The sequence below is a fragment of the Streptomyces sp. NPDC045967 genome (assembly GCF_056430495.1).
On sequence record NZ_JBWKLE010000011.1, the window covers coordinates 136343 to 191267 of the forward strand.

General features: G+C 72.4%; 54 protein-coding genes and 2 pseudogenes (1 of these 56 only partly in view). 32 read left to right on the forward strand and 24 right to left on the reverse strand.

The window, feature by feature from the left end:
- Positions 1 to 135: 135 nt before the first annotated feature.
- Entirely contained in the window at positions 136 to 345 is a 210-nt protein-coding gene (locus tag AC07FY_RS21765; protein ID WP_479008593.1) for an acyl-CoA carboxylase epsilon subunit, read from the reverse strand.
- Between the two features lie 18 nt (positions 346 to 363).
- Positions 364 to 1956, reverse strand: coding sequence for an acyl-CoA carboxylase subunit beta (locus AC07FY_RS21770; RefSeq protein WP_479008595.1), 1593 nt, complete (start codon positions 1954 to 1956; stop codon positions 364 to 366).
- 131 nt (positions 1957 to 2087) lie between these two features.
- Here AC07FY_RS21770 and AC07FY_RS21775 point away from each other — a divergent pair, with 131 nt between their 5' ends.
- The 5 genes from AC07FY_RS21775 to hutH all read left to right on the forward strand — a co-directional run bounded on the left by AC07FY_RS21775 (position 2088) and on the right by hutH (position 8033).
- Positions 2088 to 2954 (forward strand): biotin--[acetyl-CoA-carboxylase] ligase, encoded by an 867-nt coding sequence (locus tag AC07FY_RS21775; RefSeq protein WP_479008597.1) that lies wholly within the window; start codon positions 2088 to 2090, stop codon positions 2952 to 2954.
- A gap of 129 nt (positions 2955 to 3083) precedes the next feature.
- Positions 3084 to 4235 (forward strand): adenylate/guanylate cyclase domain-containing protein, encoded by a 1152-nt coding sequence (locus AC07FY_RS21780; RefSeq protein WP_479008599.1) that lies wholly within the window; start codon positions 3084 to 3086, stop codon positions 4233 to 4235.
- A gap of 171 nt (positions 4236 to 4406) precedes the next feature.
- The gene (locus AC07FY_RS21785) at positions 4407 to 5207 is read left to right on the forward strand and encodes an enoyl-CoA hydratase/isomerase family protein (protein ID WP_479008601.1); all 801 of its coding nucleotides are present in this window, start codon (positions 4407 to 4409) and stop codon (positions 5205 to 5207) included.
- A 97-nt stretch (positions 5208 to 5304) separates the two neighbouring features.
- The gene (locus AC07FY_RS21790; protein WP_479008603.1) at positions 5305 to 6420 is read left to right on the forward strand and encodes a GGDEF domain-containing protein; all 1116 of its coding nucleotides are present in this window, start codon (positions 5305 to 5307) and stop codon (positions 6418 to 6420) included.
- Positions 6421 to 6491: 71 nt separating this feature from the next.
- Complete coding sequence (gene hutH / locus AC07FY_RS21795) at positions 6492 to 8033, forward strand: histidine ammonia-lyase (RefSeq protein ID WP_479008731.1); 1542 nt, start codon at positions 6492 to 6494, stop codon at positions 8031 to 8033.
- 71 nt (positions 8034 to 8104) lie between these two features.
- Here the strand turns inward: hutH and AC07FY_RS21800 are convergent, their stop codons facing one another.
- Positions 8105 to 8428, reverse strand: coding sequence for a hypothetical protein (locus tag AC07FY_RS21800; RefSeq protein ID WP_479008605.1), 324 nt, complete (start codon positions 8426 to 8428; stop codon positions 8105 to 8107).
- A gap of 147 nt (positions 8429 to 8575) precedes the next feature.
- Here AC07FY_RS21800 and AC07FY_RS21805 point away from each other — a divergent pair, with 147 nt between their 5' ends.
- From AC07FY_RS21805 to AC07FY_RS21815, 3 genes are all read left to right on the forward strand, one after another.
- Positions 8576 to 8878, forward strand: a complete 303-nt coding sequence (locus AC07FY_RS21805; protein ID WP_479008607.1) for a hypothetical protein — start codon at positions 8576 to 8578, stop codon at positions 8876 to 8878.
- A 133-nt stretch (positions 8879 to 9011) separates the two neighbouring features.
- Positions 9012 to 10280, forward strand: a complete 1269-nt coding sequence (locus AC07FY_RS21810; protein ID WP_479008609.1) for a L,D-transpeptidase — start codon at positions 9012 to 9014, stop codon at positions 10278 to 10280.
- A gap of 158 nt (positions 10281 to 10438) precedes the next feature.
- Positions 10439 to 11410: a GNAT family N-acetyltransferase gene (locus tag AC07FY_RS21815; RefSeq protein ID WP_479008611.1), complete on the forward strand. Its 972-nt coding sequence runs from the start codon at positions 10439 to 10441 to the stop codon at positions 11408 to 11410.
- Between the two features lie 148 nt (positions 11411 to 11558).
- Here the strand turns inward: AC07FY_RS21815 and msrA are convergent, their stop codons facing one another.
- The gene (msrA, locus tag AC07FY_RS21820; protein ID WP_479008613.1) at positions 11559 to 12221 is read right to left on the reverse strand and encodes a peptide-methionine (S)-S-oxide reductase MsrA; all 663 of its coding nucleotides are present in this window, start codon (positions 12219 to 12221) and stop codon (positions 11559 to 11561) included.
- A 163-nt stretch (positions 12222 to 12384) separates the two neighbouring features.
- The gene (locus tag AC07FY_RS21825) at positions 12385 to 13491 is read right to left on the reverse strand and encodes a hypothetical protein (RefSeq protein WP_479008615.1); all 1107 of its coding nucleotides are present in this window, start codon (positions 13489 to 13491) and stop codon (positions 12385 to 12387) included.
- 97 nt (positions 13492 to 13588) lie between these two features.
- Here AC07FY_RS21825 and AC07FY_RS21830 point away from each other — a divergent pair, with 97 nt between their 5' ends.
- A complete protein-coding gene (locus tag AC07FY_RS21830) occupies positions 13589 to 14746 on the forward strand; it encodes a cystathionine gamma-synthase (protein ID WP_479008617.1) in 1158 nt (385 codons plus the stop codon).
- Between the two features lie 25 nt (positions 14747 to 14771).
- Here the strand turns inward: AC07FY_RS21830 and AC07FY_RS21835 are convergent, their stop codons facing one another.
- The 3 genes from AC07FY_RS21835 to AC07FY_RS21845 form a co-directional block, all read right to left on the reverse strand.
- Positions 14772 to 15026, reverse strand: a complete 255-nt coding sequence (locus AC07FY_RS21835; protein ID WP_479008619.1) for a hypothetical protein — start codon at positions 15024 to 15026, stop codon at positions 14772 to 14774.
- Positions 15023 to 15436 carry a sigma factor-like helix-turn-helix DNA-binding protein gene (locus AC07FY_RS21840; protein WP_479008621.1) on the reverse strand — a complete coding sequence of 138 codons (414 nt, stop codon included), beginning with the start codon at positions 15434 to 15436 and terminating at the stop codon, positions 15023 to 15025. The genes AC07FY_RS21835 and AC07FY_RS21840 overlap by 4 nt, the downstream gene beginning before the upstream one ends.
- A 153-nt stretch (positions 15437 to 15589) precedes the next feature.
- The gene (locus AC07FY_RS21845) at positions 15590 to 16111 is read right to left on the reverse strand and encodes a MarR family winged helix-turn-helix transcriptional regulator (protein WP_479008623.1); all 522 of its coding nucleotides are present in this window, start codon (positions 16109 to 16111) and stop codon (positions 15590 to 15592) included.
- Between the two features lie 302 nt (positions 16112 to 16413).
- On the opposite strand from AC07FY_RS21845, the gene ilvA reads away from it, so the two are divergent.
- The 3 genes from ilvA (at position 16414) to AC07FY_RS21860 (ending at position 19721) form a co-directional block, all read left to right on the forward strand.
- A complete protein-coding gene (ilvA, locus tag AC07FY_RS21850) occupies positions 16414 to 17646 on the forward strand; it encodes a threonine ammonia-lyase (RefSeq protein WP_479008625.1) in 1233 nt (410 codons plus the stop codon).
- 177 nt (positions 17647 to 17823) lie between these two features.
- Positions 17824 to 18843: an ATP-binding cassette domain-containing protein gene (locus AC07FY_RS21855; protein WP_479008627.1), complete on the forward strand. Its 1020-nt coding sequence runs from the start codon at positions 17824 to 17826 to the stop codon at positions 18841 to 18843.
- Positions 18840 to 19721, forward strand: a complete 882-nt coding sequence (locus AC07FY_RS21860; protein ID WP_479008629.1) for an ABC transporter permease — start codon at positions 18840 to 18842, stop codon at positions 19719 to 19721. The genes AC07FY_RS21855 and AC07FY_RS21860 overlap by 4 nt, the downstream gene beginning before the upstream one ends.
- Positions 19722 to 19794: 73 nt before the next feature.
- Here the strand turns inward: AC07FY_RS21860 and greA are convergent, their stop codons facing one another.
- Positions 19795 to 20292 (reverse strand): transcription elongation factor GreA, encoded by a 498-nt coding sequence (gene greA, locus AC07FY_RS21865; protein WP_479008631.1) that lies wholly within the window; start codon positions 20290 to 20292, stop codon positions 19795 to 19797.
- 168 nt (positions 20293 to 20460) lie between these two features.
- A complete protein-coding gene (locus AC07FY_RS21870) occupies positions 20461 to 20868 on the reverse strand; it encodes a DUF4307 domain-containing protein (protein ID WP_479008633.1) in 408 nt (135 codons plus the stop codon).
- A 120-nt stretch (positions 20869 to 20988) separates the two neighbouring features.
- Between AC07FY_RS21870 and mca the strand changes: the two genes are divergently transcribed.
- Together mca and AC07FY_RS21880 are read left to right on the forward strand one after the other, a co-directional pair.
- Positions 20989 to 21870, forward strand: coding sequence for a mycothiol conjugate amidase Mca (mca, locus tag AC07FY_RS21875; protein ID WP_479008635.1), 882 nt, complete (start codon positions 20989 to 20991; stop codon positions 21868 to 21870).
- Between the two features lie 2 nt (positions 21871 to 21872).
- Positions 21873 to 22094 carry a hypothetical protein gene (locus tag AC07FY_RS21880; protein ID WP_479008637.1) on the forward strand — a complete coding sequence of 74 codons (222 nt, stop codon included), beginning with the start codon at positions 21873 to 21875 and terminating at the stop codon, positions 22092 to 22094.
- A 213-nt stretch (positions 22095 to 22307) separates the two neighbouring features.
- Here the strand turns inward: AC07FY_RS21880 and AC07FY_RS21885 are convergent, their stop codons facing one another.
- Complete coding sequence (locus AC07FY_RS21885; protein ID WP_479008733.1) at positions 22308 to 25325, reverse strand: tetratricopeptide repeat protein; 3018 nt, start codon at positions 25323 to 25325, stop codon at positions 22308 to 22310.
- Between AC07FY_RS21885 and AC07FY_RS21890 the strand changes: the two genes are divergently transcribed.
- On the forward strand, positions 25247 to 26059 hold the full coding sequence (locus tag AC07FY_RS21890; protein WP_479008639.1) for a DUF4344 domain-containing metallopeptidase: 813 nt from the start codon (positions 25247 to 25249) through the stop codon (positions 26057 to 26059). The two genes, AC07FY_RS21885 and AC07FY_RS21890, sit on opposite strands and share 79 nt — an antisense overlap.
- Before the next feature lie 27 nt (positions 26060 to 26086).
- Positions 26087 to 26239 (forward strand): annotated as a pseudogene (locus tag AC07FY_RS21895) (DUF255 domain-containing protein); the annotation flags it as partial.
- 39 nt (positions 26240 to 26278) lie between these two features.
- Here AC07FY_RS21895 and AC07FY_RS21900 read toward each other — a convergent pair.
- The 3 genes and pseudogenes from AC07FY_RS21900 to AC07FY_RS21910 all read right to left on the reverse strand — a co-directional run.
- On the reverse strand, positions 26279 to 26686 hold the full coding sequence (locus tag AC07FY_RS21900) for a type II toxin-antitoxin system VapC family toxin (RefSeq protein ID WP_479008641.1): 408 nt from the start codon (positions 26684 to 26686) through the stop codon (positions 26279 to 26281).
- Positions 26683 to 26955 carry a hypothetical protein gene (locus tag AC07FY_RS21905; RefSeq protein ID WP_479008643.1) on the reverse strand — a complete coding sequence of 91 codons (273 nt, stop codon included), beginning with the start codon at positions 26953 to 26955 and terminating at the stop codon, positions 26683 to 26685. Before AC07FY_RS21905 ends, AC07FY_RS21900 begins: the two co-directional genes overlap by 4 nt.
- A 719-nt stretch (positions 26956 to 27674) precedes the next feature.
- Positions 27675 to 28025, reverse strand: a pseudogene (locus tag AC07FY_RS21910) (Uma2 family endonuclease); the annotation flags it as partial.
- Positions 28026 to 28222: 197 nt separating this feature from the next.
- Between AC07FY_RS21910 and AC07FY_RS21915 the strand changes: the two are divergent.
- The gene (locus tag AC07FY_RS21915; protein ID WP_479008645.1) at positions 28223 to 30274 is read left to right on the forward strand and encodes a thioredoxin domain-containing protein; all 2052 of its coding nucleotides are present in this window, start codon (positions 28223 to 28225) and stop codon (positions 30272 to 30274) included.
- A 76-nt stretch (positions 30275 to 30350) separates the two neighbouring features.
- Here AC07FY_RS21915 and trhA read toward each other — a convergent pair whose 3' ends face one another.
- Entirely contained in the window at positions 30351 to 31154 is an 804-nt protein-coding gene (gene trhA, locus AC07FY_RS21920) for a PAQR family membrane homeostasis protein TrhA (protein WP_479008647.1), read from the reverse strand.
- A 220-nt stretch (positions 31155 to 31374) separates the two neighbouring features.
- Here trhA and AC07FY_RS21925 point away from each other — a divergent pair, with 220 nt between their 5' ends.
- Both AC07FY_RS21925 and AC07FY_RS21930 read left to right on the forward strand, forming a co-directional pair.
- Positions 31375 to 33207 carry a phosphoenolpyruvate carboxykinase (GTP) gene (locus AC07FY_RS21925; protein ID WP_479008649.1) on the forward strand — a complete coding sequence of 611 codons (1833 nt, stop codon included), beginning with the start codon at positions 31375 to 31377 and terminating at the stop codon, positions 33205 to 33207.
- A gap of 328 nt (positions 33208 to 33535) precedes the next feature.
- Entirely contained in the window at positions 33536 to 33967 is a 432-nt protein-coding gene (locus AC07FY_RS21930; RefSeq protein ID WP_479008651.1) for a hypothetical protein, read from the forward strand.
- Positions 33968 to 34187: 220 nt separating this feature from the next.
- Here AC07FY_RS21930 and AC07FY_RS21935 read toward each other — a convergent pair whose 3' ends face one another.
- The 7 genes from AC07FY_RS21935 to AC07FY_RS21965 all read right to left on the reverse strand — a co-directional run bounded on the left by AC07FY_RS21935 (position 34188) and on the right by AC07FY_RS21965 (position 41392).
- Positions 34188 to 34601 (reverse strand): SCO4983 family protein, encoded by a 414-nt coding sequence (locus AC07FY_RS21935; RefSeq protein ID WP_479008653.1) that lies wholly within the window; start codon positions 34599 to 34601, stop codon positions 34188 to 34190.
- A gap of 112 nt (positions 34602 to 34713) precedes the next feature.
- Positions 34714 to 35925 carry a pyridoxal phosphate-dependent aminotransferase gene (locus tag AC07FY_RS21940; RefSeq protein ID WP_479008655.1) on the reverse strand — a complete coding sequence of 404 codons (1212 nt, stop codon included), beginning with the start codon at positions 35923 to 35925 and terminating at the stop codon, positions 34714 to 34716.
- 547 nt (positions 35926 to 36472) lie between these two features.
- Entirely contained in the window at positions 36473 to 36928 is a 456-nt protein-coding gene (locus tag AC07FY_RS21945) for a nitroreductase/quinone reductase family protein (protein ID WP_479008657.1), read from the reverse strand.
- 177 nt (positions 36929 to 37105) lie between these two features.
- Positions 37106 to 37291: a hypothetical protein gene (locus AC07FY_RS21950; protein WP_479008659.1), complete on the reverse strand. Its 186-nt coding sequence runs from the start codon at positions 37289 to 37291 to the stop codon at positions 37106 to 37108.
- Between the two features lie 185 nt (positions 37292 to 37476).
- Positions 37477 to 38487 carry a YdcF family protein gene (locus AC07FY_RS21955; RefSeq protein ID WP_479008661.1) on the reverse strand — a complete coding sequence of 337 codons (1011 nt, stop codon included), beginning with the start codon at positions 38485 to 38487 and terminating at the stop codon, positions 37477 to 37479.
- Positions 38488 to 38509: 22 nt separating this feature from the next.
- Positions 38510 to 40087: an N-acyl-D-amino-acid deacylase family protein gene (locus AC07FY_RS21960; protein ID WP_479008662.1), complete on the reverse strand. Its 1578-nt coding sequence runs from the start codon at positions 40085 to 40087 to the stop codon at positions 38510 to 38512.
- 9 nt (positions 40088 to 40096) lie between these two features.
- The gene (locus tag AC07FY_RS21965) at positions 40097 to 41392 is read right to left on the reverse strand and encodes an amino acid deaminase (protein WP_479008664.1); all 1296 of its coding nucleotides are present in this window, start codon (positions 41390 to 41392) and stop codon (positions 40097 to 40099) included.
- Positions 41393 to 41623: 231 nt separating this feature from the next.
- On the opposite strand from AC07FY_RS21965, the gene AC07FY_RS21970 reads away from it, so the two are divergent.
- Together AC07FY_RS21970 and AC07FY_RS21975 are read left to right on the forward strand one after the other, a co-directional pair.
- Positions 41624 to 42385, forward strand: a complete 762-nt coding sequence (locus AC07FY_RS21970; RefSeq protein ID WP_479008666.1) for an IclR family transcriptional regulator — start codon at positions 41624 to 41626, stop codon at positions 42383 to 42385.
- A complete protein-coding gene (locus tag AC07FY_RS21975) occupies positions 42382 to 42792 on the forward strand; it encodes a RidA family protein (RefSeq protein WP_479008667.1) in 411 nt (136 codons plus the stop codon). Before AC07FY_RS21970 ends, AC07FY_RS21975 begins: the two co-directional genes overlap by 4 nt.
- Positions 42793 to 42850: 58 nt before the next feature.
- On the opposite strand, the gene AC07FY_RS21980 is transcribed toward AC07FY_RS21975, so the two are convergent.
- Both AC07FY_RS21980 and AC07FY_RS21985 read right to left on the reverse strand, forming a co-directional pair.
- Positions 42851 to 44188, reverse strand: coding sequence for a M14 family metallopeptidase (locus AC07FY_RS21980; protein ID WP_479008669.1), 1338 nt, complete (start codon positions 44186 to 44188; stop codon positions 42851 to 42853).
- A gap of 124 nt (positions 44189 to 44312) precedes the next feature.
- Positions 44313 to 46004, reverse strand: coding sequence for a chitinase (locus AC07FY_RS21985; protein ID WP_479008671.1), 1692 nt, complete (start codon positions 46002 to 46004; stop codon positions 44313 to 44315).
- A gap of 351 nt (positions 46005 to 46355) precedes the next feature.
- Here AC07FY_RS21985 and AC07FY_RS21990 point away from each other — a divergent pair, with 351 nt between their 5' ends.
- The 11 genes from AC07FY_RS21990 to AC07FY_RS22040 all read left to right on the forward strand — a co-directional run.
- A complete protein-coding gene (locus tag AC07FY_RS21990) occupies positions 46356 to 47300 on the forward strand; it encodes a hypothetical protein (RefSeq protein ID WP_479008673.1) in 945 nt (314 codons plus the stop codon).
- A 48-nt stretch (positions 47301 to 47348) separates the two neighbouring features.
- Positions 47349 to 48050, forward strand: a complete 702-nt coding sequence (gene cpaB, locus AC07FY_RS21995; protein ID WP_479008675.1) for a Flp pilus assembly protein CpaB — start codon at positions 47349 to 47351, stop codon at positions 48048 to 48050.
- A gap of 10 nt (positions 48051 to 48060) precedes the next feature.
- Positions 48061 to 49326: a CpaE/TadZ family protein gene (locus tag AC07FY_RS22000; protein ID WP_479008677.1), complete on the forward strand. Its 1266-nt coding sequence runs from the start codon at positions 48061 to 48063 to the stop codon at positions 49324 to 49326.
- Between the two features lie 63 nt (positions 49327 to 49389).
- The gene (locus tag AC07FY_RS22005) at positions 49390 to 49719 is read left to right on the forward strand and encodes a TadE/TadG family type IV pilus assembly protein (RefSeq protein WP_479008679.1); all 330 of its coding nucleotides are present in this window, start codon (positions 49390 to 49392) and stop codon (positions 49717 to 49719) included.
- Between the two features lies 1 nt (position 49720).
- The gene (locus tag AC07FY_RS22010; RefSeq protein ID WP_479008681.1) at positions 49721 to 50089 is read left to right on the forward strand and encodes a TadE/TadG family type IV pilus assembly protein; all 369 of its coding nucleotides are present in this window, start codon (positions 49721 to 49723) and stop codon (positions 50087 to 50089) included.
- Complete coding sequence (locus AC07FY_RS22015) at positions 50086 to 51483, forward strand: CpaF family protein (RefSeq protein ID WP_479008683.1); 1398 nt, start codon at positions 50086 to 50088, stop codon at positions 51481 to 51483. The genes AC07FY_RS22010 and AC07FY_RS22015 overlap by 4 nt, the downstream gene beginning before the upstream one ends.
- Positions 51480 to 52418: a type II secretion system F family protein gene (locus tag AC07FY_RS22020; RefSeq protein ID WP_479008685.1), complete on the forward strand. Its 939-nt coding sequence runs from the start codon at positions 51480 to 51482 to the stop codon at positions 52416 to 52418. The genes AC07FY_RS22015 and AC07FY_RS22020 overlap by 4 nt, the downstream gene beginning before the upstream one ends.
- 16 nt (positions 52419 to 52434) lie before the next feature.
- Entirely contained in the window at positions 52435 to 53325 is an 891-nt protein-coding gene (locus AC07FY_RS22025) for a DUF5936 domain-containing protein (protein WP_479008735.1), read from the forward strand.
- A gap of 3 nt (positions 53326 to 53328) precedes the next feature.
- Positions 53329 to 54015: a response regulator gene (locus tag AC07FY_RS22030; protein ID WP_479008687.1), complete on the forward strand. Its 687-nt coding sequence runs from the start codon at positions 53329 to 53331 to the stop codon at positions 54013 to 54015.
- Positions 54016 to 54125: 110 nt separating this feature from the next.
- Positions 54126 to 54344 (forward strand): hypothetical protein, encoded by a 219-nt coding sequence (locus tag AC07FY_RS22035; RefSeq protein WP_479008689.1) that lies wholly within the window; start codon positions 54126 to 54128, stop codon positions 54342 to 54344.
- Positions 54341 to 54925 carry the 5' portion of a pilus assembly protein TadG-related protein gene (locus AC07FY_RS22040; protein WP_479008691.1) on the forward strand. It continues 54 nt past the right edge of the window, so the window shows 585 of its 639 coding nt (coding positions 1-585); the start codon lies at positions 54341 to 54343; its stop codon lies beyond the right edge, outside the window. Before AC07FY_RS22035 ends, AC07FY_RS22040 begins: the two co-directional genes overlap by 4 nt.

Sequence of the window (54925 nt, forward strand, 5' to 3'; positions counted from 1 at the left end):
ATCAGATTTCTTTTGGGGGTTCTTCGGAGAGGGCGAACAAGAGCGTTTTTCCTGCCTTTCCCTCGGGGTGGCGGGGGCGCCTGAGTACCCGTACTCAGGCGCCCCGCCCGTTCGCGTCATATTCCGCTTCGGGGGCTATCCGGGCCAGTACGTACGGCCCCAGGCCCGCGGCCCAGGCTGCGGCAGCCGGCGGCGCGCCACCCGGGCGGGCGCCGACCACTCGTCCGCCACCCGGGGGGCTTCCGGCTGCACCGCGGCCAGCGCCGCCGCACGCGCCTGGACCACGGCCAGTGCCGCGGCCAGCTCCTCCGCGGTGGGATTGCCCTTGACGACCTTGATCACCACAGAGACCTCCTGGAGGGGCTAGAGGGGGATGTTGCCGTGCTTCTTCGGCGGCAGGGACTCCCGCTTCGTACGCAGCTGCCGCAGCCCCTTCACCACGTGCGCCCGGGTCTCGGACGGCATGGTCACCGCGTCGATGTAACCGCGCTCCGCGGCCGTGTACGGGTTCAGCAGCGTGTCCTCGTACTCGGCGATGAGCCGTGCCCGGGTCGCCTCCACGTCGTCGGCCTCCGCGATGGTGCGGCGGTGCAGGATGTTCACCGCGCCCTGCGCCCCCATGACGGCGATCTGCGCGGTCGGCCAGGCCAGGTTCAGGTCCGCGCCGAGGTGCTTGGAGCCCATGACGTCGTACGCGCCGCCGAAGGCCTTGCGGGTGATGACGGTGATCAGGGGCACGGTGGCCTCCGCGTACGCGTAGATCAGCTTCGCGCCCCGCCGGATGATTCCGTTGTACTCCTGGTCGGTGCCCGGAAGGAAGCCCGGCACGTCCACGAAGGTCAGCACCGGGATGTTGAAGGCGTCGCAGGTCCGGACGAACCGCGCCGCCTTCTCGGAGGCGTTGATGTCCAGGCAGCCGGCGAACTGCATGGGCTGGTTGGCGACGACGCCCACCGGGTGGCCCTCGACCCGGCCGAAGCCGGTCAGGATGTTCGGGGCGAAGAGGGACTGCGTCTCCAGGAACTCCGCGTCGTCGAGCACGTGCTCGATCACGGTGTGCATGTCGTACGGCTGGTTCGCGCTGTCCGGGATCAGCACGTCGAGCTCGCGGTCGGTGTCGCCGACCGTGAGGTCGCCGTACTCCTCCTCGGGGAAGGCGGGCGGCTCGGAGAGGTTGTTCGACGGCAGGTACGCGAGGAGCGACTTCACGAACTCGATGGCGTCCTTCTCGTCGCCCGCCATGTGGTGCGCGACGCCGGACGTGCTGTTGTGCGTGCGGGCGCCGCCCAGCTCCTCGAAGCCCACGTCCTCGCCGGTGACCGTCTTGATGACGTCGGGGCCGGTGATGAACATGTGCGAGGTCTGGTCGACCATCACCGTGAAGTCGGTGATGGCGGGCGAGTACACGGCGCCGCCCGCGCAGGGCCCGACGATCAGGCTGATCTGCGGGATCACGCCGGACGCGTGCACGTTGCGGCGGAAGATCTCGCCGTACATGCCGAGCGCGCTCACGCCCTCCTGGATGCGGGCGCCGCCGGAGTCGTTGATGCCGATCAGCGGGCAGCCCGTCTTCAGGGCGAAGTCCATGACCTTCATGATCTTCTGGCCGTAGACCTCGCCGAGGGCCCCGCCGAAGACGGTGAAGTCCTGCGAGAACACGGCGACCGGACGGCCGTCCACCGTGCCGTAGCCGGTGACGACGCCGTCGCCGTACGGGCGGGTCTTCTCCAGCCCGAAGGCGGTGGAGCGGTGGCGGGCGAACTCGTCCAGCTCGACGAAGGATCCCTCGTCCAGTAGCAGGGCCACCCGCTCACGCGCCGTCAGCTTGCCCTTGGCGTGCTGCTTCTCCACGGCACGCGCGGATCCGGCGTGGGTGGCTTCGTCGATGCGGCGCTGCAGATCCGCGATCTTCCCCGCGGTGGTGTGCATGTCGATCGGCTCTGACGGTTGTGACATCGGGGTCGCGGCTCCCTGCGTGGTGTCAACGGCCTGGTCAATTGATTGACTACTGCTGGCTACTGGTGCGTAGCGTATCGGCGGGCATGGCGCTCGGCAGTGCGGCGTTTGACACACCTAATGTGGCTTGCATGACGCCATCAGATGCCTCAGCAGGTGCTTCCGCCGGTCGCTGGTCGAATCTGGACCGGCCGCCCCTCGACGCCGCCGCGCTGCGGCGGGCCCTGGTCACCGGGGACGGGCTGTGGTCCTCCCTGGAGGTGGCCGCCGCCACCGGGTCCACCAACACCGATCTCGCGGCCCGGGCGGCGGAGCTGCCCGAAGGGGCCGTGCTCGTCGCCGAGGAGCAGACCGCCGGGCGCGGCCGCCTGGACCGCAGCTGGGTCGCGCCGCCGCGGTCCGGGCTGTTCTTCTCCGTCCTGCTCAAGCCGGGCGGGGCCGTGCCGCAGGAGCGGTGGGGGTGGCTGACCCTGCTCGCCGGGGTGGCCGTCGCGACCGGGCTCTCCCGGGCCGCGGGCGTGGACACCGCCCTCAAGTGGCCCAACGACCTGCTGGTCGCCGTGGACGGCGAGGAGCGCAAGACCGGGGGGATCCTCGCCGAGCGGGTCGCCGACGGCGTCGTCCTCGGGATCGGGCTCAACGTCAGCCTGACCGAGGACGAGCTGCCGGTGCCGGCGGCGGGCTCCCTGGCCCTGGCCAAGGCCACCGTGACCGACCGGGATCCGCTGCTCAGGGCCGTCCTGCGGTCGCTCGAGCAGTGGTACGGGAACTGGCGCGCGGCCGGCGGGGACCCGGCGTCGAGCGGCTTGCAGGAGACCTACGCGGCCGGCTGCGCCACGCTCGGCCGCCACGTCCGCGCCGAGCTCCCGGGCGGCCGCACGCTCACCGGAACGGCCGAAGCGGTCGACTCCGAGGGCCGCCTGGTCATCCGTACCGCCGCGGGCGAGCACGAGGCGGTGGGCGCGGGCGACGTGGTGCACCTGAGGTCCGTGCACTGACCCGGTGCAATGGCGGGGAGGGGGAGTGAGCTACGGCACACCTGCCGTATGGTTTAGGCGATCCCGGTACTCCTGGCGATCACCCGGCTCGGCAGGGCAGTGCGCACGGATATGGACAGGAGGCGGCCCTTGACCGTCGACGACCCTACGTCCAGCGCGTCCGCCTCCGGGCCCACCGGTCCGGGCACCCCGATCGGACGCGACCAGCACACCCCCCACCACGAGGTGGACCACACGGCGCAGCCCACGGCGGACCCCCTCGCGATCCGGCTCGAGCAGCTGATCCTGGGCGCCGAGCGCCGCTACACGCCGTTCCAGGCCGCCCGCAGCGCCGGGGTCTCCATGGAGCTCGCCTCCCGCTTCTGGCGGGCGATGGGCTTCGCGGACATCGGCCAGGCCAAGGCCCTGACCGAGGCCGACGTACTGGCGCTGCGCCGCCTCGCCGGCCTGGTGGAGGCCGGGCTGCTGTCGGAACCGATGGCCGTGCAGGTGGCACGGTCCACCGGGCAGACCACGGCGCGGCTGGCGGAGTGGCAGATCGACTCGTTCCTGGAGGGGTTGACGGAGCCCCCGGAGCCGGGAATGACCCGTACGGAGGTCACGTACCCGCTGGTCGAGCTGCTGCTGCCGGAGCTGGAGGAGTTCCTGGTCTATGTGTGGCGCCGCCAGCTGGCGGCGGCCACCGGCCGTGTCGTGCAGGTGGCGGACGACGAGGAGATGGTCGACCGGCGGCTCGCGGTGGGCTTCGCGGACCTGGTGGGCTTCACCCGGCTGACGCGGCGGCTGGAGGAGGAGGAGCTCGGCGAGCTCGTCGAGTCCTTCGAGACGACCTCGGCGGACCTGGTCGCGGCGCACGGCGGCCGGCTGATCAAGACGCTCGGCGACGAGGTGCTCTACTGCGCCGACGACGCGGCGACGGCGGCGGAGATCGCGCTGCGGCTGATCGAGACCATGGAGGCCGATCCGCAGATGCCCGAGCTGCGGGTCGGGATCGCCTTCGGCACGGTGACGACCCGGATGGGCGATGTCTTCGGGACCACGGTGAACCTGGCGAGCCGCCTGACGTCCATAGCGCCGAAGGACGCGGTGCTGGTGGACGGGGCGATGGCCGAGGAGCTCGGCCGGACCGGGGCGGCGCCGGTCTCCGAGAAGGAGGCCGAGGCGGAGGGCGGCGGCTCCTACCGCTTCGCGCTCCAGCCGATGTGGCAGCGGCCGGTGCGCGGGCTGGGCGTCGTCGAGCCCTGGTCGCTGACGCGCAGGAAGCCCAAGCACCCGGCCTGAGCCGCCCCCGGACGGGCGGACGGGCCGGCGGACCCCGGACCGGACGCGCGGCGCAGCCGTGGCCGGACCCGGGGGCGATGCCGTGGCCGGACGCGGCGGACCCTTGACCGGACGGCCGTCCCGCGCACTACAGTGCGGCGATAACGCTCGTTAACCGAGAGGGTCGCAGGCATGTCTGAGCAGCGCTTCGGAGAGTTCGTCGCGGTACGCAGGGAGGGCGACGGGCACGTCGCGGAGCTGGCGATGGACCGCCCCAAGGCGATGAACGCGGTGTCCACGGAGATGGCCCGGTCCATCGGCGCGGCCTGCGCCGCCCTCGGGGCGGACCCCTCGGTGAGGGTGGTCGTGCTCTCCTCCACCGCGGAGCGGGCCTTCTGCGTGGGCGCGGACCTCAAGGAGCGCAACGCGCTGTCGGACGCCGAGCTCGTGCGCCAGCGGCCCACGACGCGCGGGGCCTACGGGGGCGTGCTGGAGCTGCCGGTGCCCACGATCGCCGCCGTGCACGGTTTCGCCCTGGGCGGCGGCTTCGAGCTGGCCCTGGCCTGCGACGTGATCGTCGCCGACGAGAGCGCCGTGGTGGGGCTGCCCGAGGTGTCGGTGGGGGTGATCCCGGGTGGCGGGGGCACGCAGCTGCTGCCGCGCCGGGTGGGCGCGGCCCGGGCGGCCGAGCTGATCTTCACGGCGCGGCGGGTGGAGGCGGCCGAGGCGCTGTCGCTGGGCCTGGTGGACTCGGTGGTCCCGGCCGGGCAGGACCGGGCGGAGGCGCTCGCCCTGGCGTCCCGGATGGCGGCGAACTCCCCGGTGGGCCTGCGGGCGGCCAAGCGGGCGCTGCGGCTGGGCCACGGCATGGACCTGGCGGCCGGTCTGGAGATCGAGGACGCGGCCTGGCGGACGGTGGCCTTCTCGGGCGACCGGGCCGAGGGGGTGGCGGCGTTCAACGAGAAGCGCACGCCGAACTGGCCGGGCGAGTAGCCGGCCGCGGCGCCGCGCCCGCCCCTGCGTGATCGTGGTGGTGCCGAATATCGCGCCGATTGTCACTAAATCAGATAAAAGTCCCTAACCTGGGGTGATGGGAGTTGACGGGCGGCTGCGAGCCGTGGTGGGCCTCGCGCAGGCGATGGCCGCGGCGTGCGCGCCGCGCGACAGCGTGCGGGCGGCCGCGCGGGGGGCGCGGATGGCGCTGGACGGCTCCTTCGCCGCGATCTCCGCCTGGGAGCGCGAGCGCGGCTGCCTGCGGGTGCTCGTCAACGAGGGGGAGCGGCGGCCGGGGGAGGAGGAGTTCCCCGAGGACGAGTCCTATCCCGTGCACGACTTCCCCGAGATCACCGAGTTCCTGCACGAGCGCTGGGTGGGCGGCGCCGGCCCGCACGCCTGGGTCGAGCAGGCGGGCGGCGGCCGGCCTGGGCGGCGCGGCGAGGCCCTGCGCCGCCGCGGGAGGGGCACCTGCGTGGTCGCGCCGATCGTGCTCAGCGGACGCGCCTGGGGCGAGCTGTACGTGGCCAGGGACGAGGGGCTGCCCGACTTCGACGAGGACGACGCCGAGTTCGCGACCGTCCTGGCCGCCGTGGTCGCCGCCGGGCTCGCCCAGAACGAACGCCTGGAGGAGGCCCGCCGACTCGCCTTCACCGACCCGCTGACCGGGCTCGCCAACCGGCGGGCCGTCGACATGCGGCTCGACGAGGCCCTGGAGGAGCACCGGCGGACCGGGGTCGTGGTCAGCCTGGTGGTCTGCGACCTGAACGGGCTGAAGAAGGTCAACGACACCCTGGGCCACGCCATGGGCGACCGGCTGCTGGAGCGGTTCGGGTCGGTGCTGAGCCTGTGCGGTGCCATGCTGCCCGGCGCGCTGGTGGCCCGGCTCGGCGGTGACGAGTTCTGCCTGGTCGGGGTCGGCCCCGGCGCGGACGAGGTGGTGCGGGTCACCGAGGAGGTGTGCTCCCGGGCCGCCGAGCTGGATCTGGGCGAGGGCGTGGCCTGCGGGGTGGCCTCGACCGGGGACCCGATCGGGCCGGTGAAGTCCTCCCGGCGGCTCTTCCGGCTCGCGGACGCCGCCCAGTACAAGGCCAAGGCCGCGCGCTCCCCCAAGCCCGTGGTGGCCGGCCGGGACACCGCCGTGGTCCGGCTCGCGGACGCCGCCGCCGAAGCCGCCCCGGGCGAGCGCCGCCGCTTCCGCGGCCGCCCCTGACCCCGGACGAGAGGCGTCCCCGCCAAGGGGTGACATGAAGCGATTCAATCCGTAGGGTGCTGAATATGGATATGCACACTGTCGTGGTGGGGACGTCCGGGACCACCGCCGAGGACGTCATCGCCGTGGCCCGCGGCAACGCGCGGGTCGAGCTGTCCGGCGAGGCGAGGGACGCGCTCGCCCGCGCCCGGGAGATCGTCGACGCGCTCGCCGCCAAGCCCGAACCCGTCTACGGGGTGTCCACCGGTTTCGGGGCGCTCGCCTCCCGGCACATCAGCCCCGAGCTGCGCGCCCAGCTCCAGCGCAACATCGTCCGCTCGCACGCCGCCGGCATGGGCCCGCGCGTCGAACGCGAGGTGGTCCGCGCGCTGATGTTCCTCCGGCTCAAGACCGTCGCCTCCGGGCACACCGGCGTACGGCCCTCCGTCGCGCAGACCATGGCCGACGTGCTCAACGCCGGGATCACCCCCGTCGTCCACGAATACGGCTCCCTCGGCTGCTCCGGCGACCTCGCGCCGCTGTCCCACTGCGCGCTCACGCTGATGGGCGAGGGCGACGCCGAGGGCCCGGACGGAGTCGTCCGCCCCGCCGGCGATTTGCTCGCCGAAGCCGGGATCGAGCCCGTGGAGCTCCGCGAGAAGGAGGGCCTGGCCCTCCTCAACGGCACCGACGGCATGCTCGGCATGCTGGTCATGGCCCTCGCCGACCTCGGCAAGCTGTACACCTCCGCCGACATCACCGCCGCGCTGACCCTGGAGGCCCTGCTCGGCACGCAGAAGGTCCTCCAGCCCGAACTGCACGCCATCCGCCCGCACCCCGGCCAGGGCGCCTCCGCCGCCAACATGGCCGCCGTCCTGAAGGGCTCCGGGCTCACCGGGCACTACCAGGAGGAGTCCGCCCCGCGCGTACAGGACGCCTACTCCGTGCGCTGTGCCCCGCAGGTCGCGGGCGCCGGGCGCGACACCATGGCGCACGCCGCCCTGGTCGCCTCCCGCGAACTGGCCGCCGCCGTCGACAACCCGGTGGTCCTGCCCGACGGCCGCGTGGAGTCCAACGGCAACTTCCACGGCGCGCCCGTGGCCTACGTGCTGGACTTCCTGGCCATCGCCGCCGCCGACCTCGGCTCCATCGCCGAGCGCCGCACCGACCGGCTCCTGGACAAGAACCGCTCGCACGGCCTGCCGCCGTTCCTCGCGGACGACGCCGGCGTGGACTCGGGCCTGATGATCGCCCAGTACACGCAGGCCGCGCTGGTCAGCGAGATGAAGCGGCTCGCCGTGCCCGCCTCCGCCGACTCCATCCCCTCCTCCGCCATGCAGGAGGACCATGTCTCCATGGGCTGGTCGGCCGCCCGCAAGCTCCGCACCGCGGTGGACAACCTCACCCGGATCATCGCCATCGAGCTGTACGCGGCCACCCGCGCCATCGAGCTGCGCCACGGGCTGACCGCGGCCCCGGCCAGCCTCGCCGCGATCGAGGCGGCCCGCGCGGCGGGTGTCGGGGGGCCGGGGCCGGACCGGTTCCTCGCGCCCGACCTGGCCGCCGCCGACGCGTTCGTCCGCAGCGGCGGCCTCGTCGCCGCGGTGGAGAGCGTGACGGGCCCGCTGGCCTGACCGGCGGGCGCCGCGCAGCACATGACGAGGGGCCGCCCCGCCGGGGCGGCCCCTCGCCGTGTTCCCGGGGGTCAGGCGGTGCGGGAGCGGCGTACGGAGAAGGTCACGAAGCCGGCCCCGACCCCGAGGCAGAGCGTGCCGCCCAGCAGGTAGGGGGTGGTGTCGACGGAGCCGGTGTCGGCCAGGGTCGCGGGTGCCTGCCGCTCCCCGCCCCGCGCGGCGTGCCCCGGCTGCGCGGGCAGGGGGGCCGTACGAGGAGCGGTCGCGGCGGCGGGCACCGCGGAGCCGCCGTGGGCGGGCCCCGGCGCGGTGGCACCCGCCGACGGGACGAACCAGAGGGCGGCGAGGAGGGTGGTCGCTCCGAGAGCGGTGAGCAGCGGTCGGCGTGCGGACACGGGGTGATCCCCCTTGTGGAAGCAGCGAATTGGCCGTGTGCGGTGATGCTACGGAAAGGGGCGGGTCGTGGGAAAGTCGGGGCCTGGCGCGGGCTTACGCTCCGTCGTATGAACTCTTCTGAGACATCACGATACGTACGGCTCCGGGTGGATTTGGTACTCGAGGTTCCGGACCCGCAGGCACTCACGGGAGCCGCACTCGCGCACATCAAGGCCGACGAGTTCATGCCGGACGAGGAGCGCGGGCACGCCGAATCGGCGGTGCGGGAGGACGAATCGGAGGCCCTCGCCTACCTGGTCGACCCCACCGACCTGGTCGTCGACATCCCCGGTGTGGAGCTGGCGCAGGCCTCCTGGAGCAGCGAGCCCGTCGAATACGACCCCGAGTCCATGGAGTGGGACCTCGACGAGGAAGATGGTGACCTCGACGAGCAAACCGGCAACGCCTGACCGTGGGGTGGCCCACATTCCCCGGAATGTGGAACCGATCCAGGACGTCTACGCGTTGTCACAACGAGGCAGGGGGCCATGCCCCCTGCCCGGCCCCATCCCGGGACGGCAGCCCCGGGGTCTGACGGCAACGATGGAGTGGCGTGTGAGGACGGACAGCAAGCGGCGCAGAAGGTCCCTGGCGGCCGTATCGGCCGTGCTCGGCGGTGTACTGATGCTCTCGGCGTGCAACGGCGGGGGCGGGGACAAGCCGAACGCGACCGAGAGCAGCAAATCCCAGGCGGACGTCGACGCGGCGGCGGCCAAGGACACCTCCAAGGCCCGAATAGCCATCACGCCGAAGGACGGCGCCACCAACGTCGGCCTGAACGACTCCGCCAACGTCGCCGTCAGCGACGGCACGCTCACCAAGGTCGAACTGAAGACCGCCGAGGGCACGGCCGTGGCCGGGAAGATCGCCGCCGACGGCAAGAGCTGGAAGCCCGACGCCGCGCTCAAGCGCTCCACCAAGTACGCCCTGTCGGCGACCGCGAAGGACGCCGACGGCCGCGAGGCGCACGAGAACGCCTCCTTCACCACCGTCTCCCCGGAGAACAGCTTCATCGGCTCCTTCGTCCCGGACGACGGCCAGACGGTCGGTGTCGGCATGCCGGTCTCGATCACCTTCAACAAGCCGATCAAGGACAAGAAGGCCGTCCAGGCGGCCATCTCCGTCTCCTCCAGCAGCGGCCAGGAAGTCGTCGGCCACTGGTTCGGCGCGCAGCGGCTGGACTTCCGCCCCGAGCAGTACTGGCAGGCGAACTCCACCGTCACGCTGAAGCTGGCGCTGGAGGGCGTGCAGGGCGCGCCCGGCGTCCAGGGCGTGCAGAACAAGACCGTCACCTTCAAGATCGGCCGCAGCCAGGTCTCCACGGTCGACACCAAGACGAAGAAGATGACCGTCACCCGGGACGGCGCGGTCCTCAAGACCATCCCGATCTCGGCGGGCTCCCCGGAGAACCCGACGTACAACGGCCAGATGGTGATCTCCGAGAAGTTCAAGGAGACCCGGATGAACGGCGCCACCGTCGGCTTCACGGACGACGACGGCAAGGGTGAGTACGACATCAAGGACGTCCCGCACGCGATGCGGCTGTCCACCTCGGGCACCTTCATCCACGGCAACTACTGGGGCGCCGACTCGATCTTCGGCAGCGTCAACACCAGCCACGGCTGCGTCGGCCTGAACGACGCGAAGGGTGCCGGCGACCCGAACCAGCAGGCCGCCTGGTTCTTCGACAACTCCCTCATCGGCGACGTGGTCACCGTGGTCAACTCGCCCGACAAGACCATCGCCCCGGACAACGGCCTCAACGGCTGGAACATGGCCTGGGCGGAGTGGAAGGCGGGCGCGGCCGTCTGACGGCACGCCGGGTCGCCCGCGACCCCTCAGCACCTCCGGCGGACGGCCGGGAACCCCTCCGGTTCCCGGCCGTCCGCCTGTGCGAGCGCCCGCGCCCGTTCCCCCACATGACCGAAAACGCCTGACGGGAGCCCCTGGAGTCTGACTAGGGTCGGGGAATGAAGATCCGAGCGCTGCCCGTGCCCCCGACCAACACCCAGGTGGACGACTGGTGGGCGGTCCTCGTCGCCGCATCGGCCGCCGACCTGCCGCGGCTGCCCGCGCCCACCCGGCTGGAGGTCGCCGGGCGGCTGTGCGTGGAGCCCGCCCGGGCCCGCGCCGCGCTCTGGGCCGCGGACGAGGCGCAGGGGGTGGCGAGCCTGCTCCTCTTCACGGACGAGGCGAACCGTCACACCGCGTTCCTGGACGCGCTGACGGTCCGTCCGGACGCCCGCCGGCGCGGAATCGGCACCGCGCTGTGGCAGCGGGTCCGCGACGAACTCCTCGCGCAAGGGCGGACGTCGGTCGCGGCGATGGTGGACCTCGGCGGACCGGGCCAGGCGTTCGCGGAATCCCTCGGCTTCGAGAACGTCCTGCCCCTGTCCTGGTACGTGCAGGACGTGCCGGCTGCCGGGCGGGACGAGGGCCGGTGGGAGGTCCCTGCCACACCGGGCTACGCACTGCACGCCTGGCACGGCCTGGTTTCGGACGACTGGGCGGGCGCGGTGGCCAAGGCCCACGGGGCGATGGAGGACGCGCCCATGGGCGGGGTCGACGAGAAGATCGAGACCTGGACGGCCGAACGCCTGCACGCCGCGCACCGGCTCATCCTGGACCGCGGCGGCGAACTGACCACGGTCGCGGCGGTCACCGGGACGGGCGAAGTGGCCGCCTACACGGAACTGGTGCTGCCGGACCCCGCCGGCGCCCGCGCCCTCCAGTACGACACGGTCGTCGTCCCCGCCCACCGCGGCCACGGCCTCGGACGCGCGGTGAAACTGCGCATGCTGGAACTGTCCGCGCACCGCTACCCGGCGCTCCGCCAGATCGCCACGACCGTCGCGGACGAGAACACCCCGATGCGCACGGTCAACGAGACCCTCGGCTACCACCACGAACGCGACACGGCGTACTACCAGCTCAAGCTGTAGCTCCGGGGCCCCGCGCGGCCTGGGCCCGGCTCCGACCTCGCCCCCTCGCAGCGGTTGATCGCCCTCGACGGCCCGGTCGCTCCCACAGCCGCGCGGCGCGGTGGACGGCTCACCGGCCGGGCGCCGCTCCCGCCGGAGGCGGGCCGGGCTACTGCGCGGGAGCCACGCCGATCGGGCAGCTGACGCCCGTGCCGCCGATGCCGCAGTAGCCGCCCGGGTTCTTGTCGAGGTACTGCTGGTGGTGCGCCTCCGCCGGCCAGAACGGGCGGTCCGCCGCCGGGAGGATCGCCGTCGTGATGGCACCGTGGCCCGAGGCGGTGAGGACCCGCTGGTAGGCATCCCGGGAGGCTTCGGCCGCCTGCTGGTGGGCGGGGGAGTGGGTGTAGACCGCCGAGCGGTACTGGGTCCCCACGTCGTTGCCCTGGCGGAAGCCCTGGGTCGGGTCGTGGGACTCCCAGAAGAGCTTCAGGAGAGCGGCGTACGGAACCTGCGCCGGGTCGAAGACGACGCGGACGACCTCCGTGTGGCCGGTCCCGCCCGAGCAGACCTCCTCGTACGTCGGGTTCTCGGTGAAACCGCCCTGGTAGCCGGCCAGGGTGGTCCAGACCCCGGGGGTCTGCCAGAACGTGCGCTCGGCCCCCCAGAAGCAGCCCAGCCCGAAGTCGGCGACCTCCAGCCCCTCCGGGTAGGGGCCGGCCAGCGGGTTGCCGAGCACGGTGTGCTGCGCGGGCAGGGAGAAGAGCGGCTCGGAACGACCCGTCAGGGCCTCCTCGCGGGTGGGAAGCTCGGGCGTGCGGCGGTACGAGAACATGGATTCCCTCCTTGTACGGATGACAACGGGGGAAGGCGCGCCGGGATTCCCGCCCGAGCCGGGCCAGCTGCCCGGCGGCCCCCACCCGCCCCCGGCGGCCCCGCACCCGCCCGCGGCGGCCCCGCACCCGCCCGCGGCGGCCCCGCACCCGCTCCGGCGCCCGTCAGCCCGGCAGGGTCGCCGGGGAGCCGCCGTTCGCCTCGTAGCCCGCCACCGCCAGGGCCCGGTACACCGCGTACTGCGCCGCCGGGTCCTCCGACGCCGACCACGGCAGCGCCCCCACATAGCCGTCCACGTGCCGGACCTGCTCCATCGCCTCCGCCCAGCGCTCCATGTTCACCAGGAACAGCAGCAGCAGGTGCCGTACGTGCGCCAGCATCGGGTCGTCCGGGCGGGCGGTGTGCACCGCGTACAGCGCGCCCTCCACCGCCCGCGTGACGACCGCGCTCTGGTAGAAGCTCCCGATCAGCACCACGTCGGGCAGGTTCTCGTACAGCGCGAACAGCGGCAGCGCCGCCAGCAGCGAGCCCTTCGGGGCGCGCGCCGCGGCCGCGTGCGAGAAGGCGTCCGCGTGCTCGCGCGAGCCGTGCCACTTCCCGCACCAGTAGTGCAGCGCCGCCAGGTGCGCGCCCATGTGCGCCGGCGCCCGGTCCATGACCTTCGCCCACAGCACGTCGAACTCGGCCTCCGAGTACGCGAGGCCCCGCGCGACCGCCAGCTCCGTGATGTACGGCACCGGGTCGCCCGGCGACAGCAGCGCCGCCTTGCGGCACGCCTCCCGCGCCTCCTCCAGGATGATCCGGTGGTCCTCCGAGCCGACCCCGCCCGAGCTCCGCCACGCCTGCTGCACCAGCAGCTCCGCGTGCACCTGCGCGCCGCCCGCGTCCTTCTCCGCCTCCAGCCGCCACGCCTTCAGCCACTGCGCGCCCGCACCGGGCTGCTGTACGAGCTCCAGCGCCGCCGCACCACCGAGGGCCTGCACGCGCTGCCAGCGCTGCTCGCCCTCCTTCGGGGTCCCCGCGAGCAGCTGCGAGGCGGCCTGCCACCGGCCGGTGCCGCGGACGTGGTCCAGTGCGTCCATCAGGTCCCGGTCCGGCCCGGGGATCCGGATGTCCAGGTCCTCCTGCCGGTCGAATCCGTAGTTCGCGGGGTCGGCGGCGTCCGGGCTGCCGGGAGCGACCAGACGGATACCGCCGCGCCTGCGCCGTATGTACGGACTGATGACGAACACGACCATGAGGATCGCGAACAGGAACCACAGAATCTCCATGCCTCAAGCGAACCAGACCGGGGGGTCCGCAGGCCAATGGCGGTCCCCGGCCCGGCCGGGAGAGCACCGATCCCCAAGCGGGGCTTAGGCTCTGCCCATGAGCGACGACAGCCACGAGCACCAGAGCTTCGAGACCCGCGCGATCCACGCGGGCAACACCGCGGACCCGCTGACCGGAGCGGTCGTACCGCCGATCTACCAGGTCTCCACCTACAAGCAGGACGGCGTCGGCGGCCTGCGCGGCGGCTACGAGTACAGCCGCAGCGCCAACCCGACCCGCACCGCGCTGGAGGAGAACCTCGCGGCGCTGGAGGGCGGCCGGCGCGGGCTCGCCTTCGCGTCCGGGCTCGCCGCCGAGGACTGCCTGCTGCGGACGATGCTCTCCCCGGGCGACCACGTGGTCATCCCCAACGACGCCTACGGCGGCACCTTCCGCCTCTTCGCGAAGGTCGTCTCCCGCTGGGGCGTGGAGTGGTCGGTGGCCGACACCTCCGACGCGGCCGCCGTACGCGCCGCGATCACCCCCAGGACCAAGCTCATCTGGGTCGAGACCCCGTCCAACCCGCTGCTCGGCATCACCGACATCGCCATGGTCGCCGACATCGCGCGCACCGCCGGGGCCCGGCTGGTCGTGGACAACACCTTCGCGTCCCCCTATCTCCAGCAGCCGCTCGCGCTCGGCGCGGACGTGGTCCTGCACTCGCTGACCAAGTACATGGGCGGCCACTCCGACGTCGTCGGCGGTGCCCTGGTCACCGCCGACGCGGCGCTGGGCGAGGAGCTCGCCTACCACCAGAACGCCATGGGCGCGGTCGCCGGACCGTTCGACTCGTGGATCGTGCTGCGCGGCATCAAGACCCTCGCCGTACGGATGGACCGGCACGCGGAGAACGCCACCAAGGTCGCCGAGATGCTGACCCGCCACCCCAAGGTCACCCAGGTCCTGTACCCGGGGCTGCCGGAGCACCCGGGTCACGACATCGCGGCCAAGCAGATGCGCAACTTCGGCGGGATGATCTCCTTCCGGGTCGCCGGCGGCGAGGAGGCGGCGGTCGAGGTCTGCAACCGCGCCGAGCTGTTCACGCTGGGCGAGTCCCTCGGCGGTGTCGAGTCCCTGATCGAGCACCCGGGCCGCATGACGCACGCGTCGGTGGTGGGCTCGGCCCTCGAGGTCCCTGCGGACCTGGTCCGCCTGTCGGTGGGCATCGAGAACGCCGACGACCTCCTCGCGGACCTGGCCCGGGCCCTGGGCTGACGGCAGCCGCCCCGGAGGGCTGGGCTCACCAGCCCTCCAGGGGCGGGGAGATGTCCGCGGAGGGCGTCGCCCACGGCTGCGTCGCCGCGGCCCACACCGTGAAGGCCACCGCCGCCGCGAAGAGCAGGGCCCAGCCGAACCGGCGCAGCGCTCGGCGGCGGCGCAGCAGGCGGTCGCCGCGGGCCGCCGCACCGGCCGCCAAACCCGCCGGAACCGCCGGGTACGGACCCTCCAGGAGCCGCCTGACCTGCGCTTCCTTCCGGTCCGGGAGCCCGCTCACCGCAGCTCCGCCACGGCCCGGTTGCACAGCACCCGCACCCGTTCGGCCGGCAGCCCGAGCTGGGCGGCAATGACTTCCTCCGCGATGCCCTCGTAGATCCGCAGCACGAGGACGAGCCGTTCCAGCGGGCTCAGCCGGGCCAGTACCCCGGGGCCGCCCTGGTGGCGCCGGCCGGTGCGGGCGAAGGCGGCGCACAGCTCCTGACGGGTGAAGTCGTAGGGATCGTCGCCGCGCAGCCGGTCCCAGTGCGCGTACGTACGGGCCAGCGCGCCCGCCAGCAGCCGGCGGGCCGGCTCCGGCTCACCGGTCAGCAGGACCGCGACGTGCAGCAGCCGCCCCGCCGCCCCCGCGACGAAGGCCTGGAACTCCGTGTAGGAGCCTGTCCGTGCCCGTTGGTCCACCGCCCGCATGCCTCACATAGTGCGGGCAGCGGGTCCGCCCCGGTCAAGGGTCCGGTCGCGGTCAGGACGGGGGAGTGGGAGCGGGCGCCTCGGTAGGGCCGAGACGGGGCCGGCGGAAGGGGGAGAGGGGAGGCCGGAGGGCAGGAGGGGCGGGGCGGAACGTCAGGATGCCGGGCCGGCGTCGGCGACGGCCGCCATCAGCTCCGACAGCGACAGGTTGAAGCGGGTCAGCAGCTTCGTGAAGGACTCGCGCTCCTGCTCGGTCCACTCCTCCGTCACGCGGGCCATCAGCTCGCGCCGCGAGGAGCGCACCTCCTCCAGCCGCGCCAGCCCGCGCGGAGACAGCGCCAGCACCACGGCCCGCCCGTCCTCCGGATGCGAGGTCCGCTTGACCAGCCCCCCGTCGACCAGCGGCGCGACCTGCCGGGTCACGGTGGACGAGTCGATGCCCATGCCGCCGGCGAGCGCCTTGACGCCCATCGGCCCCTCCAGGTCGAGCCGGTTCAGCAGCAGGTACGCGGCCCGGTCCATCGAGTTGCGGGCCTGGCCGACACCGCCCAGACGGGTCTGCTCGGCGCGTCGCGCGAAGACCGCCACCTGGTGCTGGAGCGCGTCGAGGAGACCGGCTCCCGCAGGCGCCTCGCCTGCCGCGGGCAGATGGGAATTGGCCGGGGATGAAGGCATGGCCGTGGGCTCTCTTCGCATGGGTCCGACAAGGATGGGGGACAGCGTACGCGGCCCTGCGGCGGCTCGTACGGCTCGTACGAGAACTGGTACGGGCCGCTCTCGGGCCCCCTTCGAGGCCGTCCCGGATGGCGTGTTTTCGCCCCTCTCGCCCGCTTGGCGCGCTCCCTTCGCGCGCCCCCCGCACCCCCTCTCCCGCCGTCCCGCACGGTCTCCCCGCCGTCCCGCGCCCCCTCTCCGCCGTCCGGCGCTCCTCCCGGCCGGCCTGAGCCGGGCGGCGCGGGGGCTGCGAGACTGGCGGCATGAACTACCGCGTGCCCGAGCCCGTCCCGCAGGTCATCCTCGACGACGTCCGGGGGGCCCAGAAGATGCTCTCCGGTGTCTCCCGGGTGACCGCGATGGAAGGCAGCCGGCACCTCTCCTCGCTCACCGGCTCCCCGGTGCACCTCAAGTGCGAGAACCTCCAGCGCACCGGCTCCTTCAAGCTGCGCGGGGCTTACGTGCGGATCGCCGGCCTGCGGCCCGAGCAGCGGGCCGCCGGAGTCGTCGCGGCCAGCGCGGGAAACCACGCGCAGGGCGTGGCGCTGGCATCCTCCCTGCTCGGCGTGCGCTCCACGGTGTTCATGCCCCTCGGCGCGCCGCTGCCGAAGGTGGCCGCGACCCAGGAGTACGGCGCCGAGGTCCGCCTGCACGGCCACGTCGTGGACGAGAGCCTGGCCGCCGCCCAGGAGCACGCGGACCGTACCGGGGCGGTGTTCATCCACCCCTTCGACCACCGCGACATCATCGCCGGCCAGGGCACGGTGGGGCTGGAGATCCTCGAGCAGTGCCCGGAGGTGCGCACCATCCTCGTGGGCGTCGGCGGCGGCGGACTCGCGGCCGGCATCGCGGTCGCCGTGAAGGCGCTGCGCCCCGACGTGAAGGTGATCGGCGTCCAGGCGGCGGGCGCGGCCGCCTACCCGCCCTCGCTGAAGGCCGGGCACCCGGTGTCCATCGACGACCCGAACACGATGGCGGACGGCATCAAGGTCGGCCGCCCCGGCGACGTTCCCTTCCACATCATCGGCAATCTCCTCGACGACGTGCGCACGGTCTCCGAGGACGCGCTCTCCAGTGCCCTCCTGCTGTGCCTGGAGCGGGCGAAGCTGGTGGTCGAGCCGGCCGGGTGCAGCCCGGTCGCCGCGCTGCTGAGCGAGCCCGAACGGTACGGCGGGGGGCCGGTGGTGGCCGTCCTGTCGGGCGGGAACGTCGACCCGCTGCTGCTCCAGCGGATCCTGCGCCACGGCATGGCGGCGGCCGGCCGGTACCTGTCGCTGCGGCTGCGCGTGACGGACCGGCCGGGGGCCCTGGCCGGGCTCCTGGGGGTGCTGTCGGGGACGGACGCGAACGTCCTGGACGTGAGCCACGTACGGACCGATCCGCGGCTCGGGCTGACGGAGGTCGAGGTGGAGCTGCACCTGGAGACGAAGGGACCGGAGCACTGCGCCGAGGTCGCGCGCTCGCTGCACGGCGCCGGGTACAAGGTCATGGGCTGACGAAGGACGCGGACCGGAGCCGCCGGTTGCGCGGCAGGAGGCCGCAGCGCGCCGGACGGCGGGAAGGGGGTCTTCCGTATCCCGTTCGGCCGGGCGGGGGAGGCCCGACCCCCCTAGGCTGTGATGCCTGCGCACGACCGGATTTCAGCCGGTTCGATTCACACTGGGAGAATCCCTATGCCAGGCGCGATCTATGCCGAGGGGCTGGTCAAGACCTTCGGCGACGTACGGGCTCTGGACGGCGTGGACCTCGATGTCCCCGAAGGCACCGTCCTGGGCCTGCTCGGCCCCAACGGCGCGGGCAAGACCACGGCCGTACGAGTCCTGACCACCCTGCTCCGACCCGACAGCGGCCAGGCCGTCGTCGCCGGCATGGACGTGCTCCGGCACCCCAACGAGGTCCGCCGCGCGATAGGCCTCTCCGGCCAGTTCGCGGCCGTCGACGAATACCTCACGGGCCGCGAGAACCTCCAGATGGTCGGCCGGCTCTACCAGATGAAGGCCAAGGCGGCGAAGGCCCGGGCCGAGGAACTCCTCGAGCGCTTCAACCTCTCCGAGGCCGCCGACCGCACCGCCAAGACCTACTCCGGCGGCATGCGCAGGCGCCTCGACCTCGCCGCCGCGCTCGTCGTCAGCCCGCCCGTGATGTTCATGGACGAGCCGACCACCGGCCTCGACCCCCGCAACCGCCAGCAGCTGTGGGGCATCATCCAGGAACTGGTCGCGGGCGGCACCACCCTCCTGCTCACCACCCAGTACCTGGAGGAGGCCGACCACCTCGCCCACGACATCTGCGTGGTCGACCACGGCAAGGTCATCGCGCGGGGCACCTCCGACCAGCTCAAGGCCCGTACGGGCGGCGAGCGCGTGGAGGTCGTCGTCCACGAGCGCGAGCACATCGCACCCGCGAGGGAGGTCCTCGCCGCCTTCGGCAAGGGCGAGACCGCCGTCGAGGAGCACACCCGCAAGCTCACCGTGCCCGTGTCCGGCGGCGCCAAGCTGCTCGCCGAGGTCATCCGCGAGCTCGACGGCCGGGGCATCGAGATCGACGACATCGGACTGCGCCGCCCGACGCTCGACGACGTGTTCATCTCCCTGACCGGCCACGCGCCCGAACGGAACCCCGAAGACAACGGCGAGGGCGCCCCGCCCGACGCCAAGGGCCGCAAGGCGGCGCGGAAGGAGACGGCGCAGTGACCCTCACCTCCCCGACCCCGGGCTCCCCCGGCTCGCCGACCCGGGAACTGGCGGCGCCGCGCCCGCGCGGCGGACTCGTCCAGGGCGTCAACGACTCGCTCGTGATCGCCAAGCGGAACCTGATCCGCATGTCCCGGATCCCGGAAATGATCATCTTCGGCGTGATCCAGCCGGTCATGTTCGTCGTGCTCTTCAGCTACGTCTTCGGCGGTTCGATCAGCGTCGGCGGCAACACCTCGCCCGCCGCCTACCGCGAGTTCCTGATGGCCGGCATCTTCGCCCAGACCGTCACCTTCGCCACCGCCGGTGCGGGCGCGGGCATCGCCGACGACATGCACAAGGGCCTCATCGACCGGTTCCGCTCCCTGCCCATGGCCCGCGGCGCGGTGCTGACCGGCCGGACGCTCGCCGACCTCGTCCAGACCACCCTGACCCTCGTGGTCCTCGCGATCGTGGCCCTGATCGTCGGCTGGCGCACCCACACCAGCATCGGCGAGGTGCTCGCCGGCTTCGCGCTGCTGCTCCTGCTCGGGTACGCCTTCTCCTGGATCGGCGCCCTCATCGGCCTGTCCGTACGCACCCCCGAGGCGGCCACCTCGGGCGGGCTGATCTGGCTGTTCCCGCTGACGTTCATCTCGAACGCCTTCGTCCCCTCCGACAACATGCCGACGTTCCTGCGGCACATCGCGGAGTGGAACCCCTTCAGCGCCACCGTCCAGGCGGCCCGCGTGCTCTTCGGCAACCTCCCGCCGGGGTACGAGGCGCCCGAGGCGTGGCCGATGCAGCACCCGGTCCTGGCGTCCGTGCTCTGGTCGCTGCTGATCATCGCGGTCTTCCGGACCCTGGCGGTCCGCAAGTACCGCTCGGCGACGGCGTAAGGATCCGCACCACGCACCGATGCCCGGCCGGGAGGACCCGGCCGGGCATCGGCGCGTGCAGGTGAGGGGGTGATCAGCCGGTGAAGGGCTTGACGTCGAGGATCTTGACGGAGGCCTTCTTGCCGTTCGGCAGCTCGTACTCCGCGTCCTCGCCGATCGCCTTGCCCAGCACCCCGCTGCCCAGCGGGGACTGGGGCGAGTACGTCTCGAAGTCCGAGGACGCGTACTCGCGCGAAGCCAGCAGGAACTCCATCGTGTCGTCCTCGTCGCCATCGAAGGCGATCTTGACCAGGGTGCCGGGGGCGACCACGCCCTCGGCCGCGGGCGCGGTCCCGACCTTGGCGTTTTCCAAGAGCTGCGTCAGCTGGCGGACGCGGAGCTCCTGCTTGCCCTGCTCTTCCTTCGCCGCGTGGTAACCGCCGTTCTCACGCAGGTCGCCCTCCTCGCGGGCGGCTGCGATCTTCATGGCGATCTCCGTGCGGGCGGGACCAGAGAGGTAGTCCAGCTCTGCCTTCAGCTGGTCGTACGCCGCCTGGGTCAGCCAGGTGACGCTTTCGCTCGTCTGGGTCACGGGTGCTCCTCGTCGGTACAGGGGGACTTCAGGCCGCCAGCGGCGGACGAAACCACGAGCCTAACAATTCGGGAAGAAAAGGGGGAGGACCCGCGAGTCCGACGGCCCGCCGTCGGGGCCGCCGACGGGGCCCTCGGCGGCCCGCGGCCCGGGTCTCGAGCCGTGCCCTCAGCGGGCCGCCGGCTGGCAGCCGACCAGTTCGATCATCGTGGCGCGGGTGGTGGTCCTCAGCGACACGACCTCGTCCACGCGCGCCGCGGCCTGCGGGAACGTGAAGTCCGCCCGGCCCACCTCGGCGTGCTCCTCGTCCTGCGAGCTCAGCGTGCACACTCCGGTGACCGAGGTCTCCTTGCGGACCTCCAGGTGCACCTTCACCTCGTTGTCCGAGACCACCTGGAACTTGATGACCTCGGCGCTGACGCTCTGCCCGGCGATGTAGTCCCAGCCGATCCACCCGACCACACCCAGCAGCAGGGCCCCCGCCGCGGCCCCCACGACCTTGAGCTTGCGATCCGCACGCTCGTCCGCCGACCGGCCGTAACGACCCTCGGGCAGCCCTTCGCGCACCGCGCTCATCGATCGTTCCTTCCGCCAGGGCGGGGCCGGGTCCGTGCGGACCCACCCCCGGAATTTTCCGTCCCCCGATTCGGTCACTATAGAAGCCGAGTGTCGCGCCGAATCGCAGAGGATCCCGTCTTGACCGAGCAGCTTCGACTGATGGCCGTCCACGCCCACCCCGACGACGAGTCGAGCAAGGGCGCGGCCACCATGGCCAAGTACGTGTCCGAGGGAGTGCCGGTGCTGGTCGTGACCTGCACCGGAGGCGAGCGCGGCTCCGTGCTGAACCCCAAGCTCCAGGGCGACCGGTACATCGAGGAGAACATCCACGAGGTGCGGCGCAAGGAGATGGACGAGGCGCGCGAGATCCTCGGCGTCGAGCAGGAGTGGCTGGGTTACGTCGACTCCGGGCTGCCCGAGGGCGACCCGCTGCCGCCGCTGCCGCAGGGCTGCTTCGCCCTCGCCGACGTCGACGAGGCCGCCGGTGAGCTCGTCAAGAAGATCCGCGCCTTCCGGCCGCAGGTCATCACCACGTACGACGAGAACGGCGGCTACCCGCACCCGGACCACATCATGACCCACAAGATCTCGATGGTCGCCTTCGACGGCGCGGCCGACACCGTGAAGTACCCGGAGGCCGAGTTCGGCCCGGCCTACCAGCCGCAGAAGCTCTACTACAACCAGGGCTTCAACAAGCCGCGCACCGTCGCCCTCCACGAGGCGCTGCTCGCGCGCGGCATGGAGTCCCCGTACGGGGAGTGGCTGGAGCGGTGGAAGGAGTTCGAGCGCACCGAGCGGACGCTGACCACGCACGTGCCCTGCGCGGACTTCTTCGAGATCCGTGACAAGGCGCTCATCGCGCACGCCACGCAGATCGACCCGGACGGCGGCTGGTTCCGCGTGCCGATGGACGTCCAGAAGGAGGTCTGGCCCACGGAGGAGTACGAGCTCGCGAAGTCGCTCGTCGACACCTCCCTCCCCGAGTCCGACCTCTTCGCGGGCATCCGGGAGAATGCGTAGCCATGAGCGCTTCGCAGGCAGCACTGACCCACCTCCTCCCGCTGGCGGCTGACACCTTCGACAAGAACAAGGTGACGCCCGGCCTCCTGGGCTTCCTCGTGTTCGCGGCCCTCGCCGTCGGCGTGTGGGCCCTGATGAAGTCGATGAACCGGCACATGGGACGGGTGGACTTCCAGGAGACGGAACCGGGCCCCACGACCCCGGAGGGCCCCCGCGCACCGTAGGTGAGGCTGCGGCGCGGCCGGGGGACGCACCACGGCGATGCCGCCCGCCGGCGCCCAGCACCCCTGTGCAGGCAGCCTCGGCCCGGCCCCCGGCAGCCACCGCCCGCCCCGCCCCTCCGGGCGTGACGCGGGCGGGCGCTGACCGCCGTGCACCGCGCCTCCGGTGTGGCGCGCCGACCGGCTGAGGCGCGCCGCCGGCCCGCCCTCCCCGTGTCACGGCACCGGGACGCCCATGATCTCCCGCGCGTGCAGGTCGGGCACCAGGCCCAGTCGCCACGCCTGCCACTCCTCCGCCGGGTCCACGCCGCGGCCGAGGATCACCGCGTACGTCTCCAGGCAGTCCGCCAGCCGCCCGTCCCGCGCCGGATGCGGCGACCCCGCCAGCCGGTCCGCCTCCGCCCGCGCCTCCTCCAGGGCGCCCGACGCGGCCGGGCCGACGTGGGGCAGCATCGTGCAGCGCAGGAACCGCGCCCAGTCCTCCCCCCGCCGGTCCCCGTACGAGATGAACAGCCGCACCGCCTCCTCGCACAGGCCCAGCGCCTGCGGCACCCGGGCGTTGCCCGCGTCGACCACCGCCAGCTCCAGGCAGGTCCACGCCTCGCCGTGCGCCAGCCCGATCCGGGCGAAGTCCGCCCGCGCGTCCACCAGCAGCTGCCGTGCGAAGCCGGAGTTCCTCAGGTTGCCCGTCCGCGCCGCACGCTGGTCACGCGTCACCCGGCCCGAGTGGTGCCGCGCGTGTGCCAGCCCGTACACGTCCCGCATCCGCGAGAACATCGTCCGGGCCCGCTCCAGCTCCCGCACCGCCTCGTCGCGCTCGCCGCCCTCCTCCAGGGCCTGCCCCAGGTAGTACAAGGTCCACGCCTCACCGCGGGCGTCCTCCGCCTCCCGGTGCCGGGCCAGCGCATCGCCAAGCCGCTCCAGGGCCGGCCCGGGATCCCCGTCCACCACCCGGGCGCGGCCTAGCTGGGTCAGCGCCCACGCCACGCCGCGGTCGTCGCGCGTGCGCCCGTACAGGTCGAGGGCGAGCCGTTCCACGGCCGCCAGCGCGTGCAGCCCCCACGCGCGGTCGCCCGCGAGCTCCGGCCGCTCCTGGAGCGCCAGAGCCTCGCGGATGCGGGCCGCGGCCTCCGGCAGGTTGCCCTGGTGGTGCAGGGTGATGCCCAGCGAGATCAGGGCCATGCCGGCCCCCGCCTCCTGCCGGGCCTCCCGGTACTGGTCGACCACCGAGGTCAGCGTCGTGCGCGCCTTGTCCAGCTCGCCCAGCTGGCGCGCCGCGATACCGGTGCGCCACTGCACCGACCGCACCAGCCGCCCCTGCCCGCCGGCCTGCGCCTCCACCGCCTGCGTCAGCTCGCTGATCTCACCCAGCCGGTACAGGTCGCCGCGCAGCAGGCAGAAGTCGCACAGTGCGCCCAGCAGGTCCAGCACCGCCTGCTGGTCCACGCCCTCCGAGTGCCGCAGCGCGGCCGTGATGAAGCTCGACTCGTCGTCCAGCCAGCGCAGCGCCGCGTCCAGGGAGGTGAAGCCGTGCCCGCCGACCGGGCCCGTGCCGAACGGGTGGGCGCGCGTCGACGTCCTCCCGTCGACCATCCGGATCACCGAGTCCGCCAGCTGCGCGTACACGCGGATCAGCCGCTCGTGCGCGGCCGCCGCCCCTTCCCGGTCCTCCTCCGCCGCCAGCCGCTCCGCCGCGTAGGCGGGCACCGCGTCGTGCATCCGGAACCGCCGGCCCCGCACCCGCTCGATCAGCCCCGCGCCGTACAGCTCCTCCAATGCGCGCAGCGCCACCTGCTCGGGTACGTCGGCCAGCGCGGCCGCGGCCGCGGCGCCGAGCGAGGCCCGCCCGGCCAGCGGCAGCCGCCGCAGCAGCAGCCGGGCCGGTCCCTCGAGGCGGGCGTCGGCGGCCCGCAGCGCCAGCTCCACCGGATGCCCCGGCCCGGCGGCGGGCACCAGGCCCTCGCGGGCCGGCGGGATCAGCAGGCGCAGCGCCAGGGGGAGGCCGCCGCCGCGCTCCACGACGGCGGCCGCGTCGGAGCCCAGGGGCGGGGAGGCCGCCCGTACCAGCTCCGCCGCGTCCGCCGCGGCCAGCCGTTCCACCGGCAGCTGGTGCACCCAGGCCGCCAGGTCCGCGGGCAGCTCCAGGGGTGCGCGCGCCGTCACGAGCACCAGGCTCTCCGACCGCTCCGGCACCAGCGCCCGCACCTGCGCCGCGTCCACGGCGTCGTCGAGGACCACCGTCACCGGCAGGCCCTGCAGGTGACGGTGGTACAGCTCGCCCAGCCTGCGCACCTGCTGCTGCGCCGAGGCGCCGTCCCGGAAGAGCAACTGCTCGCGGGGGGCGCCCAGCCGGTTCAGCAGGTGCAGCAGTGCCTCGCACGTCGACAGCGGGGCCTCCCCCCGGGGCGAGGCGCCCCGCAGGTCCACGAGGCACGCGCCGAGGAACTGGTCGCGCAGCCCGTGCGCGGCCCGCAGGGCCAGCGCCGTGCGGCCCACCCCCGGCTCTCCGTGCAGGACCACCACGACGGGCCGGGTCTGCGTGCCGGCGCGGGCCGCCTGCACCCACTGGGCGATCCGGGCCAGCTCCGCCTTGCGGCCCGCGAGCGGGCCCGCGGGCTGGGGGAGCTGCCCGAAGGACTGCTCCAGGGTGCTGCGCCGCCGGGCTTCCGCACTGCGGTCGCCCCCGCGCAGCCGCGGGCCGCCGCGCGGGGGCGTACGGGGCGCCCGCGCCGTCGCCGCCATCGTGCGCTGCCGCTCCAGGAAGGGCCGTACGCCGCGCACCTCCAGGGCCGACAGCCACTGCAGCCGGAGCTGCTCGGGGCCGCCCGGACGGCCGCGTTCCCCGGCGCGCCGGTTCGCCGCCGGCAGGTGCAGGGCCGTCACCTTGGCCACGGTCGCGACCACCCCCGCGACGCCCGTCACGGCGCCCGCGGTCAGTGCCGTACCGGCCGGGACCCCGAGCGCCAGGTTGTCCCGCATCGGCTTCCCCCTCGGAGCTCCGGCAACGTGCCCCAAGTGTCTGTCCGGTGGCGCGACAGCGGGAGGTAATCTGAGCTGGTTCAGAGGGAGTTGACGGCCGGTGTGTGTTCTGCGGTCCTCCCTGGCCGCTCCACTGCGCCCGGACGGGGACCGATGACGGTGCGAAGGATCCGCGGATGACCGCCCTGCGGCGGCCGGTGGCGGTCCTGATCGGCTGCGCGGCGGGGGCGCTGCTCGTGCCGGCGGCGGCCGGATGCGGCCGGAGCGCTCCCGAGGCGGGATTCGTCCTGCGCTACGAGCGGCCCGCGGCGGATGACCGGCCCTCCTCCCGTTTCCTGCGGGACGGCAAGGCCGCCGAGTCCGCCCTCGCCGAACTCAACGACTACGTCGCCCTCCCGCACCGCGTCACCGTCGTCGCCCGCTCCTGCTCCGGAGAGGGCACCGGCTACGATCCGGCGCGCCGCCGCATCGAGCTCTGCTACGACGACCTCACCGAGGAGCGGGCGCTGTTCGAGCGGGCGGGCGACCCCCGGCCGGACGACCGGCTGGCCGAGGTCGTCCACGAGACGCTGTACCACGAGGCGGGGCACGCGCTGGTGGACGCGCTGGGCCTGCGACCCGGGGACGACCGCGCCGAGGAGGACGCCGCGGACCGCTTCGCCCAGGTGGTGCTCCTGCGCGGCCGGCCCGAAGGCGAGCGGACCCACCCGCCGGGCGCAGGGCGAGCCGCCCCGACGGACGGGGAGCGGACCCTGTTGACCGCCGCCCGGGCCTACGACCTCGCCGCGGCGGCCGACCCCGTCCCCGACCCGTCCGACGAGCACGCCCCGGACGCCGCCCGCGCGGAGTCCCACCGCTGCGCCGTCCTCGGAGCGGCCCCGGCCGGCCACCCGGAACTCGCCACCGCGTTCCGCGCCGACTGCGCCGCCATCTGGACCCGTACCCGCGACACCTGGACCCACGACCTGGCCCCGCTCCTTCGGCGTTGACCTGACCTCTTGCGGCAGGACGTCCCCATGCCGAACCGCCTCGAGCACGAGACCGCGCCCTATCTCCTCCGACACGCAGACAACCCCGTGGACTGGTGGCCGTGGTCGCCCGAGGCGTTCGCGGAGGCGCGGGAGCGGGGGGTGCCCGTCATGCTCAGCGTCGGCTACTCCAGCTGCCACTGATGCCAGTGAACTCGTCAGCCCAGTAGTCGGCGGCGCTCACACCTCTCTGATGATCACGCGGCTCCCGCAGAGCTTCGACCAGTCGTCGCGGTCGGAGGTCAGAACGACTGCTGGAGCCGGGACGCGGAGCGCGAGCGCGGCGACGAGGGCGTCGATCGCGTACTGGTGCCCGTGCAAACCGCCTGCGTCCTGAAGAAGTTTCACTGCGGTCAGGGCGTCTTCCTGACTGGCCGGCTCCACCCGCAGCCGGGACAGCACCCACTTCAAGCGCGCCAGATCGGTCTTCCCGTGCACGGCTTCGACGATGGTCAGCGCAGACACGAGGACGGGAACTCCGACCTGCCGGGATGCCTCGATGCGCGCCACCATCTTGCGGTCGTTGCGGAGGAGGAGGGAGAGCGCCTCGGAGTCGAGCACCAGCGAGCGAGCCGGCTGCTCCTTCACGCGGCGCCCCGCTCGACACCCTCGGCGTTCTCGTCTCCGAACAGCTCGCGACGAGCGGTTTCGATCTCGTGCTCCGTGAGCGCGCCGTGTGCTTCCTCGTGGGCGGCGACGATCTCGGCGAGCCCGTCCATGGCGAGCTGGTGCCGGACAGCTTCGGTGATGTAGCTGGACAGGCCGCGGCGGCCAGTGCGAGAGCGCAGCTCGCTGACCAGCTCGGCGGGCATGGAGACGGAGATGTTCTCGGTGGTCCCGGCGCGGGTCGTCTTCATAACCGCTAGTGTAAGACAAATTTTATTACAGAGGGGGTTCCTCGCGGAGTGGAAGCCTTCGATGTCCTGCGGTCACCCGTGAGGGAGACCAAGGAGGCTCGCCCCAGCGGCTCGTCCGCACTGCCGTCCACTGCGTCATCGGGATCAGTCATCGGGTCTCCCGGTCGCCTGCCTCGGAACGCTGTGATCATCGCAGAGCTGCGTCCGGCATCGATGCGGATTCCGGACGATTGCTTCGCCGGGGATAGCCGGGGACGGCTGGGACGGGCCGGCCCTGGGCGACGTGGGTGGGGGCGGCGGGGTGCACAGCCCCTGCTGCTCAGCATCGGGTACAGCTCGTGCCACTGGTGGCAGTGAACTCGCGCAAGGCGGTTGCACTGCAAAGTACGGCCGCTACGGCGGTGGTGGGCCCGTACGCCGGGGAGGTTGTCGCCCACACTCAGCCCACCGGCTCCGGCTGCATGCGGCCCACACGCACAAGTATGGTTCGGCCAAACCGCCCATCAACTGGCCGACGGACGGACCTAGACACTTGACTTGGACGAACTGCCCGAGCCCGAGTCGGACTCCTGCTGACCGTACAGCGGAGTTCGACTCGCACCCTGCGGCGGAAGGTGCCGTACGCGTGCCTGGCGAGGACCTGGTACTACCGCTCCGTACGATGCAGGAACTGCCAGCCCAGTACAGCCAGGGCGAGCGTCTGGCCGAGAGAAGCGAGCACGTGTAGACGATCGGGACCCCGGTGACGGCCTGCTCGACCCGCCAGTAGGTGTGAGGTCGATGGTTTCCGTCCGGTAAACGATGACCTCCGGGCGGCGGTTGGTGAGCGGAACGTCCTGTAGGCGGACGTCGAAGTCCGTGTCCGCGTTCCAGTCCGGGCTCGCGGCGTCGTCCAGGGCATTGGCGAGGACCCGAGCCAGCCGGTTGTGCCGCTCGGGAGCGCTCGGGCTCGCGACGACCATCGCGTCCACGATCTCGATGCCGGCGCACTGCTCCTCGGACCAGGAGGCGTACTGCTCCGCGCTGATCTGCGGATGCATCCACGCGGGCGCCACCATCTCGGCGGTCATGGTGTACCTCCTTCGAGGCGCCTCGGCAGGTCCAGCGCCGCTGCGCCCAGCCTCCTGTTCCGAGGTGCCGGGCTGCCCGGTGTGGAGGGAATGGAGGCGCCCACCACGTGATAGCGCACGATTGTTAATTCGGCCAAGCGGGGCGAGCTCGTCAGGGTTTCACCGGTCGCGTCAGTCGTTGTGAGAGGCTGGGTCGTATGAACCGGTTGGCTGGTGTGACCTCGCCTTATCTGCTTCAACATGCTGACAATCCGGTCGACTGGTGGCCGTGGGGACCCGAGGCATTCGAAGAAGCGAAACGGCGCGGTGTACCCGTTCTGTTGTCGGTTGGATACTCTGCGTGCCACTGGTGCCACGTCATGGCGCACGAGTCCTTCGAGGACGAGCTGGCCGCCGCCTATATGAACGAGCACTTCGTCAACATCAAGGTGGACCGCGAGGAGCGGCCCGACGTCGACGCCGTCTACATGGAGGCCGTGCAGGCCGCCACGGGGCAGGGCGGCTGGCCGATGACCGTGTTCATGACCCCCGACGCCGAGCCGTTCTACTTCGGGACCTACTTCCCGCCCGAACCCCGGCACGGGATGCCCTCCTTCATGCAGGTCCTCGAAGGCGTCCGGACCGCGTGGGTGGGGCGGCCCGAGGAGGTCGCGGACGTCGCGCAGCGGATCGTACGGGACCTGGCCGGCCGGCAGCTCGACTACGGCAGGGCCACCGCGCCCGGCCCCGAGGACCTCGCGCGGGCGCTGCTCGCGCTGACGCGGGAGTACGACGCGGCCCGCGGCGGATTCGGCGGAGCACCGAAGTTCCCGCCGTCCATGGTGCTGGAGTTCCTGCTGCGCCACCACGCCCGGACCGGCGCCGAGGGCGCGCTGCAGATGGCCGCCGACACCTGCGAGGCCATGGCGCGCGGCGGGATCTACGACCAGCTCGGCGGCGGCTTCGCCCGGTACTCCGTGGACCGGGACTGGATCGTCCCGCACTTCGAGAAGATGCTCTACGACAACGCGCTGCTCTGCCGCGTCTACGCCCACCTGTGGCGGGCCACCGGATCGGACCTCGCGCGCCGCGTCGCCCTGGAGACCGCCGACTTCATGGTCCGGGAGCTGCGCACCGACCAGGGCGGCTTCGCGTCCGCGCTCGACGCCGACAGCGAGGACCCGGCCAGCGGCAAGCACGTGGAGGGCGCCTACTACGCCTGGACCCCCGCCGAGCTGCGGGAGGTGCTCGGTGACGAGGACGGGGCCCTGGCCGTCGGGTACTTCGGGGTGACCGAGGAGGGCACGTTCGAGGAGGGCCGGTCCGTACTCCAGCTGCCGCAGGACGGTCCGTCGGCCGACGCCGAGCGGATCGCGTCGATCCGGGCCCGGCTGTTCGCGGCCCGGCAGACGCGGCCCGCACCCGGGCGCGACGACAAGGTCGTCGCCGCGTGGAACGGGCTCGCCATCGCCGCGCTCGCCGAGTGCGGGGCGTTCTTCGAGCGGCCCGACCTGGTCGAGCGGGCCACCGAGGCCGCCGATCTGCTGGTGCGCGTGCACATGGACGGGCGGGCCCGGCTGGCGCGGACCAGCAAGGACGGCCACGTGGGCGCCAACGCGGGCGTGCTGGAGGACTACGGCGACGTGGCCGAGGGGTTCCTGGCGCTGGCGGCGGTGACCGGCGAGGGCGTCTGGCTGGAGTTCGCCGGTTTCCTCGTGGACCTGGTGCTGGACCGGTTCACCGCCGAGGACGGCTCGCTGTACGACACCGCGCACGACGCGGAGAAGCTGATCCGCCGGCCGCAGGACCCCACCGACACGGCCGCCCCGTCCGGCTGGACCGCGGCCGCCGGCGCCCTGCTCTCGTACGCCGCGCACACCGGCTCCCAAGCCCACCGCACGGCCGCCGAGCGGGCGCTCGGGGTGGTTCACGCCCTCGGGCCGCGCGCTCCGCGCTTCATCGGGCACGGACTGGCGGTGGCCGAGGCGCTGGTGGACGGGCCGCGCGAGGTGGCGGTCGTGGGGCACCCGGACGATCCGGCGCGCGAGTCGCTGCACCGCACGGCGCTCCTGGGGACGGCTCCCGGTGCGGTGGTGGCGACGGGCCTGCCGCTCGCGGAGGACGGCAGCGGCGGCGAGTTCCCGCTGCTGGCCGACCGCACCCTCGTGGACGGCCTTCCCACGGCGTACGTGTGCCGGCACTTCGTGTGCGCGCGGCCCACGACCGATCGGGCCGAGTTGGCGGAGCAGTTGGGCACCGCCCGCCCCTGACGTGTCCCGGCGCCGGCGCCCGCTCGACGCCCGCCGAGAGGCCGGCGCCCGCTCGACGCATCGAGGGGCCGGCGGCTCAGTGTGCGTACGCGGCGAGCGAGATGCCGACGTAATGGGCGACGAACGCCGCGACGGTCAGGGCGTGGAAGACCTCGTGGAAGCCGAAGAAGCGGGGGGAGGGGTCGGGGCGCTTCATGCCGTAGATGACCCCTCCCACGCTGTAGAGCAGACCGCCGACGATCACCAGGACCAGTACGGCGATGCCGCCGCTGCGCATGAAGTCGGGCAGGAAGAAGACGGCCGCCCAGCCCATGGCGATGTAGCACGGGGTGTAGAGCCAGCGGGGGGCGCCGACCCAGAACACCCGGAAGGCGATGCCGGCCGCGGCGGCCAGCCACACCGCCCACAGCAGCGTGCGCCCGGTGGAGGGCGGCAGCAGCAGGACGGTCAGCGGGGTGTAGGTGCCCGCGATGATCAGGAAGATGTTCGCGTGGTCGAGCCGCCGCAGGATCGCCTCGCCCCGCGGGCCCCAGGTGCCGCGGTGGTAGACCGCGCTGACGCCGAAGAGCAGGCAGGCCGTCAGGACGTAGACGCCGCAGGCGACGCGGGCCCGGGTGGAGTCGGTGAAGGCCATCAGCACCACGCCCGCGACCACCACGGCGGGGAACATCCCCAGGTGCAGCCAGCCGCGCATCAGCGGCTTCTCCTCCAGGGCGGTCTCGGCCGCCTCCAGGACCTGGACGACCGGGGAGGCGTCGGAGGCCGGGGTGCCTCCGGTGGTCTGGGCGGCGTCGGTGACCGGCGTGCCCCCGGTGGCCTGGGCGGCCCCGGTGGCGGTAGAGGCCTCGGAGGCCGGGACGGCGGCGGCGTCAGAAGTCATGCCCGCCATGCTACCTACGGGTCCGTAGCCTTCCGCCGGTCCTCTTTACGGAAGATTGACGGACGTGGCGATGCTCACGTGAGAGGCCCCCTGGACATATGCGCACATGCACCGGATGATCAGATGAGTGCGGTCGACACCGGATGAGCGGAGCGCGAAGCGTCCGGGTCGCAGCCCCCACGGGGCCTACACCAAACAAACCCCTCAACAAGGAGCAATCGTGGCGCGCGACAACGCGGCTCCCACCAGTTCGACCCTCCCCACCAAGCACGCAGCGCTGATCTCCTGGGTGGACGAGATCGCAGCCCTCACCCAGCCGGACCGCGTCGTCTGGTGCGACGGCTCCGAGAGCGAGTACGAGCGCCTGTGCGAGGAGCTCGTCGCCAAGGGGACGTTCAAGAAGCTCGACGAAGCCAAGCGCCCGAACTCGTACTACGCCGCCTCCGACCCCTCCGACGTCGCGCGCGTCGAGGACCGCACCTTCATCTGCTCCGAGAAGGAAGAGGACGCGGGCCCCACCAACCACTGGAAGGCTCCTTCGGAGATGAAGGAGATCTTCGCCGGGGAACAGGGCATCTTCCGCGGCTCCATGAAGGGCCGCACGATGTACGTCGTGCCCTTCTGCATGGGCCCCCTGGGCTCCGAGCTCTCCGCGATCGGCGTCGAGATCACCGACTCCGCCTACGTCGCCGTCGCGATGCGCACCATGACCCGCATGGGCCGGCCCGTCCTGGACGAGCTCGGCACCGACGGCTTCTTCGTCAAGGCCGTCCACACCCTCGGCGCCCCCCTGGAAGAGGGCCAGGCGGACGTGCCGTGGCCGTGCAACACCACCAAGTACATCTCGCACTTCCCCGAGAGCCGCGAGATCTGGTCCTACGGATCCGGCTACGGCGGCAACGCCCTGCTCGGCAAGAAGTGCTACGCCCTGCGCATCGCGTCCGTCATGGCCCGCGACGAGGGCTGGCTCGCCGAGCACATGCTGATCCTCAAGCTCACCCCGCCGCAGGGCGAGGCCCGTTACGTCGCCGCCGCCTTCCCGTCCGCCTGCGGCAAGACGAACCTGGCGATGCTGGAGCCCACCATCCCCGGCTGGACCGTCGAGACCATCGGCGACGACATCGCCTGGATGCGGTTCGGCGAGGACGGCCGCCTGTACGCGATCAACCCCGAGGCCGGCTTCTTCGGCGTCGCCCCCGGCACCGGCGAGCACACCAACGCCAACGCCATGAAGACGATGTACGCCAACACCGTCTTCACCAACGTCGCGCTGACCCCGGACGGCTCCGACGTCTGGTGGGAGGGCATGACGGAGGAGGCTCCGGCCGAGCTCATCGACTGGAAGGGCAACCGCTGGACCCCGGAGAGCGAGACCCCGGCGGCCCACCCCAACGCCCGCTTCGCCGTCCCGGCCGCCCAGTGCCCGACGATCGCCCCCGAGTGGGAGGACCCCAAGGGCGTCCCGATCTCCGCGATCCTCTTCGGCGGCCGCCGCGCCTCCGCCGTACCGCTGGTCACCGAGTCCTTCGACTGGAACCACGGCGTCTTCATCGGCTCCAACATCGCCTCCGAGAAGACCGCCGCCGCCGAGGGCAAGGTCGGCGAGCTGCGCCGCGACCCCTTCGCCATGCTGCCGTTCTGCGGCTACAACATGGGCGACTACATGGGCCACTGGGTCAAGGTCGGCGCCGACAAGGACGCGTCCAAGCTCCCGAAGATCTACTACGTGAACTGGTTCCGCAAGAACGACGCGGGCAAGTTCGTGTGGCCCGGCTTCGGTGAGAACAGCCGCGTCCTGAAGTGGATCGTCGGCCGCCTCGACGGCACCGCCGAGGGCGTGCGGACCCCCATCGGCATCCTGCCGACCAAGGACTCCCTCGACCTCGACGGCCTCGACCTCCCGGCCGAGGACCTCGACTTCCTCCTCACCGTCGACAAGGAGGTCTGGCGCGAGGAGGCCGCCCTGGTCCCCGAGCACCTCAACACCTACGGCGACCACACTCCCAAGGAGCTGTGGGAGCAGTACCACGCACTCGTGGAGCGCCTGGGCTGAGCCGGGACGCGCCCTGAAGAAGGGCGCCAATGAACGTGGGAGCCCCCGACCAAGCGGCGTCCCACCGCTGTGGGAGCCCCCGACCAAGCGGTTCCCACCGCAGCACCGACCCGTCCCGCCGGGAGCGTCCGCGCTCCCGCGGGCAGGTCGTGTGCGTCTGTCGACGGCGGGCCTCCGGTGCACGGAGGCCCGCCGTCGCGCGTTCCGCGCCGGGAGGAGGGCAGGAGGCTCGGCTCCGGCTCGTGCGGGCGGTCCCGTCCCACTTCGAAATGCTGTGTGGGCCCGTGGGTGCTGGTGGCAGGGGCGGCCGCCGGGGAGGATCGGGTCCATGGGCGTGAGCGCGACCGCGTTGAAGTGGCAGGGCTGGCTGGTCGGCCTGGTGGCCGTGGCCGGACTGCTGGTGTTCGCCCCGCTGGGGCTGTACGTGTGGGCCAGCGGCGGTCCGTCGCCCGAGCAGGCGCCGCAGACGGAGCCGGAACCGCGGGCGCGGGTCACCGGGTGCCGCGTGGATCCGGCCAGCCGGCGGGTCGCGGCGGCGGTGGAGGTCACCGGCCGGGGCTCGTACGTCATCACGGTGGAATTCCGCGACCGCGAACACCCGGCCCCGGGCACGCGCTCGGCGCAGGCCCTGGTCAAGATCCCGGGCGTCCTCCCGGGCACCCCGGAACGCGCCGAGGCGATCGGCCCGATCTGGCCGACGGCGACGATCCCGTGGTGCGGGGTGGCGGAGGTGTCCGCGAGTGACCAACCACCACCGTGACCAGGAACGTGCCGACGTCGACCTCGACGGCCACCCCCAGCCCCGCCGGCGTTCGAGGCGCGGGGTCCGGGGCGGAGCCCCGGCCGTGAGGGCCCGCCTGGGCCGAACGTCCAGGCTCCCTTCGACAGTCGAAGCCGAACCCGCCGAGCCACGACCGCCGAGCCCCCCGCAGGGGGTGTGGCGCCCGGTCCGGAGCCTCCGCGGCCCCGGACCGGGGCCGTCAGAGGGCGCCGGCCAGGTCCTGGGACGTGAGAGCGGCGGCATGCGCGTCCATGCGCTCGGCGGCGAGGATCGCGACGGTGGTGTCGGCGCGGGACGCGGCGACGAGCAACGCGCGGGCGGCGAGATCGTGCGCCCGCTGGTGCAGGGCCGCGGCGGCGGCGCCCTCGGCATCCCCGCTCACCTCGCCCGATCGCGGCGCCCGGGTGGGCTCGCCCCCGCGGAGCCGCGCGACCTGCGCGGCGATGCGCTCGGCGGCCCCGCTCAGGCCCAGCTCGTCGGTGACGGCGAGCAGCGCCGCGAGGTGCCCGGCGAGCTGGACGTCCAGGGCTTCGCCGCGGCTGCGGTGCGGATAGTCGACGGTGGCGGCGCCCATGCGGTGGACGACCGACTTCGTGCGGCTCGGCTCGTACATGGGTGGCCTCCTGCCTGGGTCAGGAGACCATCCTACATTGGAACCGTTCTAAAGTTGAGTTGGATCCGATCCGATTCGCCGATTTGATCCGGTCGCGGCTCGAGTACCGCTCCTACGGCTGCCCGTACCCGTCCAGGAAGTTCCCGATCCGTGTGACCGCATCGGTCAGGTCCTTGGCGTTCGGCAGCGTCACGATCCGGAAGTGGTCCGGATCGGGCCAGTTGAAGCCCGTACCGTGGACCACCATGATCTTCTCGGCCCGCAGCAGGTCGAGGACCATCTGCCGGTCGTCCTTGATCTTGTAGACGGCGGGGTCCAGCTTCGGGAAGAGGTACAGCGCGCCCTTGGGCTTCACGCAGGTGATGCCGGGGATCCGCGTCAGCAGGTCGTAGGCCGTGTCGCGCTGCTCCAGCAGCCGCCCGCCCGGAAGCACCAGGTCGTTGATCGACTGCCGGCCGCCGAGCGCGGTGGCGACGGCGTGCTGCGAGGGCATGTTCGCGCACAGGCGCATGTTGGCCAGGATCGTCAGGCCCTCGATGTACGACGCGGCGTTCTTCTTGGGGCCGCAGACCGCCATCCAGCCGGACCGGTAGCCGGCGACGCGGTAGTTCTTGGACAGCCCGTTGAAGGTCAGGGTGAGCAGGTCCGGCGCGATGGCGGCGGTGTTGGTGTGGGTGGTGCCGTCGTACAGGATCCGGTCGTAGATCTCGTCCGAGCACACGACCAGGTTGTGGCGGCGCGCGATGTCCGTCAGCCCGCGCAGCATCTCGTCGTCGTAGACGGCGCCGGTCGGGTTGTTCGGGTTGATGATCACGATGGCGCGCGTGCGGTCGGTGACCTTGCGCTCGATGTCGGCGAGATCGGGCATCCAGTCGGCCTGCTCGTCGCACCGGTAGTGCACGGCGGTGCCGCCGGCGAGCGAGACGGAGGCGGTCCACAGCGGGTAGTCCGGCGCCGGGACGAGCACCTCGTCGCCGTCGTCGAGCAGCGCCTGCATCGACATCTGGATCAGCTCGGAGACGCCGTTGCCGAGGTAGATGTCCTCGACGTCCAGGTCGATGCCCTTGGTCTGGTAGTGCTGCATGACCGCGCGGCGCGCGGAGAGCAGCCCCTTCGCGTCCCCGTAGCCGTGGGCCGTGCCCAGGTTGCGAAGCATGTCCTCGAGGATCTCCGGCGGGCACTCGAAGCCGAAGGCCGCGGGGTTGCCGGTGTTGAGCTTGAGGATGCGATGACCTGCCGCTTCGAGCCGCATCGCCTCTTCGAGGACGGGTCCGCGGATCTCGTAGCAGACATTGGCGAGTTTCGTTGACTGGATCACCTGCATGACGGGAGCTTACGGGCCCGGGCGGGGGCGTGGCGCGCCCTTTGGGCCGGAGGGGGCAGGGTGGATATGTCCCAGTTCGGGTAATGGCTGGGTGCCGATGCGGTCCACCCTTGGAATCCGGGGCCCCGTCCGGTCGGCGCCTGCGGAATGGGTGAGCCGCGGCCGACCGGAAGGGCGGGGTGTTGCGCTCGTCACGCCGAGAGGGGGTGGGGTGGGATGTGGAGACGCGGCGGGGCTTCGGTGGCAGCCTGACTCCCTCGATGCTCATCGATGAGGGTTTGGGGGTTCCCGCCCGTCCCGCCCCTGAAGGACAAGGACCGGCGGGAACCCCCAAAGGAACGGTCCACCGGGTCGAGAGCGGCGCCGGCCGCATCAGGGACCTCACTCCTGGCCTCCGGGGTGGTCCGACCCGCACCGGGCAGCGCCCAGATCCGCAAGCAGCGCCCCGAGGACGCGCGCCGGATCGCTGCACAGTCCCGCACGGATCGGCGTCCGCCGCCCGCGGTGGGCTCCCCCGACCCCCCAACCGCCACGCCTAGCGGTCAGGTCAACCGTTTCTTCGCTCGATGATCACCAGCGGGATCACGCGCGGCGCGGCTGCCGTCTGGTCGTCCTCGTACGCCGGCCACAGGCCCGTCATCATGGCCCAGTACGTCTCCCGCTCCTCCGGCGTGGCCGTGTGCGCCACGGCTCGGGAGACGGTGGCGCCGACCTGGACGCGGACCTCCGGGTCGGCCGTGAGGTTGCCGTACCAGGCGGGATGTTCCGGGGCGCCGTACGCGGCGGCCACCACGATGAGCCGGTCCGCGTCCTCGCCGTAGATCAGGGGCGTGCGGACCGTCCGGCCGGTGGCGCGGTCGATCGTGGTGAGCAGCAGGGTGGGCACCCCGTGCCACAGGTGCCCGTCGGCGCCGGCCGTGCTCACGTACGCGCGGACGTGGTCGAGCCGGGGGCCGGGGTGCGGGTCCGTCGGGTGGTCCCAATCGACATCGAGAGCGTGCATTCACCTGTCCTTAGGCTGTGGTCCCCGGACCACATAACGAGCCGTCCTCACGCGGGGATGCGGTTCCGGCCCCGGCGCTGGCGGTGCCGCCTCCCGCCGCCGTACCCCCGCCGACGGCCCCGGCCCGGGGAGCGACCTCGGGCCGGGGCCCGGGTCGGGGCATCGGTCGGCTGCGCGCTACGGCAGGTAGCGCTCGATGACCTGGGGGCCTTCCTTCTCGATGAGCCGCCGGGCCTTCTCGACCCGCTCCGGAGTCGGGTCGTGGCCGGTCGCCATCACGAGGTCCTCGGGGTCGTACGGTCGTTCCCCGCCCGTGAAGAGCCGGTCCGACCGGGTGGGCTGCTCGTCCGATTCACTGTCCATCGCGTACCTCCTCCGGTGGCCCCGGGGTGTCCCCCGGTGTGCCTGGCCCCATCCTCCGGCGGCGGCTCCATGAACGCACCTCGACCGGAATGCCCGAACCCGAAACCGCATCTGCCCCGAACGGTGTTTGCGCCCGTGTCCGGACCCGTGGCAGCGCCCGTGTCCGACCCCGCGTCCGCGTTCCCTCACACCGTCACCGCCGTCGCCGCCGCTCCCAGGGCCACCAGCAGGGCGCAGATCCCCAGGTTCACCGTCCGGTGCTCCCAGAACACCGCGACGAACTCGCGGATCGTCGCGGTCGGCCAGAAGTACCGCGCGGTCGGCGAGCCCAGTACCTGCCCGTTCACCCCGGCCTTGCGGGCCATCATCGCGGCGCGGAAGGCGTGGAAGTCGTTGGTGACCACCACGCAGCGGTAGCCGGGGTCGTCCGCCAGCATCAGCTCCCGGGAGAACCGCATGTTCTCCTCCGTCGTACGCGACTGCTCCTCCAGCCGGACGTGGTCCTCCGGGATGCCCTCCCTGATCAGCCAGTCCGCCATGGCCCGTGCCTCGGAGACCCGCTCGTCCGTGCCCTTGCCGCCCGAGACGAGGAGGACCGGCGGCCGGCCGCCCCGGGCCAGCTGGGCCGCGTAGACCGCCTGTCCCTTCCGCAGCCGCGAGGCGAGCAGCGGCGGTACCTGGTCGCCGGCGACCAGGCCCGAGCCGAGCATCACCACGTGGTCGACGTCGCCGCGGACCTTGATCCGGCCGTAGAGGAAGGCGTAGCCGAGGAAGCACAGGAAGACGAAGGAGACGTAGGCGACGACCAGCGTCAGGGTGCCCGCGATGCCGTGGGCGAGGGGGGAGCCGTAGCGGCTCACGAGGAGCAGCAGGGTGATCATCCCGAAGATGCCGAGCCCCGCCGCCAGCGACAGCAGGTTGGGCGGGCGGGCGCCCTCCTTGCGGACCATCGTCAGTCCGTTGGCGACGAGGAAGACGCCGATGGCCAGGATGCCGAGCGTGGGGAGGGCGAAGACGAGCACGATCACCGGCATGGCGAGCCATCGCGGCAGCGAGGGCACCTGGAGGAGCAGGGCGAAGGAGGTGGTGGTGAAGGTCAGCCCGAAGAGCACCGCGTTGGTGAAGCGGCGGCGGTCCTTCCGGGCGCTTGTGCAGAAGGCGAGGAAGAACAGCCCGGCGAGGGCGAAGGCGACCATCGGTTCATCGTAAATGTCCCGGTCACACCGGTGGCGCGGTGCGCCGGACCGATCGCCCGGCCAGCACGTCCGTGCGCCGTCCGTCGCGCATCACGAACCGCCCGTCGATCAGGACGTGCGGGATGCCGGTGGGCAGGGCGCGCGGGTGGTCGTAGGTGGACCCGGCCGCGACCGTGTCCGGGTCGAAGAGGACCAGGTCCGCCCGGTGCCCGAGCCGGATCAGGCCCCGGTCGGGCAGCCGCAGGCGGGCGGCGGGCCGGCCCGCGAGGTGGGCGACGCACTCCTCCAGGGAGAGCACGCCGAGCTCGCGGACGTAGCGGCCGAGGTAGTGCGGGAAGGTGCCGTAGGCCCGAGGGTGGGGTTTCGCGCCCTGGAGGATGCCGTCGGAGCCGCCGGTGTGGACGCGGTGGCGCATGATCGCCCGGACGTTCTCCTCGTGGCCGACGTGCTGGAGGATCGTCGGCGCGAGCCGGTCGCCCAGCAGGAGCCGGCGGGCGGTGTCCCAGCCCTCGACGCGCCTGCCGACGTGACCGGCGTACGCGGGGTCGGCGACGCCCGAGATCTCGATCGTCGACCAGTCCACGGGGACTCCGTGGCAGCCGTCGGCGCCGGTCACCTCCAGTGCGTGCCGGATCCGCCCAGCCTCGGTCTCGTCGCGCAGCCGGGCCAGGACCGCCTCGGGCCCGCCGTCGTGGGCCCAGCTCGGCAGCAGGGCGACGAGTGTGGTGCAACCGGGGGTGTACGGGTAGCTGTCGAGGGTGATGTCGCAGCCGTCGGCCAGGGCCGCGTCGAGCAGGGCCAGCAGTTCGGGGGCGCGGCCCCGGTTCTCGGCGAAGTTCATGGTGGCGTGCGCGAGGTGCAGGGCGCAGCCGGCCTCGCGGGTCAGGGCGATCATCTCGGCGTAGGCTTCGAGCGCGCCGTGGCCGTACGAGCGGTGGTGGGGGCAGTAGTAGCCGCCGTGGCGGGCGACCACGCGGCACAGTTCGGTCAGTTCGGAGCCGGAGGCGTACATGCCGGGGGTGTAGGTCAGCCCGGAGGACATGCCGACGGCCCCCTCGGCCAGGCCGTCGGCGACCAGCTGCCGCATCCGCTCCAGCTCCGCCCCGGTGGCCGGGCGGTCGTCCCAGCCCAGGACGTGGGCGCGCACCGTTCCCTGCGGGACGAGATAGGCGGCGTTGACGGCGCAGCCCTGGCCGCCGTGGGCGCGGTCGAGCCGGTCGAGGTAGCCGCCGACCGTGCGCCAGTCGAAGTCGATGTCGTCGCCGGAGCCGTTCCAGCCGGCGATGGCGGCCCGGACCCCGTCCAGGGTCCGCTCGTCGGCCGGGGCGTAGGACAGGCCGTCCTGGCCCAGCACCTCGAGGGTCACGCCCTGGGCGGCCTTGGCGCTGTGGTCCGGGTCGCGGAGCAGTGCGAGGTCGCTGTGGGCGTGCATGTCCACGAAGCCGGGGGCGAGGGCGAGGCCGTGGGCGTCGAGGGTCCTGCGCCCGCCGGGTATCCGCCCGATCTCGGTGATCCGGCCGCGGTGCACGCCGACGTCGGCGGTGTACGAGGGCCCGCCCGTGCCGTCGACGACGCGGGCCCCGCGGATGACCAGGTCCACGGACGGGGCCTAGAAGAAGGTGCGGACGAAGTCGGTGACCGTGCCGTCGGACTCCACCACCGGGATCAGCGGCCACTTCTCGAAGATCGTGCAGGGGTGGGACATGCCGAGGGCCACCCAGTCCCCGACCTGGACGTCGTCGGCGGAGTCGGTCTCCAGCCAGGCGTGCTGGTCGGAGAGTTTGACGACGCGGACGCCGGTGGCCGGCCGCTCCTCGCCGGTGAGGGCGTCGCGGACGCGCTCGGCGGTGGGCAGGCCGAGGTCGTAGGCGATGTCGCGCTTGCCGGCGTTCAGGAAGCCCTGGGTGGGGGAGGGGCGGGAGACGACCTGGGTCCACAGCCGGAACGCGGGGCGCAGGCCGCCCTCTTCGGGGTGGCGGTTGAAGGGGGTGAGGCGGGTGTACCAGCCGTGGTCGTGCGAGACGTACGCGCCGGAGCGCAGCAGCTTGAGCGTCGGCAGGGAGAGGCCGGGCATCTCGGCGAAGACCTCGGCGACGGTGTCGAACCAGGCGGAGCCGCCGGCGCTTACGACGATCTCGTCGAGGTCGGGGTGCGCGGCGAACCGGCCGGCCTTGTCGAACTCGACGGCGAGGCCGGTGAGGCGGCGCAGGTAGGCGCGGACGCGGTCGGGGTCGGCGCCCGGCACCTCGGCCTCGTAGCCGGCGATGCCGACGAGGCGCAGGGTCGCGGTGCGGGCGACGGCGTCGGCGACGGCGCGGCAGTCGTCGTCGGTGCGGGCGCCGGTGCGGGCGCCCTCGCCGGCGCCGAGCTCGACGACCACGTCGACGCGGGCGCCGGGGGTGTCGCGCAGGGCGCGGTCCATGAGCTCGACCCCGCGCACGGAGTCGACGTAGCAGACGAAGCGGAAGGCGGGGTCGGCGGCTTGTTCGGCGGCGACCCAGCGCAGGGCGGCGGGGTCGACGAGCTCGTTGGCGAGGAAGACGCGCTGGATGCCGAAGGCGCGGTAGACGCGGGCCTGGTGGGGGACGGCGGCGGTGATGCCCCACGCGCCGTGGTCCAGCTGGCGGCGGAAGAGCTGGGGTGCCATGCAGGTCTTGCCGTGAGGGGCGAAGGCGAGGGCGTGGCGGGCGGCGTACGTGCCGAGGGCGGTGAGGTTGTGCTCCAGGGCGTCCGCGTCGAGGGTCAGGACGGGGGTGGTGAACCCGCCGGTGTGCAGGTCCCGCCGTTGGGCGGCGAGCCGGCCGACGGTGAGGCCGTCGGCCTGGGCGTCCGGGGGGAGGCCCTTGAACCGGTGGTCGACCGGTTCGTCGGCGAGGTCCTGGACGGGGTCGCTGTCGCTGGCCATGCGGATCCTCCGGGAATTGCGTGGTGTGCAACGCTCATTGCGTATGCCGCTGCACGCTGTCTAACATCGCGGGTGACGGCGGGTCAACGCCGGTCGGGGCGGCATGACGGCGGGTCAGCCTCGGCCGGGCGCGGGGCCGCTGCGCGACCGCCGGTCCCGGACCTCCTCCCCGCGCAGGCCGCAGGCCCGATCCGGGCCGGTGTCCGCCGTGACGGTACGAGAGGGCGAGTGATGAGTCAGTCCGTGGAGCGGGCCCTGCGGATCCTGCCGGTCCTCGCCCGCGGCCCCGCCGGCCTCGGCCCGGTCGCCGACGAACTCGGCGTGCACAGGAGCACCGCGCTGCGCCTGCTGCGCACCCTGCACGGGCACGGGTTCGTGTACCGGCAGGCCGACGGCCGCTACCGGCTGGGCGCGCGGCTGTTCGCGCTCGCGGCGGAGGCCGTGGAGAACCTCGACGTGCGGGAGGTCGCGCACCCCCACCTCGTGGCGCTGAACAAGGCCACCGGGCACACCGTCCACCTCGCCCTCCTCCAGGACGACGAGGTGGTCTACATCGACAAGGTCGAGAGCCGCCACCCGGTCCGCATGTACTCCCGGATCGGCAAGCCGGTGCCGCTGACCGTCGCCGCCGTCGCCAAGCTGCTCGTCGCCGACCTGCCCGAGGCCGAGCGCCACAGCCTCGCGGAGCGGATCGACTATCCGCGCTACACGGCCCGGTCCACTCCCGACGCGGCCGCCTTCCTGCGCGAGCTGGACCTCGTCCGCGAGCAGGGGTGGGCCGCCGACTTCGGCGGGCACGAGGAGTCCGTCAACTGCCTCGGCGCGCCGGTGCGCGGACCCGGCGGGCGGGTCGTCGCGGCGCTGTCCGTCTCCGCGCCCGGTGCGGTCGTCTCCGCCGAGGGGCTCGTCGAGCTCCTGCCGCTGGTACGCGCCACCGCCGAGGCCGTCAGCCGCGACTGTTCAGGATCACAGGAAGAGGAAGAGGACTCGTGAGCGAGAAGACCGCCGTCGTCCCCGACACCCACACCGTCCCGCCCGCCCGCTTCTCGCACGGCGTGCGCAAGGGGAACATCCTGCAGGTCGCCGGCCAGGTCGGCTTCCTCCCGCACGTCGAGGGGCAGCCGCCCACCCCCGCGGGCCCGTCACTGCGCGAGCAGACCCTCCAGACGCTGGAAAACGTCCGCTCGGTCCTGGAGGCGGGCGGCGCGGACTGGGACGACGTGGTGATGATCCGCGTCTACCTCACCGACACCGCGCACTTCGCGGAGATGAACGAGCTCTACGACGCCTACTTCGCGCAGCAGGGTCTGAAGGAGGCCCCGGCCGCGCGCACCACCGTGTACGTGGGCCTGCCGGCCGGGCTGCTCGTCGAGATCGACGCGCTGGCCGTCCTCGGCTGAGCGTGCGCGCGGGGCGCCCCCCTGGCGGTGGGGCGCCCCGGCCGTGCCCCACGGGGGGTCAGGCGGTGCAGTACTGGGCTTCCTTGCCGATCGAGCGGTACATGCAGTCCGCGTTCTCCAGGAGCTGGAGCACCGCGTCCTTGTTGCGGGCGGTCTCGCGGTCGATCACCTCGTCGGGCGGGTAGAAGCCGCCGCCGCCCGAGCTCGCCGGGTACATCTCGAAGGTGTAGCCGAAGATCTTCTGGCTGCCCCACAGCCAGTCGTCGATCGTGCCGTCCGTGATGTACAGGTCGCTGGACTGCTCCGGGGTGTAGCCGTTGCTCGCCGCCATGCTGGTGCCGATCTTCTTGAAGGCGGCGTGGTCGTCGGCGGTCAGGCCCGGGGCGGTGTCGTTGTAGGTGTACCCGAAGGGCCACAGCACCAGTTCGCTGTAGGTGTGGAAGTCGATCGCGGCCTTGATCTGCTGCTTGCCGCCGATCACGCGGCTGCGGACGAAGTCCGAGACGGCCTTCACCTCGGGCGCCGACTCGGCGGCCGGGCCGCGGTAGGTCTCGGAGCCCTTGCTGCTGCTGGATCCGCCGCAGCAGCCCCACTTGTAGTTCCAGTTCCGGTTCTCGTCGGTGCCGACGTAGGAGGAGCCGGAGTTGGGCTGGCGGTTCTTGCGCCAGGAGCGGTAGGAGCCGGTGGCGATGTCGTACTCGCCGCCGTCCGGGTTCAGGTCCGGGATGATCCAGATCTCGCGCCCGTTGACGGCGTTGGTGATCCGGGACTCGGCGCCGTACTTGGAGCCGAGTTCCTTGATCAGGTAGAGGGCCATCTCCACGGTCAGGTGCTCGCGGGCGTGCTGGTGGTGGGTGAAGAGCACCTCGGGCTCGGCCTCGTCCGTCGCCACATTGTCGCTGATCTTGATGGCGATGAGGTCCCGGCCCTGGTACGACTTCCCGATCACCCGCTTGCTCATGATCCCGGGGTACTGGGCGATGCGCTGGTCGATCTCCGCGTTCGCCTCGGCGTAGTTGTGGTAGCGGGAGTCCGCCGAGGGGAAGTCCATCGGGCCCGCCGCGACGCCGGGCAGCGAGCGCTCCGGCGGTCCGGGCAGCGCGGTCAGCCGGTAGCCCAGCGCGCGCAGGTTCTTGGCCTGCCCGGTGTCGGCGCTGACCACGACCGTGTGGTCGTCCACCTCGTCGATCGAGACGCCCGTGCGGAGCAGGGCGGTGCGGTCGGCCGGTGTGGCGGGGCCGTGGATCCGGTACTGGACGATGGCCTCGTCCTGGGTGGCCGTGGACGGGGTGGGAGGGGGCGATGCCGTCGCGCTCATGCCGTAGGCGGGTGCGCCCAGTGCGAGCGCCAGCAGGGCGGCCGTGACGGCGGCCCTCCGGCGGTGGTGGAGCCGCATGCGTTCTCCTGGGTGGGAGTGTGGGGGTAGCCGTGCGGACGCGCACAGCGTGCTCTCGTGGCATGTCCGGGTCAAGAGTGCGAAGCGTCCGCAGACCCGAACCGGCCACCCCCACACGTACCGCCTAGGGAAGGCTGTGGACCTTGGGACCCACCGCGTTGGACCAGGCACTACCCGCCTTGGCGTCCCAGTTCGTCGACCAGGTCATCGCGCCGCGCAGGCCGGGGTAGGTCTTGGACGGCTTGAAGGATCCGCAGTTCGTGCCCCGGGTCAGGCAGTCCAGGGCGTTGTTGACGACGGTCGGGGAGACGTAGCCGCTGCCCGCGCCGCTCGGCGAGGCCGGGACACCGATGCCCACCTGGGAGGGGTCGAGCCCGCCCTCCAGCTGGATGCAGGCGAGGGCGGTGAGGAAGTCCACCGAGCCCTGCGCGTAGACCTTGCCGTCGCAGCCGTTCATCGAGCCGCTGTTGTAGTACTGCATGTTGACGACCGTGAGGATGTCCTTGACGGCCAGCGCCGTCTTGAAGTAGCCGCCCTGGGTGGACTGCATGTCGATGGTCTGCGGTGCCATGGTGATCACCAGCGAGGGCCCCGCCTTCGCCGACAGCGACCGCAGCGCCTGCGTCATGTAGGTCGGATTGAGGCCGTTCTCCAGGTCGATGTCGATGCCGGAGAAGCCGTACTCCTGCATCAGCGCGTACGCCGAGTTCGCGAGGTTGGCCGCGGAGGCGGAGTCGTTGACCGTGATGGTGCCCTTCTCGCCGCCGATCGAGAGGATGACCGACTTCCCCGCCGCCTTCTTCGCGGCGATGTCCGACTTGAACTGGGCGACGGTGTAGCCGCCGAGACCGGCCGAGTCGAGGTTGAAGGCGATGGCGCCCGGCCTGGCCGTGGCGTCGGCGAACGAGACGGCGATGATGTCGTACTGCGCGGAGACGTCGGAGAGCTTCTGGACGGTGGCGCCGTTGTTGAAGTTCTGCCAGTAGCCCGTCAGCGCGTGCCGGGGCACCCCCGGGTTCGGGTTCTGCCCGCCACCGGTCGTGGTTCCGGTGACGGCCGCCGACCGCGGGCCCTCGCCCGCCGCGTTGTAGGCACTGACCTGGAAGGAGTACGACGTCGAGGGGGCCAGCCCGGTGATCTGGGCGCTCGCCGAGGACTCCGTGCGCACGCGGACGCCGTCCTGGTAGACGTGGTAGCCCGTGGCCCCGCCGACCGCGTTCCACGAAAGGGTGAGCCCGCTCGAGCTCTGTCCGGAAACAGCGGTCCCGGACGGGGCGCCGGGGACGGAGGGGCCGGGGTCGGTCCCCCCGCCGCCGTCCGGGCCGAAGACGCTGAACTCGTCGACGGTGTAGGCCGGCTGGCCGTACCAGCCGTGGGTGTAGACGGTGACCTGCGTGGTGCCGGGTCCGGTGGTGAAGGTGGTGGAGAGCTTCTGCCAGCCCGAACCCGAGCCGGGGGTCCAGGTGGAGACGTCCTGGGTGCCGGTCCCGGACGCGCCGAGGTAGACGTAGCTGCCCTGGACCTGCGTGCTCAGCGTGTAGGTCGAGTTCGGCTTGACCGTGACGGTCTGACTGCAGCGGGCGTTGTCGGACCCGGCCGGAGTGGCCTTGAGGGCGCCGGCGCCGGCGAAGACCGGCGAGGAGACCGGGGCGCCGCTGCCGCCGGAGCAGGACCAGTGGGTGAGCCCGGACTCGAAGCCGCCGTTGCGGGCGACGTTGACGTCCGCGGCCTGCGCGGTACCGGCGGCGAGGGCGCTCAGGCCGCCGGCGGCGAGGGTCGCGGCGGCCAGAAGGGCGAGGGAGCGTATGCGGTTCACGTGGGCTCCGGTGGGGGGAGGAAGGGGAGGGGAAGAGGGCGGGGCATGTGGGGTCGCCCCGGGAAAGGCATGGCGGGAGCCAAGTTGGTCCAGACCAATCCTCCTGTCAAGGGTCTTTGCAATGTGGCTGGAAATGCTCGCTCGTCCGATCCCTGTTGTCCGGGTTTCAAGCCACCTGTGACCGGTGGCCGCGGAACGGGAATTTCCAAGCCCCTGCCCTGCCGGCGGTGACGCGGATATGGTGCTGAGGCAAGGGGGAAAGGCGTCGATCGTTTGCGGTCGCGCAGTGTGTGGGTGTGTGCGGCGGCTCCGCGAACGGCCGTGGCACACGGGGTGAACGGGGGGATTCGCGTGCCGACCGCCATCGCTGTCACCAGCGCCGATCTGGTCCTTCCGGCCCCCGACCGGCACACGCCCGGGGCCGCCGTACTGCCCCCGCCCGAGGAGCTCGACCTCGCGGGCGCGCTCGCCGGCACCAGCGCCCTGCTGGAGCGCCACGGCCATCTCGTGGCCGTCGTACCGACCTGGCTGCCGCGGGCCGCCGTCCAGCGGCTGCGCACCGTACGGGCCATCCTGGAAACCGACCGGATCGCACTCGTCGGCACCGATCTGCCGCCGCTGGGCACCGCCCTGCTGGTACGTCAGCTGCGCCAGCTCAGCGTCTGCGACTTCAGCCCCGGCGTGGTCGCCTCCGCGGCCCGGCTGCTGTCCCACTACGTCTACGCGGGCGCCCTGCTGGGGTCGGTCGCCAAGCTCGACCGGATCCCGGTCGGACTCAAGGCGCACGCCCGGTCCTGGTCGCCGAGCGCGCAGTTCGCCGTCCTCGCCCATCCCACGCCGCACCTGGCCCGGCTGGGCGCGGCGGGCGGTGCGCACGGCGGGTCCGCGGGCCCGGGCGGCTCCGGCCGTGCCGGCAGGTCGGGCGGCGCGCACGGCGGCGGGACCCTGCTGCCCGCCGGGCCCGAGTTCGCCACCCACCTCACCTTCGCCCGCGGCCAGCTCGCCTCCGACTGGGTGGCGGCCGAACTCGGCCCCGCCTGGCAGGTGCACGGGGTCATGGAGAACCCGCTGCCCGCCGCGTCACCCGGCTGGTGGGGCACCCAGAAGCTGGTCGAGTTCGCCGCCGGCATCCCCGACCTCTCCGTCCTCTACCAGCTGGTCGCCTCCGTCCGCCGCGAGGAATGCCGCTGGTGCGGCTTCGAACTCATCGGCGACCGCTGCGGGTTCTGCGCCGCGCCCCTGAACGCGCCGCCCCCGCCGACCGCCCCGGCGGGCACCGCCCGCTCCAGACCCTGACCGATCCGGCCCCACGAACGAACGAAGAACGGCGAGGTAGTACGGACCATGAACTCACGCCAGCGCCGCGGCGTCCTCCTGCTGCTCCTGTCGGTCCTGTGCGCCCTCGGGGCCTTCGCCGGAGTGCTCGTGGTCATCGGCGACGTCAACTCCAAGGTCGGCTCGGAGGTCGTCGCCTACCGCGTCAAGGCCGACATAGCCCCCTACAGCCCGCTGGCGGCGGGGCAGTTCGAGGAGGTCACCGTCCCGCAGCGGTGGCTGTCGCAGACCGCCGTCACCGACCTCGGCGCGCTCAAGGACAAGATCGCGCTGACCACCCTGAAGAAGGGCTCGCTGCTCCAGGCCGACATGTTCGTGGACCGGCCCCAGCTCCAGCCCGGCGAGCAGGAGATCGCGATCATGATCGACGCGGCGACGGGCGTGGCCGGCAAGATCACTTCCGGTGCCAAGGTCAACATCATCGCCACCTTCAAGGGCGCCAAGGACACCGACCCCTCGCGGTCGGTGATCATCGTCGCCAACGCCCGCGTGCTGGGCGTCGGCAAGCTGACCGCCCTGGAGAAGGACGCCGACCGCCGCGGCCCCGCCGAGGCCGTCCCGATCACCTTCGCCCTGAACACCAAGGACACCCAGCGCGTCGCCTACGCCGAATCCTTCGCCGAGCACGTCCGCCTGGCCCTGGTGGCCCCCGGCACCGACTCCGCCCCGAGCCCGGGCGAGCGCACGTACACCCTCGACGGGGACAAGTGAGGCGGCCCGGATGACCACCCGAATCCTCCCCGCGGCCGGCGACCCGGACGCCGCGCGCGCCCTGGTGACCCTGCTGAGCCAGCTCCCGGACTCCGAGCCGGCCGTCCCCGTCCCCGACTCCACCACCCTGCTGGACACCCTGGGCCGGCTCGCCGCCGAGTCCATCGACGACCTTCCCGAGGTCGTCCTCGTCCACGAGCGCATCGGCCCGGCGCCCGCCCTGGAACTCATCCGGGAGGTGGCCCTGCGCTTCCCGGCCGTCGGCGTCGTCCTGATCACCTCCGACGCCGGACCGGCCCTGTTCTCCGCCGCCATGGACTCCGGCGCCCGGGGGCTCGTCGGCCTTCCGCTCACCTACGAGGAACTCGCCGCCCGGGTCCAGGCCGCCGCCCAGTGGTCCACCGGCGTACGCCGGCACCTCGGGCGGGGCCCGGCCGAGACCCCCTCCGGGCCCGGCGGGCGCGTGGTCACCGTCACCGGGGCCAAGGGCGGCGTCGGAACCACCTTCACCGCCGTGCAGTTCGCACTGGCCGCGGCCGCCTCCGGACGGCGTACCGCACTGGTCGACCTGGACCTCCAGGCGGGCGACGTGGGCTCCTACCTCGACGTGCAGTTCCGGCGCTCGATCGCCGACCTCGCCGGGATCCAGGACATCTCGCCGCGCGTCCTGCAGGACGCGGTGTACGACGACAGCACCGGCGTGGCCCTGCTGCTGGCGCCGGCCGAGGGGGAACGCGGCGAGGAGGTCGACGAACGGGCCGCCCGGCTCGTCATCGGCGCGCTGCGCGCCCGCTACGAACTCGTCGTCATCGACTGCGGAACGCAAGTGACCGGCGCTAACGCCGCCGCCGTGGAGAGCGCCGACGTGGCGGTGCTGGTCACCACCCCGGACGTGGTCGCGGTGCGGGCGGCCAAGCGGATGGTCCGCATGTGGGAGCGGCTCCAGGTGCGCAAGGCCGAGGACACCACCGTGGTGGTCAACCGCTGGACCAAGCACACCGAGATACAGCCGGCCCTGATCGAGAAGATCACCAAGACCCGCGCCACCCGCACTCCCGTCCCGGCGGCCTTCAAGGAACTCCAGGCGGTGGTGGACGCGGGCCGGGTCCAGGACCTGGACAACCGCTCCACGGTCAAGCAGGCGCTCTGGACCCTGGCGGGGGAACTCGGCCTGCTGTCACCACCGCAGGGCCAGGACCCGCAGCCGGCCGGAGCCTCGCTGGCGGTCCGCGCCGCGCGGCCGGTGGCCCGCCTGCGCCGCGGCCGGGAGGGCTGAGGCATGTCGCCGCGGGACGGACGGAGAGGAGCGCGGGACCGGGGCCGAGGGGACCGGGGCCAGGTGGCGGTCGAGTTCGTCGGCACGGTGCCGCTGATCCTGCTGCTCGTGGCGGCGGTGTGGGAGTGCGTCCTGATCGGCTACGCGTTCTCCCTCGCGGGCAACGCGGCGGACGAGGCGGCGCGGGCGGGGGCGGTGACCGGGCACGCGGCCTGCGGGGCGGCGGCGGCCGAGCACGTCTCCGACGCCTGGTCCCTGCGGACCGAGTGCGGTGCCTCCGGCGACCTCTACAAGGCGACCGTCAGGCTCAAGATCCCCGTCCTGCACCCGTCGCTCAACTTCGGGGAGATCCACGGCACGGCGGGTGCGGCGATGGAGAGGGAGGACGACTGACGTGAAGCGGCGCACGCTCCCCGACCGGGGCCAAGTGGCCATCGAGTACATCGGTTTCGTGCCGATCCTGCTCTTCGTCGCGCTGTGCGGGATCCAGCTGGGCTGGGTGGCGTACGTCCACGAGCAGGCCGACACCGCGGCCCGTACCGCGGCGCGGGTGGAGGCACAGCACCCCGGCCGGGGAGAGGCCGCCGGACGAGCCGCCATCCGCGAGGGGCTCACCGCGCACGTCTCCGTCCCGTCCGGCGGCGACGCGATCACCGCGACGGTCCGGATCGAGATCAACGCCATCGTGCCCGGCCTGGACCTACCGGCCGCCGTGGCCACCGCCGTGATGCCCAACGACGACCCGAAGGGCCCCCGACCATGAGCCTGCGCTCCCGGGTCACCACCCCCGACGACCGCCACAGCCCGCGCGAGGACGGCCGCCTGGTCTCCTCGTACCGCGCGAAGCTGCTGGAGGAGATCGACCTCGCCGAGATGTCCGCGCTCGCGCCCGCCGAGCGCCGGGCCCGCCTGGAGCGCGTACTCGGCCACATCATCAGCCGCGAGGGGCCCGTCCTCTCCACCACCGAGCGCGCCCAGCTGATCCGCCGCGTCGTCGACGAAGCCCTCGGCCTCGGCGTGCTCGAACCGCTCCTCGAAGACGCCTCCATCTCCGAGATCATGGTCAACGGCCCCGACCACATCTACGTGGAGCGTGCCGGCCGCGTCGAGCAGCTGCCGCTGCGCTTCGCCTCGCACGAGCAGCTGATGCAGACCATCGAGCGCATCGTCTCCACCGTCAACCGGCGCGTCGACGAGGCCAATCCGATGGTCGACGCCCGGCTGCCCAGCGGCGAGCGGGTCAACGTCATCATCCCGCCGCTCTCCCTGACCGGGGCCACCCTCACGATCCGCCGCTTCCCGCGCGCCTTCACCCTGCACGAGATGATCGCCCTCGGCTCGCTCGACGAGCAGATGCTCCTGCTGCTGTCGGGGCTGGTCGGGGCGAAGATGAACCTGATCGTGTCCGGCGCCACCGGCACCGGCAAGACCACCCTCCTCAACGCCCTCTCCGGGCTGATCCCGGAGGGCGAGCGCATCATCACCATCGAGGACTCCGCCGAGCTCCAGCTCCAGCAGGCGCACGTCATCCGCCTCGAAGCACGCCCCGCGAACGTCGAGGGCAAGGGCCAGATCACCATCCGCGACCTCGTACGCAACTCCCTGCGGATGCGCCCCGACCGCATCATCGTCGGCGAGGTCCGCGGCGGCGAGACCCTCGACATGCTCCAGGCCATGTCCACCGGCCACGACGGCTCCCTGGCCACCGTGCACGCGAACAGCTCCGCCGACGCCCTGATGCGCCTGCAGACCCTGGCCTCCATGTCGGAGGTCGAGATCCCCTTCGAGGCGCTCCAGGACCAGATCAACAGCGCCGTCAATGTGATCGTCCAGCTCACCCGATTCGGTGACGGCTCGCGCCGGATCACGGAGATATCCGTCCTGGAGTCCCACGGCCGCGAGGCGTTCCGGATCACGACGGTCTGCCGATTCGCGGCCCGACCGATGGGCGCGGACGCGCGCGTCCACGGCTCCTTCGAGTACTACCCCCTGCCCCGCTTCATCGCCGAACGCCTCTACATGAACAACCAGCCCATCCCGCAGGCCTTCGGGGTGGCGCCGCCCGACGACGACCCCCTCACCGGCCCCCTGACCCCGATCGCCGGCCCCCGAACCGGCCCCGTCCCCCCGCCCCGCGGCAACCGGAACGCCCTGTGAACCCACTCGTCCTCCTCACCCTCGGCGCCACGCTGCTCGCCGGCCTGTGCGTCGTGCTGGGCGTCCACGCCTACGCGGCGGGCCGCGCCCAGCACGCCGCGCTCGTCGAACGGCTCTCGGCGAGCGGTGCGCCCGCGCCCGCGGGCCGGCGGCGGCGCTTCACCGGCGTCGACCGTCGGCTGCGGAAGACCGAACCGGGCCGGCGCATCGAGATCAAGCTGGCGGTGACCGGCCTCGACCTGACGGTCGGGGAGTTCTTCGTCTACGTGTGCGCGGCGGTCGCCGGGACCTGGCTCGTCGCCGCCTCCCTCCTCGCGCCGTTCTTCGGACCCGTCGCCGGGCTGATCGGCCTGTGGGCGGCCAACGCCTTCCTCACCTGGCAGCGCGCGCGCCGCACCGAGCGGTTCATCAACCAGCTCCCCGACCTGGCCCGGATCCTCGCCAACGCCACCCAGGCCGGGCTGGCCCTGCGGACGGCCATCGGCATGGCGGCCGAGGAGCTGGAGGCCCCGGCGGGCGAGGAACTCGCGCGCGTCGCCAACCGGCTGGCCGTCGGCCATTCCATCGAGGAGTCCCTCGGCGAACTCACCGAGCGCCTCCCCTCGCGGGAACTGGTCGTCCTGGTCTCCACCCTGGTCCTGTCCGCCCGCGCGGGCGGCACGATCGTGGAGAGCCTGCGCAACCTCACGGTGACCCTGGAACAGCGCAAGGAGACCCGCCGGGAGATCCGTACGCAGATGTCCCAGGTCACCGTGACGGCGTACCTGGTGCCGGCCATCGGCCTGGGCTCGCTGCTCCTGGTGGACCTGATGATGCCGGGCGCGCTGGACCGTATGACGGGCGCCTTCATCGGCCAGACGGCGGTGCTGATCGCCCTCGGCCTGTTCACCCTGGGCTTCGTCCTCATCCGCCGCCTGTCCAAGATCGACGTGTGAGGGGGACGCCGTCGTGATCGCTCTTCTGCTGGCCGCGGCCGTGGCACTGTCCGTACTCGGCGCGTTCCACGGGCTCCGGCTCTACCGGGCCGACGTCAAACTGCCGAGCGACCTCGCGCTGGCCCTGGAGGTCGGCGCCACGCGCACGACGGCCGTCGGCTCGCTGGTGGACCGGATGGGCATCCGGTGGGCCCCGGCCGTCCTGCGCGCGATGGGACCGGCCCGGGTGGCCCGCAAGCGCCGCCAGATCGACATGGCGGGCAACCCGGCGGGCCTGACGATCGACCGGTACGCGGCCCGCCGCGCGGTGTACGGGGCCCTCGGCGCCCTGGGTGCCTTCTCGATGCTGATCAACGGGCAGCTCGTACCGGCGCTGCTGATGGTCGCCTTCGGCCTCTTCTGGATCGAGGTCGGGCTGTGGTCGGCGATCCGGGTCCGGCGCGACCACATCGAGCGGACCCTGCCGGACTTCCTGGACGTGCTCGCCGTGGTGGTGAGCGCGGGGCTCGGCTTCCGGCAGGCGCTGGAGCGGGTGGCGCACAAGTACGAGGGCCCGTGGGCGGACGAGATCCGGATCACCCTGCAGCAGATGGACATGGGTGTCAGCCGCCGCCAGGCGTTCGACGAGCTGCGCCGCCGCAACGACAGCGAACAGGTCGCCCAGTTCGTGACGGCCCTCCAGCAGGGCGAGGAACTCGGCTCCCCGATCGTGGAGACCCTCATCGCCATCGCCGACGACATGCGCCGTACGGACGCCCAGAACGCGCGCCGGCGAGCGGCCCGGGCCGTCCCGAAGGCCACGTTCGCCGTCACCATGTTCATGCTGCCGGGCACGCTCATCCTGCTGGTCTGCGGCTTCGTCTACGGCGCGAACGTCGACTTCGACGCGCTGTTCGGGGGTGGTTGAGCCGTGGCCCGCCTGAGCGTGCTCATCGCCGACGCCAACCCGGTCATCAGGGCGGGCCTGGCGGCGATCCTGGGCGCGGCCGGGGACATCGAGGTCGCGGCCCAGGCGTCGGACGGCCGCGAAGCCCTGAGCCTGACCCGCCGGCACGCCCCGGACGTGGTGCTGCTGGACGTCCGGATGCCGGGGGTGGACGGCATCTCGGCCCTTCCGCACCTGGTCCAGCTGGCTCCGGTCCTGATGCTGACGTACAGCCGGGAAGCCGACATCGTCCGCGAGACGCTGCTGCTGGGCGCCGGCGGGTACCTGGTCCACGGCGAGTTCACCCCCGCCGACCTGCTCCGCGCGGTCCGCGACGCCCCCGAGGGCCGCCCCCACTTCACCCCGACGGCGGCGAACGCCCTCCTCACGGAACTCCGCACCTCTTCGCAACAGCAACGATCTGTGGCACCCTCTTCTGAGCGGCTGCACAACTCTGTTGTCTTCGGCTTGAGTTCGCGGGAGGTGGAGATCATGGATCTGATCGCGTCCGGGATGAACAACCAGCGCATCGCCGCCGCGTGCTTCATCAGCGAGAAGACGGTCAAGAACCACATCAACCGCATCTTCGCGAAGCTCCACAGCACCACGCGCAGCGAGGCGATAGCCCGCTGGCTGGGAACCGCCCGTCCAGGAGTGACCGGTCATGGGTAGACGGAGTGCGCAATGGGTCCGTATTTGGGCCCCGGGACCCTTGGTGACGACGGGTGACGCGCCGTACCGTCCGCACACCAGCAGTGGCACCGGCCCGGGAGGGAACTTTCATGTTGCAGAACACCCTGGCGAGGATGCGGAAGCGCTACGCGGGCACGGGCGGGAGCGCGGGGGATCGCGGGCAGACGGCGTTCGAGTATCTGGGGATCATCCTGGTGGTCGTGGTGATCATCGGGGCGATCGTGGGTACGGGCATCGGTACCGCGATCACCGACAGGATCGCGGCAGCAGTCCAGGCCGTGACCGCTGGAGGCGGCGGAAAGGGATGAGCTTTGGTCGCGCTGGCGACCGAGGGCAGGCTTTCCCCATCTACATCGTGGTGGTGGCTGGCCTGCTCTTTGCTGCACTGGCCTTCTTCGTCGTCGGCCAAGCCTCGGTTGTTCGCAGCGATGCCCAGGGTGCCGCGGACGCGGCCGCCTTGGCAGCCGGGCGCGAAGCTCGGGATAGCGTCCTACTCAACCTTGATCTCGTCGCAGCCAAACCGGCAGACTGGCAAAAGATCATTGGTGGGAAGCTATTCAAAGTTGGGGAAGCCTGCGCTGCTGCCGAAGCGTTCGCTACGAAGAATGACGCTACGGCGACGTGTGAACCTGCTCTGCCGCGGTTTACCGTCACGGTGGAGACGAACAGGACTGTTGGTGATTCGGTAGTTCCGGGCACTGGGAGCCGGCGTGGGACGGCAACCGCCACAGCCCTGATCGAATCGAAGTGTCAGCTAGGTGCGGTCACCAGCCCTAGCCCCACCCCCGCAACGCCGGATGAAGGAGGCTCGCCATCCCCTGCGCCGTCCCCAGTAGCGGTGAATTTTATTTGCGACGGCGAGCCATTCAGGCTTGATCCGCTAAAGCCA

What these genes read in the sequence shown, in the direction of transcription:
- AC07FY_RS21770 (WP_479008595.1), bottom strand. Translation starts at nt 1,956, where the DNA reads ATGTCACAACCGTCAGAGCCGATCGACATGCACACCACCGCGGGGAAG.
- AC07FY_RS21775 (WP_479008597.1), top strand. Translation starts at nt 2,088, where the DNA reads ATGACGCCATCAGATGCCTCAGCAGGTGCTTCCGCCGGTCGCTGGTCG.
- AC07FY_RS21785 (WP_479008601.1), top strand. Translation starts at nt 4,407, where the DNA reads ATGTCTGAGCAGCGCTTCGGAGAGTTCGTCGCGGTACGCAGGGAGGGC.
- AC07FY_RS21790 (WP_479008603.1), top strand. Translation starts at nt 5,305, where the DNA reads ATGGGAGTTGACGGGCGGCTGCGAGCCGTGGTGGGCCTCGCGCAGGCG.
- hutH (WP_479008731.1), top strand. Translation starts at nt 6,492, where the DNA reads ATGCACACTGTCGTGGTGGGGACGTCCGGGACCACCGCCGAGGACGTC.
- AC07FY_RS21810 (WP_479008609.1), top strand. Translation starts at nt 9,012, where the DNA reads ATGGAGTGGCGTGTGAGGACGGACAGCAAGCGGCGCAGAAGGTCCCTG.
- AC07FY_RS21815 (WP_479008611.1), top strand. Translation starts at nt 10,439, where the DNA reads ATGAAGATCCGAGCGCTGCCCGTGCCCCCGACCAACACCCAGGTGGAC.
- msrA (WP_479008613.1), bottom strand. Translation starts at nt 12,221, where the DNA reads ATGTTCTCGTACCGCCGCACGCCCGAGCTTCCCACCCGCGAGGAGGCC.
- AC07FY_RS21825 (WP_479008615.1), bottom strand. Translation starts at nt 13,491, where the DNA reads ATGGAGATTCTGTGGTTCCTGTTCGCGATCCTCATGGTCGTGTTCGTC.
- AC07FY_RS21830 (WP_479008617.1), top strand. Translation starts at nt 13,589, where the DNA reads ATGAGCGACGACAGCCACGAGCACCAGAGCTTCGAGACCCGCGCGATC.
- AC07FY_RS21840 (WP_479008621.1), bottom strand. Translation starts at nt 15,436, where the DNA reads ATGCGGGCGGTGGACCAACGGGCACGGACAGGCTCCTACACGGAGTTC.
- AC07FY_RS21845 (WP_479008623.1), bottom strand. Translation starts at nt 16,111, where the DNA reads ATGCCTTCATCCCCGGCCAATTCCCATCTGCCCGCGGCAGGCGAGGCG.
- ilvA (WP_479008625.1), top strand. Translation starts at nt 16,414, where the DNA reads ATGAACTACCGCGTGCCCGAGCCCGTCCCGCAGGTCATCCTCGACGAC.
- AC07FY_RS21855 (WP_479008627.1), top strand. Translation starts at nt 17,824, where the DNA reads ATGCCAGGCGCGATCTATGCCGAGGGGCTGGTCAAGACCTTCGGCGAC.
- AC07FY_RS21870 (WP_479008633.1), bottom strand. Translation starts at nt 20,868, where the DNA reads ATGAGCGCGGTGCGCGAAGGGCTGCCCGAGGGTCGTTACGGCCGGTCG.
- AC07FY_RS21880 (WP_479008637.1), top strand. Translation starts at nt 21,873, where the DNA reads ATGAGCGCTTCGCAGGCAGCACTGACCCACCTCCTCCCGCTGGCGGCT.
- AC07FY_RS21890 (WP_479008639.1), top strand. Translation starts at nt 25,247, where the DNA reads ATGACCGCCCTGCGGCGGCCGGTGGCGGTCCTGATCGGCTGCGCGGCG.
- AC07FY_RS21905 (WP_479008643.1), bottom strand. Translation starts at nt 26,955, where the DNA reads ATGAAGACGACCCGCGCCGGGACCACCGAGAACATCTCCGTCTCCATG.
- AC07FY_RS21915 (WP_479008645.1), top strand. Translation starts at nt 28,223, where the DNA reads ATGAACCGGTTGGCTGGTGTGACCTCGCCTTATCTGCTTCAACATGCT.
- trhA (WP_479008647.1), bottom strand. Translation starts at nt 31,154, where the DNA reads ATGACTTCTGACGCCGCCGCCGTCCCGGCCTCCGAGGCCTCTACCGCC.
- AC07FY_RS21930 (WP_479008651.1), top strand. Translation starts at nt 33,536, where the DNA reads ATGGGCGTGAGCGCGACCGCGTTGAAGTGGCAGGGCTGGCTGGTCGGC.
- AC07FY_RS21935 (WP_479008653.1), bottom strand. Translation starts at nt 34,601, where the DNA reads ATGTACGAGCCGAGCCGCACGAAGTCGGTCGTCCACCGCATGGGCGCC.
- AC07FY_RS21940 (WP_479008655.1), bottom strand. Translation starts at nt 35,925, where the DNA reads ATGCAGGTGATCCAGTCAACGAAACTCGCCAATGTCTGCTACGAGATC.
- AC07FY_RS21945 (WP_479008657.1), bottom strand. Translation starts at nt 36,928, where the DNA reads ATGCACGCTCTCGATGTCGATTGGGACCACCCGACGGACCCGCACCCC.
- AC07FY_RS21950 (WP_479008659.1), bottom strand. Translation starts at nt 37,291, where the DNA reads ATGGACAGTGAATCGGACGAGCAGCCCACCCGGTCGGACCGGCTCTTC.
- AC07FY_RS21955 (WP_479008661.1), bottom strand. Translation starts at nt 38,487, where the DNA reads ATGGTCGCCTTCGCCCTCGCCGGGCTGTTCTTCCTCGCCTTCTGCACA.
- AC07FY_RS21965 (WP_479008664.1), bottom strand. Translation starts at nt 41,392, where the DNA reads ATGGCCAGCGACAGCGACCCCGTCCAGGACCTCGCCGACGAACCGGTC.
- AC07FY_RS21970 (WP_479008666.1), top strand. Translation starts at nt 41,624, where the DNA reads ATGAGTCAGTCCGTGGAGCGGGCCCTGCGGATCCTGCCGGTCCTCGCC.
- AC07FY_RS21980 (WP_479008669.1), bottom strand. Translation starts at nt 44,188, where the DNA reads ATGCGGCTCCACCACCGCCGGAGGGCCGCCGTCACGGCCGCCCTGCTG.
- cpaB (WP_479008675.1), top strand. Translation starts at nt 47,349, where the DNA reads ATGAACTCACGCCAGCGCCGCGGCGTCCTCCTGCTGCTCCTGTCGGTC.
- AC07FY_RS22000 (WP_479008677.1), top strand. Translation starts at nt 48,061, where the DNA reads ATGACCACCCGAATCCTCCCCGCGGCCGGCGACCCGGACGCCGCGCGC.
- AC07FY_RS22015 (WP_479008683.1), top strand. Translation starts at nt 50,086, where the DNA reads ATGAGCCTGCGCTCCCGGGTCACCACCCCCGACGACCGCCACAGCCCG.
- AC07FY_RS22035 (WP_479008689.1), top strand. Translation starts at nt 54,126, where the DNA reads ATGTTGCAGAACACCCTGGCGAGGATGCGGAAGCGCTACGCGGGCACG.